At 65.5% G+C, this 57,386-nt stretch carries 51 protein-coding genes (2 of these 51 only partly in view); 28 read left to right on the top strand and 23 right to left on the bottom strand.

Annotated elements, in window-relative coordinates:
- From AC1DEL_RS02230 to AC1DEL_RS02185, 10 genes are all read left to right on the top strand, one after another.
- A protein-coding gene (locus AC1DEL_RS02230) for a peptidase M23 (RefSeq protein ID WP_477113721.1) crosses the window boundary here: on the top strand, window positions 1-2,155 show its 3' portion. It extends 83 nt beyond the left edge of the window; the window shows 2,155 of its 2,238 coding nt (coding positions 84-2,238); its start codon lies off the left edge, out of view; it ends in the stop codon at window positions 2,153-2,155.
- A 1-nt stretch (window position 2,156) separates the two neighbouring features.
- On the top strand, window positions 2,157-2,801 hold the full coding sequence (locus AC1DEL_RS02225) for a hypothetical protein (protein WP_477113720.1): 645 nt from the start codon (window positions 2,157-2,159) through the stop codon (window positions 2,799-2,801).
- Window positions 2,801-3,058, top strand: coding sequence for a PAAR domain-containing protein (locus tag AC1DEL_RS02220; protein ID WP_477108548.1), 258 nt, complete (start codon window positions 2,801-2,803; stop codon window positions 3,056-3,058). Before AC1DEL_RS02225 ends, AC1DEL_RS02220 begins: the two co-directional genes overlap by 1 nt.
- A gap of 3 nt (window positions 3,059-3,061) precedes the next feature.
- The gene (locus tag AC1DEL_RS02215) at window positions 3,062-4,324 is read left to right on the top strand and encodes a hypothetical protein (RefSeq protein WP_477113719.1); all 1,263 of its coding nucleotides are present in this window, start codon (window positions 3,062-3,064) and stop codon (window positions 4,322-4,324) included.
- Window positions 4,325-5,174: 850 nt separating this feature from the next.
- The gene (locus AC1DEL_RS02210) at window positions 5,175-7,751 is read left to right on the top strand and encodes an ImcF-related family protein (protein ID WP_477125023.1); all 2,577 of its coding nucleotides are present in this window, start codon (window positions 5,175-5,177) and stop codon (window positions 7,749-7,751) included.
- Window positions 7,744-9,309: a type VI secretion system protein TssA gene (gene tssA, locus AC1DEL_RS02205; protein ID WP_477125024.1), complete on the top strand. Its 1,566-nt coding sequence runs from the start codon at window positions 7,744-7,746 to the stop codon at window positions 9,307-9,309. The genes AC1DEL_RS02210 and tssA overlap by 8 nt, the downstream gene beginning before the upstream one ends.
- 12 nt (window positions 9,310-9,321) lie before the next feature.
- Window positions 9,322-11,166: a type VI secretion system baseplate subunit TssF gene (gene tssF / locus AC1DEL_RS02200; RefSeq protein ID WP_477125025.1), complete on the top strand. Its 1,845-nt coding sequence runs from the start codon at window positions 9,322-9,324 to the stop codon at window positions 11,164-11,166.
- 74 nt (window positions 11,167-11,240) lie between these two features.
- Window positions 11,241-12,221 carry a type VI secretion system baseplate subunit TssG gene (gene tssG, locus AC1DEL_RS02195; protein ID WP_477125143.1) on the top strand — a complete coding sequence of 327 codons (981 nt, stop codon included), beginning with the start codon at window positions 11,241-11,243 and terminating at the stop codon, window positions 12,219-12,221.
- Between the two features lie 17 nt (window positions 12,222-12,238).
- The gene (tssJ, locus tag AC1DEL_RS02190; protein ID WP_477105119.1) at window positions 12,239-12,769 is read left to right on the top strand and encodes a type VI secretion system lipoprotein TssJ; all 531 of its coding nucleotides are present in this window, start codon (window positions 12,239-12,241) and stop codon (window positions 12,767-12,769) included.
- Window positions 12,770-12,871: 102 nt separating this feature from the next.
- On the top strand, window positions 12,872-13,636 hold the full coding sequence (locus AC1DEL_RS02185; RefSeq protein ID WP_441591349.1) for a sulfite exporter TauE/SafE family protein: 765 nt from the start codon (window positions 12,872-12,874) through the stop codon (window positions 13,634-13,636).
- Here AC1DEL_RS02185 and AC1DEL_RS02180 read toward each other — a convergent pair.
- Complete coding sequence (locus AC1DEL_RS02180; protein WP_441591348.1) at window positions 13,633-14,262, bottom strand: DUF938 domain-containing protein; 630 nt, start codon at window positions 14,260-14,262, stop codon at window positions 13,633-13,635. The two genes, AC1DEL_RS02185 and AC1DEL_RS02180, sit on opposite strands and share 4 nt — an antisense overlap.
- 147 nt (window positions 14,263-14,409) lie before the next feature.
- On the opposite strand from AC1DEL_RS02180, the gene AC1DEL_RS02175 reads away from it, so the two are divergent.
- Complete coding sequence (locus tag AC1DEL_RS02175; protein WP_092293529.1) at window positions 14,410-15,015, top strand: IMPACT family protein; 606 nt, start codon at window positions 14,410-14,412, stop codon at window positions 15,013-15,015.
- Window positions 15,008-15,322 (top strand): 2Fe-2S iron-sulfur cluster-binding protein, encoded by a 315-nt coding sequence (locus AC1DEL_RS02170; protein ID WP_092293531.1) that lies wholly within the window; start codon window positions 15,008-15,010, stop codon window positions 15,320-15,322. Before AC1DEL_RS02175 ends, AC1DEL_RS02170 begins: the two co-directional genes overlap by 8 nt.
- Window positions 15,323-15,343: 21 nt before the next feature.
- Here the strand turns inward: AC1DEL_RS02170 and AC1DEL_RS02165 are convergent, their stop codons facing one another.
- From AC1DEL_RS02165 to AC1DEL_RS02150, 4 genes are all read right to left on the bottom strand, one after another.
- On the bottom strand, window positions 15,344-16,459 hold the full coding sequence (locus AC1DEL_RS02165) for an extracellular catalytic domain type 1 short-chain-length polyhydroxyalkanoate depolymerase (protein ID WP_092293533.1): 1,116 nt from the start codon (window positions 16,457-16,459) through the stop codon (window positions 15,344-15,346).
- A gap of 101 nt (window positions 16,460-16,560) precedes the next feature.
- Window positions 16,561-17,310: a sulfite exporter TauE/SafE family protein gene (locus tag AC1DEL_RS02160; protein WP_369823406.1), complete on the bottom strand. Its 750-nt coding sequence runs from the start codon at window positions 17,308-17,310 to the stop codon at window positions 16,561-16,563.
- 12 nt (window positions 17,311-17,322) lie between these two features.
- Window positions 17,323-17,697, bottom strand: coding sequence for an antibiotic biosynthesis monooxygenase family protein (locus AC1DEL_RS02155; protein ID WP_092293536.1), 375 nt, complete (start codon window positions 17,695-17,697; stop codon window positions 17,323-17,325).
- 17 nt (window positions 17,698-17,714) lie between these two features.
- On the bottom strand, window positions 17,715-18,848 hold the full coding sequence (locus AC1DEL_RS02150) for a cytochrome P450 (RefSeq protein ID WP_477125026.1): 1,134 nt from the start codon (window positions 18,846-18,848) through the stop codon (window positions 17,715-17,717).
- A 267-nt stretch (window positions 18,849-19,115) separates the two neighbouring features.
- Between AC1DEL_RS02150 and paoA the strand changes: the two genes are divergently transcribed.
- The 3 genes from paoA to paoC are packed head-to-tail and all read left to right on the top strand — an operon-like array spanning window position 19,116 to window position 22,949.
- The gene (paoA, locus tag AC1DEL_RS02145; RefSeq protein WP_092293538.1) at window positions 19,116-19,778 is read left to right on the top strand and encodes an aldehyde dehydrogenase iron-sulfur subunit PaoA; all 663 of its coding nucleotides are present in this window, start codon (window positions 19,116-19,118) and stop codon (window positions 19,776-19,778) included.
- Complete coding sequence (locus tag AC1DEL_RS02140) at window positions 19,775-20,725, top strand: FAD binding domain-containing protein (protein ID WP_092293539.1); 951 nt, start codon at window positions 19,775-19,777, stop codon at window positions 20,723-20,725. Before paoA ends, AC1DEL_RS02140 begins: the two co-directional genes overlap by 4 nt.
- 16 nt (window positions 20,726-20,741) lie before the next feature.
- On the top strand, window positions 20,742-22,949 hold the full coding sequence (paoC, locus tag AC1DEL_RS02135) for an aldehyde oxidoreductase molybdenum-binding subunit PaoC (RefSeq protein WP_441644958.1): 2,208 nt from the start codon (window positions 20,742-20,744) through the stop codon (window positions 22,947-22,949).
- 30 nt (window positions 22,950-22,979) lie between these two features.
- On the opposite strand, the gene AC1DEL_RS02130 is transcribed toward paoC, so the two are convergent.
- Window positions 22,980-23,183 (bottom strand): hypothetical protein, encoded by a 204-nt coding sequence (locus AC1DEL_RS02130; protein ID WP_255370771.1) that lies wholly within the window; start codon window positions 23,181-23,183, stop codon window positions 22,980-22,982.
- A gap of 566 nt (window positions 23,184-23,749) precedes the next feature.
- On the opposite strand from AC1DEL_RS02130, the gene AC1DEL_RS02125 reads away from it, so the two are divergent.
- The 3 genes from AC1DEL_RS02125 to AC1DEL_RS02115 all read left to right on the top strand — a co-directional run bounded on the left by AC1DEL_RS02125 (window position 23,750) and on the right by AC1DEL_RS02115 (window position 28,533).
- Window positions 23,750-26,722, top strand: coding sequence for an autotransporter outer membrane beta-barrel domain-containing protein (locus AC1DEL_RS02125; RefSeq protein WP_477125027.1), 2,973 nt, complete (start codon window positions 23,750-23,752; stop codon window positions 26,720-26,722).
- 143 nt (window positions 26,723-26,865) lie between these two features.
- On the top strand, window positions 26,866-27,807 hold the full coding sequence (locus AC1DEL_RS02120) for a hypothetical protein (protein WP_477125028.1): 942 nt from the start codon (window positions 26,866-26,868) through the stop codon (window positions 27,805-27,807).
- A gap of 78 nt (window positions 27,808-27,885) precedes the next feature.
- Window positions 27,886-28,533 carry a response regulator gene (locus AC1DEL_RS02115; RefSeq protein ID WP_477113600.1) on the top strand — a complete coding sequence of 216 codons (648 nt, stop codon included), beginning with the start codon at window positions 27,886-27,888 and terminating at the stop codon, window positions 28,531-28,533.
- Here AC1DEL_RS02115 and AC1DEL_RS02110 read toward each other — a convergent pair.
- Entirely contained in the window at window positions 28,530-29,429 is a 900-nt protein-coding gene (locus AC1DEL_RS02110) for a LysR family transcriptional regulator (RefSeq protein WP_092293549.1), read from the bottom strand. The two genes, AC1DEL_RS02115 and AC1DEL_RS02110, sit on opposite strands and share 4 nt — an antisense overlap.
- A 93-nt stretch (window positions 29,430-29,522) precedes the next feature.
- On the opposite strand from AC1DEL_RS02110, the gene AC1DEL_RS02105 reads away from it, so the two are divergent.
- Window positions 29,523-30,737 (top strand): CaiB/BaiF CoA transferase family protein, encoded by a 1,215-nt coding sequence (locus tag AC1DEL_RS02105; protein WP_477125029.1) that lies wholly within the window; start codon window positions 29,523-29,525, stop codon window positions 30,735-30,737.
- A gap of 36 nt (window positions 30,738-30,773) precedes the next feature.
- The gene (locus AC1DEL_RS02100; RefSeq protein ID WP_092293553.1) at window positions 30,774-31,772 is read left to right on the top strand and encodes a Bug family tripartite tricarboxylate transporter substrate binding protein; all 999 of its coding nucleotides are present in this window, start codon (window positions 30,774-30,776) and stop codon (window positions 31,770-31,772) included.
- A 6-nt stretch (window positions 31,773-31,778) separates the two neighbouring features.
- Here AC1DEL_RS02100 and AC1DEL_RS02095 read toward each other — a convergent pair whose 3' ends face one another.
- The gene (locus AC1DEL_RS02095) at window positions 31,779-32,747 is read right to left on the bottom strand and encodes a 5'-nucleotidase (protein ID WP_477159062.1); all 969 of its coding nucleotides are present in this window, start codon (window positions 32,745-32,747) and stop codon (window positions 31,779-31,781) included.
- Between the two features lie 78 nt (window positions 32,748-32,825).
- On the bottom strand, window positions 32,826-33,797 hold the full coding sequence (locus tag AC1DEL_RS02090) for an AraC family transcriptional regulator (RefSeq protein ID WP_441591342.1): 972 nt from the start codon (window positions 33,795-33,797) through the stop codon (window positions 32,826-32,828).
- A 94-nt stretch (window positions 33,798-33,891) separates the two neighbouring features.
- Here AC1DEL_RS02090 and AC1DEL_RS02085 point away from each other — a divergent pair, with 94 nt between their 5' ends.
- A complete protein-coding gene (locus AC1DEL_RS02085) occupies window positions 33,892-34,725 on the top strand; it encodes an oxidoreductase (RefSeq protein ID WP_477125030.1) in 834 nt (277 codons plus the stop codon).
- 15 nt (window positions 34,726-34,740) lie between these two features.
- On the opposite strand, the gene AC1DEL_RS02080 is transcribed toward AC1DEL_RS02085, so the two are convergent.
- Both AC1DEL_RS02080 and AC1DEL_RS02075 read right to left on the bottom strand, forming a co-directional pair.
- The gene (locus AC1DEL_RS02080) at window positions 34,741-37,416 is read right to left on the bottom strand and encodes an excinuclease ABC subunit UvrA (RefSeq protein WP_477125031.1); all 2,676 of its coding nucleotides are present in this window, start codon (window positions 37,414-37,416) and stop codon (window positions 34,741-34,743) included.
- A 179-nt stretch (window positions 37,417-37,595) separates the two neighbouring features.
- Window positions 37,596-38,504, bottom strand: a complete 909-nt coding sequence (locus AC1DEL_RS02075; RefSeq protein WP_092293563.1) for a LysR family transcriptional regulator — start codon at window positions 38,502-38,504, stop codon at window positions 37,596-37,598.
- A 170-nt stretch (window positions 38,505-38,674) separates the two neighbouring features.
- Here AC1DEL_RS02075 and AC1DEL_RS02070 point away from each other — a divergent pair, with 170 nt between their 5' ends.
- Window positions 38,675-39,352 (top strand): hydrolase, encoded by a 678-nt coding sequence (locus AC1DEL_RS02070; RefSeq protein ID WP_092293565.1) that lies wholly within the window; start codon window positions 38,675-38,677, stop codon window positions 39,350-39,352.
- Window positions 39,353-39,411: 59 nt separating this feature from the next.
- Window positions 39,412-40,824, top strand: coding sequence for an alginate export family protein (locus AC1DEL_RS02065; protein WP_477125032.1), 1,413 nt, complete (start codon window positions 39,412-39,414; stop codon window positions 40,822-40,824).
- 277 nt (window positions 40,825-41,101) lie between these two features.
- On the opposite strand, the gene AC1DEL_RS02060 is transcribed toward AC1DEL_RS02065, so the two are convergent.
- From AC1DEL_RS02060 to AC1DEL_RS02010, 11 genes are all read right to left on the bottom strand, one after another.
- Complete coding sequence (locus tag AC1DEL_RS02060) at window positions 41,102-41,845, bottom strand: sulfite exporter TauE/SafE family protein (RefSeq protein ID WP_477125033.1); 744 nt, start codon at window positions 41,843-41,845, stop codon at window positions 41,102-41,104.
- A gap of 14 nt (window positions 41,846-41,859) precedes the next feature.
- Complete coding sequence (locus AC1DEL_RS02055) at window positions 41,860-42,954, bottom strand: Bug family tripartite tricarboxylate transporter substrate binding protein (protein WP_477159061.1); 1,095 nt, start codon at window positions 42,952-42,954, stop codon at window positions 41,860-41,862.
- Window positions 42,955-43,018: 64 nt separating this feature from the next.
- Complete coding sequence (locus AC1DEL_RS02050) at window positions 43,019-43,933, bottom strand: LysR family transcriptional regulator (RefSeq protein WP_092293573.1); 915 nt, start codon at window positions 43,931-43,933, stop codon at window positions 43,019-43,021.
- A gap of 8 nt (window positions 43,934-43,941) precedes the next feature.
- The gene (locus AC1DEL_RS02045) at window positions 43,942-44,775 is read right to left on the bottom strand and encodes an amidohydrolase family protein (RefSeq protein ID WP_477159060.1); all 834 of its coding nucleotides are present in this window, start codon (window positions 44,773-44,775) and stop codon (window positions 43,942-43,944) included.
- Between the two features lie 35 nt (window positions 44,776-44,810).
- Window positions 44,811-45,494, bottom strand: coding sequence for a fumarate hydratase C-terminal domain-containing protein (locus tag AC1DEL_RS02040; RefSeq protein ID WP_441644952.1), 684 nt, complete (start codon window positions 45,492-45,494; stop codon window positions 44,811-44,813).
- The gene (locus AC1DEL_RS02035; protein WP_441591337.1) at window positions 45,488-46,423 is read right to left on the bottom strand and encodes a fumarate hydratase; all 936 of its coding nucleotides are present in this window, start codon (window positions 46,421-46,423) and stop codon (window positions 45,488-45,490) included. Before AC1DEL_RS02035 ends, AC1DEL_RS02040 begins: the two co-directional genes overlap by 7 nt.
- A gap of 12 nt (window positions 46,424-46,435) precedes the next feature.
- Window positions 46,436-48,184 carry an L-aspartate oxidase gene (locus AC1DEL_RS02030; RefSeq protein ID WP_441644951.1) on the bottom strand — a complete coding sequence of 583 codons (1,749 nt, stop codon included), beginning with the start codon at window positions 48,182-48,184 and terminating at the stop codon, window positions 46,436-46,438.
- 1 nt (window position 48,185) lies between these two features.
- On the bottom strand, window positions 48,186-48,533 hold the full coding sequence (locus AC1DEL_RS02025) for a succinate dehydrogenase/fumarate reductase transmembrane subunit (RefSeq protein WP_092293583.1): 348 nt from the start codon (window positions 48,531-48,533) through the stop codon (window positions 48,186-48,188).
- The gene (locus tag AC1DEL_RS02020; RefSeq protein WP_092293585.1) at window positions 48,530-48,865 is read right to left on the bottom strand and encodes a succinate dehydrogenase; all 336 of its coding nucleotides are present in this window, start codon (window positions 48,863-48,865) and stop codon (window positions 48,530-48,532) included. Before AC1DEL_RS02020 ends, AC1DEL_RS02025 begins: the two co-directional genes overlap by 4 nt.
- Window positions 48,866-48,867: 2 nt before the next feature.
- Window positions 48,868-49,602 (bottom strand): succinate dehydrogenase/fumarate reductase iron-sulfur subunit, encoded by a 735-nt coding sequence (locus AC1DEL_RS02015; protein WP_092293587.1) that lies wholly within the window; start codon window positions 49,600-49,602, stop codon window positions 48,868-48,870.
- A 142-nt stretch (window positions 49,603-49,744) separates the two neighbouring features.
- A complete protein-coding gene (locus AC1DEL_RS02010; RefSeq protein WP_441591334.1) occupies window positions 49,745-50,710 on the bottom strand; it encodes a LysR family transcriptional regulator in 966 nt (321 codons plus the stop codon).
- Between the two features lie 188 nt (window positions 50,711-50,898).
- Between AC1DEL_RS02010 and AC1DEL_RS02005 the strand changes: the two genes are divergently transcribed.
- A complete protein-coding gene (locus tag AC1DEL_RS02005) occupies window positions 50,899-52,413 on the top strand; it encodes a CoA-acylating methylmalonate-semialdehyde dehydrogenase (RefSeq protein WP_477159059.1) in 1,515 nt (504 codons plus the stop codon).
- Window positions 52,414-52,729: 316 nt separating this feature from the next.
- On the opposite strand, the gene AC1DEL_RS02000 is transcribed toward AC1DEL_RS02005, so the two are convergent.
- Entirely contained in the window at window positions 52,730-53,596 is an 867-nt protein-coding gene (locus AC1DEL_RS02000) for a LysR substrate-binding domain-containing protein (protein ID WP_477159058.1), read from the bottom strand.
- A 125-nt stretch (window positions 53,597-53,721) separates the two neighbouring features.
- Here AC1DEL_RS02000 and AC1DEL_RS01995 point away from each other — a divergent pair, with 125 nt between their 5' ends.
- The 4 genes from AC1DEL_RS01995 to metC all read left to right on the top strand — a co-directional run.
- Entirely contained in the window at window positions 53,722-54,309 is a 588-nt protein-coding gene (locus AC1DEL_RS01995) for a cysteine dioxygenase family protein (protein ID WP_477108780.1), read from the top strand.
- A gap of 113 nt (window positions 54,310-54,422) precedes the next feature.
- Window positions 54,423-56,036, top strand: a complete 1,614-nt coding sequence (locus tag AC1DEL_RS01990) for a rhodanese-like domain-containing protein (protein ID WP_477125035.1) — start codon at window positions 54,423-54,425, stop codon at window positions 56,034-56,036.
- A 70-nt stretch (window positions 56,037-56,106) separates the two neighbouring features.
- The gene (locus tag AC1DEL_RS01985) at window positions 56,107-57,108 is read left to right on the top strand and encodes a Bug family tripartite tricarboxylate transporter substrate binding protein (RefSeq protein WP_441591332.1); all 1,002 of its coding nucleotides are present in this window, start codon (window positions 56,107-56,109) and stop codon (window positions 57,106-57,108) included.
- Window positions 57,109-57,188: 80 nt separating this feature from the next.
- Window positions 57,189-57,386: the start of a cystathionine beta-lyase gene (gene metC / locus AC1DEL_RS01980; RefSeq protein WP_092293601.1), read on the top strand. The gene runs 1,026 nt beyond the window's last position; only the first 198 of its 1,224 coding nucleotides appear in the window; its start codon is at window positions 57,189-57,191; the stop codon falls past the right edge of the window.

Genomic DNA, 57,386 nt, shown 5'->3' with positions numbered 1-57,386 from the left:
GGCACCCGAACATCAGAACGATCCTGTGAGAGCGATTGCAGATGGGGAGGTTGTGGCCTATCGCGTCTGCCAGCACCCCGAAGGGCACGAGGGAGAAATCAGGGACACCAACACCGGATTCGTGCTTTTGCGGCATGAGAGCGAGACCGGTGAAGGGCGCGTGCTCCGATACTACTCCCTCTATATGCACCTTCGTCACCTCGGTGGATATGGCGGCAACTGCGATCCAGCTCGCCTGCCCGACTGGTTGCGCATGCCAACGGAGGCGAAAGCAGGCAAGGGCAAGCGAGTCCACCGAAAGGAGATACTAGGCTGGACAGGGCGATGCGATGGAGCCATGTATCTTCATTTCGAGATCTTCATGACAACGGCGGATTTCGAGACCTATTTCAGTGGCACGCAGCTTGGTCAGGCAGCGCCGACGACGCCATCTGGGACGGACTATTGGGGAAACAGCTATTACGTTTTGCCCAGAGGCACTCCGATTCTCCCGCAACCACCCGGCACGATAGGAAACAGGTTAAAGGGCATTGATTTTCCTCCGCTGAAGGGTATTGCGGCGACCGAGCGGGAGCTTTACATCGAAGTCTGTTTCCATCTCGGGAAGAAGGTTACTCGCGTATGGCGCGATAACGGAAATGGTGTGCGTACGCTCCTGACCACAGCTCCTATTAAGGAGACAGACTACGAGTACAACATGCATCAGCGTGCCTCCTCGTTATACCCGGCCTGCCCTAGCGACGGGTACGAGCTGTTGCGCTTTGGAAGAATTTTAAGCCGGCCGGCAACGCTACCATCGGCTGCGAGGACAACTTGGTTTCGCGTTGCGTTCGATGAGAACGCGGAAGGGTATGTTGATGTCAACGATCCACGTATCCAAAAACTCTCTGACGCAGATTTTCCTATATTCGCAGGATGGCAAACGGTACGCGAGACAACCGGTCCGTTCACACAGGATGGCCTGTGCGATATCGAGTCACTTAAGGCACTACTTAAGCAAAAAAACCCTGAACACAACCCGTATATAGGAACGTCCGCGGACAAGGAACTGCGCTACTACGTGCACATGGGCGACGACGTAAAAAGGAAGCTAAAAGGGTTAGTTTGCGAAATGCCATCGGAGTGGGACGGCACGAACAACGACGCACGCTATCGCAAAATCAAGGAAAGGGGAGAGTTCTACGCCGGCAATGAAAGCGGCTACGAAAGGTTCATTAGACTACATGAGAAGTGCCAGTTTTGGGGTAAAACAGGCTTGCCACCTACGGCGTCGGATCGGCTTTGGTTCTTCCACCCCCTAAGCTTTATCAGACATTTTCGCAAATGTGCGTGGCTTGGTTCAAAAGAGTTCGCTCAGATATATCCGAACAAGTCCCATCCGAAAACGGATTTGGAAAGCCTCCGCGCAGAGTATCTCACTCCCCTCAATTTCGCAACGAGGAAGTTTGGCATTACCACGCCTACGCGGCTAGCGCATTTCCTTGGACAAGGCGCAGTGGAAAGTGCACATCTCACGCAGATGCAGGAACTCAGTATGACCGGGGATATGAAGCCCGACGGTTTATATGGCAGCGAATTGAATCGCCTCTCGCGATCACGTGAATCTGACCTCGGCCATTGGTATGGAGAGCACCCAGCAGAGCACGACCCTTGGTATGGGTCAACAAAGTTCAACAGCAAGGGAACACGTATTGCTAGCTCCTACGACTGGAGGAATGGAAACTGCGATTTCGAGGATGCACAGAAGTTCCGAGGCCGTGGATTCAAACAGCTTACCGGGAGGAGTAATTATGCCGACTACTGGGTATTTCGAGGATGGAATTCCGAAGAATTCTCTCGCAGTTGGTGGACCGACCCCTCGTTCAAAGCAAAAAATCGAACAGGGATGAAATTGAAGCCAATCGTTATAAATAACCCACACCGGGTGGCCCTGCCGGAAAATTGTATAGATAGCGGGGCTTTCTATATGAGATTTTGCCGTCCCAACGTCTTTATTAATATCGACAAGGATAGATCTTCTCTCGCATTCTCTGCCGTGGCTATTTCCGCTGAGAAGAAAATTTCCACCGCGGTCACAGTATCCATTAACGGCGGAAGACTCGCTGAAGACGAACGTTTTAAATTTACTCGTGCCGCAAAATTGATACTGGGTTGATATGAGCGACGCATTCCTTACCTCCGTCATTACAACATGCCTTCTGATTCCAGCGCTTTCATGCGCAGCCACTGAATATGAGGCCTCGGGGGATAAAATCACCATACGTACTGACGGCTCGTCCCAAACATGCTTGTTGTCCGATTCAGCAAATTTCGCTACGACAAGTCACGACGGATCAGCAGTGATTATTTCCGCACGAGGGTACCTGAGCCGAGAAAATTTGGAGAACTGCGAGATTGATGTGCCTGTCCGTGTGAACACGATTCCGGAAGGGGTTGGATTTCTGACGGACATTAACTTAGAAAAGGAAATCTATATTTCCTTGGATTTCGTAAGTGTGCGACCGTTCTTATATCTAGCAACGGTCGCTCGCATCGGCACGACCAAAAATCTCGTATCAATTGCGGGATCATATTCACCCAACAAGCGAATGTCTGAGTTGACAAAGCATGCCTTTCAGAATGATGGAATTGCAGGGTCTTCGATCATATCTCCGAGCGGAGATTATGTTGCCCCATCGGGTTCAATCGACTGCGATCCGCAGGCGTTTCCGGGAGTGTGGGACGTCAAACACAACAAACGTGTGTTCGCGACACCTGAGGTTTGTAGCGAGTTGTTTAGGAAATCGAGAGGAAGAAATTAATGCGCGGAGCGGTCAGAGTCAGCGACAAACTCGAGAACGGCGGAACGGTGTTAGCCGGTTCCAGCGCCATGGTGTTCATGGGTCGTGGCATCGCACGGCAAGGAGATCCGGCGCGATGCAACGTTCATGGCGACACCTGTATCGCCGAAGGCGATCGCGCCTTCACCGATAAAGGCAAACCCATCGCGCTGCATCTCCATAAATGCGCGTGTGGCTGTCGCCTGATCTCGTCGCTTATGACGGCAGGGAAGGGGTAAGCCATGCCAATCGACTATGCCAAAGCCGGCTCCGACATGATGTTTCCCGATCGAACCCGTCCACGGCAATGGGTATTGCTCTGGGCACTTTGCACGGCAATGGGAGCGGCAGTCGTCGTGCTCTTGTGGCCAACCGGGAGGCCCGCACAGGGCCCCCAATTCTGGTTCGCCATCCTCGCTGCGCCCCAGATCGTTTTTGCATTAGTGCTGGGATGGTTTCGTCACAGCTATGAAAGCGCGTATCTGGCGGCGCTGTATCACAACCAACATCGGGAGGAATACCTGCACCGGTTGGTTTCACGCTCGCAAGTGCCGTTGCATATTATCGCATCGTCTCACTGTGTACCGAGTCCGGACCTGTCCCTTGTCGACGTTCTGCACCCGGGTAAGGTGCAACTCGCAGCGCGGCCCGTGCGTATGGGTGCCGATTTGGTACGTCATAGCCCGTTGCCAGAATGGGACGAGGAATTGAATGTATCCAAGCAAGAGGGCGCCGATGCGACGGTGCTAGATCGCTTCGATGTGCTCCTGGAGAAGCTCCTGAATCCTGTCTTGGATACCCTCGTAGCATTGCATCGGCATGGTGGTCGCTACGCCCCCGAAATCCGGCTGATCAACGGCACGTCAGCGACAGCAAAGGACCGTTTGCAGCAACTGCGGCGCGTCTTGGACGCGAATGGCTTGACGGATCTCGATGCGCTTGTTGTCGACACCACGAGTATCCAATCGCTCCTGCTCGCGGATGAGTGGCTGGACCGCGAACCATCGACGCCCTTGCTCTTGCTCGCCACACAACTGCATGAATTCCCCCCGAAAGAGAGCGCCGAAGCGGGCGCAGCGCTGCTGATGGTTCCAGACAGCCTGGCACTTCCGAGTGATGTGCATTCAGTCGGCAGGCTCCATCGCCCCGTGACATGCCCATTGAGCGCACTGACGGAAGGGTTCGCCGAGGCACTCCGTGCAGGCTCCACCTCCCCAAGTGCGATCAAGCGCCTGTGGATCGCTGGCGTCGAAAGCGATGCGGATGCGGCCGTCGCGAGGGGCTTGGCGGACGCCGGTCTCACCCAACTATCAGACCCCGGCAGTCAGCATCACCTTGATCGCATTCTCGGTCATGCAGGCGCGGCGGCGGGATGGATCGCCGTTTGTGGTGCGATCGAATCGGAGGACACCGGCCCCCAGCTGGTATTGACCGAAGGGGGCGACATGCAGCTCGCCGTCGTCTATTCAGTGGCAAGGAAATTGGAATCAGATGTCAATGTCTAGCGATGTACCGCACCAAGGCACTGCAGGGGCAGCGCCGATCCTCTCATGGGGCTTCCTGTTGGTCGTGGCGTCGTTGGCCATATTCGGCTTGGCCGCAATCTGGCTTTGGGGCGATGACCTGGGCTGGCCGACCACTGCGTCGAAGAAGACGGCCACGCTGTGGCTCGTTGCGATCGTGACATCGGCGATGGCGATTCATGCGCTCGCTTCTCGCGTGGGTGCCTATCGGGCCGCAGGTTGGCTGTTTCGACAGCGGACTAACATCGGTCGGACGTCAGACACCAAGACGAGTGCAAGCCCGGCTTCGCGGCTGCGTGATCTTCGGAACGAGCTATCCCGCGACCACGGATACCGTTGGCGGCATCGCCAGCCCTGGCTGCTGCTGACTGGAGATGATACGGCGATTGCGCGACTCGTTCCCAATGCCGAGGAACGCCGCTGGACGGTCACCCCCAACGCGGTACTGCTGTGGCATCGGCCGACCGAGGCTGGCCAAGCGGACGCCGACTGGCTGAAGCAAGTGTGCCGGCTGCGACGCCATCGCCCGGTGGACGCAATTGTGCTGATTACTAATGGCGGGGAGGAAGGGAAACCGTCATCACAAGGTGGCACACATCGGCACGTCGCTTCATTAACCCACATCGGGAGGGTGCTGCGCTGGTCCGCGCCGGTCTACGCGCTTGACATTACGCAATCGCATGCCACGGCCAAGCCCGATGCAGCGGTGGTCGCTTGCGAATGGAGCCAATTTGCGGATGCCGAAGCCTGCAAGAGATCGTTGGAGACCCTACGCCACACCCTCGCCCGCCGTGGCACCGCACAGCTGACCGCTGACCACACAGACCGCTACATGGCGACCCTGTCCCAACAACTCGACAAGCGCATCAGCGAGTTGGCCGAATGGGCGGCGGGGCTGACGAATTCGCGCAGCAGCCCTGTTCCGCTTGCCGGGATGGTGTTTTCTCCCTATCCAAACTCCGATACCACCACCCACCTCCCCCTCTGGCAACACATCGCCGATTCCGCCCGCCGTCATCCCGGCCGGCGTGTCGGCTTCCATCCCGTTACCGTGCTCTCGACCATCGCCCTCGGCGCCATCGGGCTGTGGACGGCCGGGATGCTCCTTTCAGGCTTCCAGAACGCCCGCAACATCCACGCCACGCAGTGGGCTATCGATGCCAACGCATCCGAGTTGAGCCCAGCCGGGCGCCTCCGCTCGCTCGTCGCCCTCCAACACCAGATCGCACGCTACGAACCGCGCCCCGGTCATCACGCGCCGCTCACCACCCGCTTCGGCCTGAACCGCGACGCCGCCCTGCTTGCGGCCATGTGGAAGCCCTATGCGGCGGCCAGCCGCGAGCTTCTCGTCAGTCCGATTCAGCAGGATCTGGAGGATGTGCTCGTCGATCTCTCCCAGATGCCGGTGGATGGGCTCGACGCGCAGGCCAGCCAGTGGGCGCTGGACGGCCATCACACGCTCAAGACCTATCTGATGCTGGCCAACCCCGAGCGCGCCGAGCCAGACTTCCTCGGGCCGCAACTGGTCCGGCACTGGCAGACGGAGGCCCGTATCACGCCGGGCGAGCGGGACGATCTGGCGGAGCGGCTGCTCACGTTCCATGCCGCCCGCGTCAAGGCCCATCCCGACTGGCGCATCGAGGCGAGCCCCGAGCTGGTGGCCGGCGCGCGGCGCACGGTGCTGGCGGTCATCGGCCAGCGCAACGCGCAGGACACGATCTACCGCCAGGTGATCGATGGCATCGGCAACAAGTACGCGGATCAGACGCTGGTGTCGCTCACCCCCGGCACCGACGCGCGCGGGCTGGTCCGAGCCAATGCGCTGGTGCCCGGCGCCTACACCCGGCAGGCCTACGAGGGCCACGTGGCCGAAGCCATCGCGCGGGCCGCCAAGCGCACGGAAGTCGCCAGCGATTGGGTGCTGTCAGACGGCAATGCCCAGCAGTCGGACAGCCCAAATGACTTGCAGGCCACGCTCATCGCCCAGTATTTCGCCGATTACGCCGAGCAGTGGCAGCGCTTCATGAACAGCCTCCAGTGGGAGCCCGCGCCCACGTTGCCGGCAGCCATCGACCAGTTGAAGCTGATGGCCGATGCGCGGCAGTCGCCTGTAATCGCGCTAATGAAGTCACTCGATTACCAGGGCGGCGCGGGCGCGCGGAAGGACTCGCTGTCCGACACGCTCGTCGCCAAGGCGCAGGACATGCTCGGCAAGAAGGCAGCCAGCGCCGGGATCGTCAAGCCCGACACCGCCGGCCCGCTGGGCTCGACCTTCGGACCCATCCAGCGGCTGATGGCCGTTGGTGAAGGTGCCGGCGGCGACATGAGCCTGCAGCGCTTCCTCGATCGCGCGACGGCCCTGCGGTTGCGGCTCCAGCAGGTCAGCCACAGCCCGGACGCCGACGCCCAGGCCCGCCAGATGGCGCAGGCGCTGTTCCAGGGCAAGGGCTCGGAGTTGGCCGATACCCAGGCGTACGCGCAACTGATTGCCGCAAGCCTCGGCGCCGAGTGGGCCGGGATGGGGGAGGCGCTGTTCGTGCGTCCCATCGCCCAGGCGACCCAGACCGTGCTCCAGCCGGCGCAGGCCAGCCTGAACGCCGCCTGGCGAGACAGCATCGCCATGGCATGGGGCCGCGCCTTCGCCGGCCGCTACCCGTTTGCGGATACCGCCAACGACGCCTCGCTGCCGGAACTGGCCCGCTTCCTGCGTCCGCAGGGCGGGCTGATCCACGGCTTTCTCACGGCCCAGCTCGCCGGCGTGCTCGAACTGCAGGGCGATGCGTGGCAGCCGGCGGCGTCGGGCGGGCACGCGCTCGCGTTCGATCCGGCCTTCCTTGCGGCGATCAACCGGCTCCAGCGCATCGGCACGCGGCTGCTCACGCAAGGCGAGCCCCGCTACCAGTTCGAGATGAAGCCGATTCCCACGCCGGGCCTGACCGATACGCTACTGACCCTCGACGGCCAGACCCTCCACTACTACAACCAGCGCGAACACTGGCAAGCCATGACGTGGCCGGCGAGCAACCTGGAGAACCCCGGCACCCGGCTCCAGTGGCAGGCCGAGACGGCCGGCACCAACAAGCACTATGAGTTCACCGGACGATGGGGCCTCGTCAGGATGCTCGAGCGGGCCAGCATCGAGCCGATCGACAGCGCCACGTTCCAGCTCACATGGCAGGGCCAGCCGGATTGCCCCGTCGTGGCTGCGGCGCCGGACCCCGACAGCCTCACCGCGCGCCCGGCCATGCAGCCGCCGGCCAAGGACGTCACCTACCCCATCCGCTACCAGTTGCGCACCGAGCTTGGCCATGGGCCGCTCGAACTGCTCTCGCTGCGCGATTTCGTGCTGCCGTCCCGGATCTTCCTCGACAAGCCCCAACCATCCACCACCAAGGGGAACGATGTTTAACCAGTTGCTCAACGCGCTGTTCGGCACGCGCGCGCCGTCGGATCTGGCCCGGGCGGCCATCGCGCGATGGGAACCGTGGCTGCGGCCCATCCGCCCCGATGCGCCCGCCGGGGACGACCCAGGCTACGACGACGACTTCCTCGCCATCAAGGACGAAGTCGCCAAGCTGTCCGATGTCAACGACACGCTGATTGTCGAGACGGCGGAGCGTCTGCTCCAGGGCACCGCCAAGGATGCGCGGCTCGCCGCCTACTATCTCTACGCGCGCATGCGGCGGGACGGTGCGGAGGGCATCGCGTCCGGCTTCGAGCTGCTGGCGGCGCTGGTGGACCGCTTCGGCACGCAACTGCTGCCCGTCCGGGCCGAAAGCCGCAAGGCGTCGCTCGAATGGCTCGCCAGCGCAACGTTCACGGATCGGCTCGACCGCGTGCACGGGCTGACCGGGCTGCCGCTGGAGCGCACGCTGTCGGCGCTGGCGCTGATCCTCGAGCGCACCGCGCAGTGGCCGGAGGCCGCCCGGCCGGCGCTGGACGCCCTCTTCCGGCGCTTCGAGGGCCGCGTGGAATCGCCCGCCGCCCATGACTCTGGCGCCGAGCCCGCGTCACCTGCAACGCCGATGGCGCTGCCCGCAGGCGACGTTTCCTCCTCGCGCGACCTGCTCGACCGCGCGCGCCAGATGGCCACGTTCCTGCGCGAGCAGCCGCAGGGCTATCTGGCCGCGTACCGGCTCATGCGCTGCGTCCGTTGGGACACCCTGACGGAGGCGCCGCCGCACGAGCCCAGCGGCAAGACGCGGCTGGTCGCCCCGCGCGCCGAGCTACGCGCCCAGCTCAAGCGCCTGCTGTTGCAGAAGCAGTGGCCGGAGTTGCTCGATCGACTTGAACGCGCCTTTGCGGAGGGCGCCAACCATTTCTGGCTGGACCTCCAGTACTACGCCTTCACGGCGCAGGATCAGGCCGGCGGCGACTACGCGCGCGTCCGGGACCTGCTGGCCACCGACTGCGCGCTGATGCTGGAGCGGCTGCCCGGCATCGAGCAACTGAGCTTTGCCGATGGCACGCCATTCGCCGACGACACCACGCTCGAGTGGATCGCGCGCCACGCCACCGTGCGCGATGTCGAGCGAGGCGAGGCCGTCGCGCCGGTGTCGGTCTCATCCGCCAGCACCGACTGGGCGGAAACCGAGGCCCAGGCCATCGATCTCTCCGCGCAGCAGAGTCTGGACGTGGCGTTCGCGTGGCTGCAAGGGCTGCCTTTGCCCGATGGCGAGCGCGACCGCTTCATCCGTCAACTGGTGATGGCGCGCGTGGCCGCCCGCGCGGATCGCGCCGATACGGCGCTGCACCTGCTCGCCACGCTGGAAGCCACCGCCGCGCGCTTCCAGCTGGCCACGTGGGAGCCGGGCCTCGCGTTCGAGGCCAAGCAGCAACTGCTGCGGTTGCTCCGGGCGCGGCTGTCGCGCAAGGACGCCGACAAGCCCGCCATCGCCCACCGCATCGACACCCTGCTGGCCGATCTGATCGCCATCGACCCGGCGCGCGCCATCGCCACCGCCTAGCCTTTCCGAGACATGAAGCACCCGACCCAAGACAACGAGATCCTGCGCTACTACGAAGCGGAGATGCGCTACCTGCGCGAAGCGGGCACCGAGTTCGCCCGGGCCTACCCGGACCGCGCGCGCATGCTGAACCTGGACCGCATCGGCGAGCGCGACCCGCACGTCGAGCGGCTGTTCGAGGGCTTCGCCTTCCTGATGGGCCGCCTGCGTCACAAACTGGACGATGAACTGCCGGAATTGACCGAGGGCCTCGTCAGCATGCTGTGGCCCCACTACCTGCGCATGATCCCGTCGCTCTCGATCATCGAAATGGCGCCGGCCATGGGCACGCTGCAACGCCACGAGGTGCTGCCTGCCGGGCTGGAAGTCGTCTCCGACCCGGTTGCGCTGGGCGCGCAGCCGGGGCAAGGCCAGAGCAGTCAGGCCGACAGCGTTGCCTGCATCTACCGCACCACGCAGGCTGTAGACCTGTATCCGCTGCGCCTGACCGAAGCGGCCACCTATACCCGCGAGGACGGCCGCTCGGTGATCCGCCTGCGGCTGGCGTTGCAGGCGCAGGCCAAGATCGCGCTGCTGGAGGTGCCACGCCTGCGGCTGTTTCTCCATGCCGACCGCCCCTTGGCGCTCGCGCTCTATGCCGCGCTGACCGCCAAACCGGTGGCGATGCACGTCCGGGTGCCGGGTCACCCGGACGACCGCCCCGGCACGCCCCTCCCGATGCCGGGCCTGTCGCTGCGGCCCGCCGGCTTCGCGGCCGACGAGCGGCTGTGGCCCAAGCCGGACAACGCCTTCGGCGGCTACCAACTGATGCTCGAGTACTTCACGTTCCCCGAGAAGTTCATGTTCGTGGACCTCTTCGGGCTCGACCTCCCCGCCATCGCCCGGCTGGCGCCGGAGGCGGAACAGTTCGATGTCGAGGTCGTGCTCGCCCGGCCGTTCCCGGACGACCTGCGCTTCTCCGCCGAGAATGTGCGGCTGCATTGCGCGCCGATCATCAACCTGTTCGAACTCGAGGCTGACCCGGTCACGCTTACGCACTGCGAGACCGAGTACCGCGTGCGGGCGATGGCGCAGCATGGCCGGCATGTCGAGGCGTACTCGGTGGACACCGTGCGCGGCTTCGAGCCCGCCAGCGGCGAGCGCTTCGAGTACGCACCATTCGCGGCGTTCCGGCATCGCGGCGGCATGCTGCGGCACGAGATGCCCGAGCGCTACTTCCACACGCGCGTGCGGCGCGGGCCGTCAGGCCGGGTGGACACCTGGCTGGTGCTCGGCGGCCATGCCTGGGAGCAGCAGGACACGCTGCCCGAGGAAACGCTGTCCCTGTCCGTCACCGGCACCCACGGCATGCTGCCGCGCAAGGGCCTGCGCGAGGCTGGCATCACGCAGATGCGCGGTGGCTTCACCAACGTGGCGTCGATCCGCAACCTCACGGCGCCGACGCTGCCCGTCTATCCGCCCACCGGCGACCGCTTCCACTGGCGCGTGCTCTCGCATCTGGCGCCGAACTACCTCTCGCTGCTCGACGCGGAGGTGCTGCGCGGCACGCTGGCGCTCTATGACTGGACGGACGGCGAGACCAACCGGCAACGGATCGACGCCATCGCCGAGGTGCGGCACCGCCCCTTGCAAAAACTGGAGAGCGGCGGCCTGCTGCGCGGCGTGGAGATCGAGGTCTGGCTGGACAGCACGCGCTTTGCCGGCGCGGGCGACCTCGAACTGTTCGGCGAGATGCTGAACCGCTTCCTGTCGCTGTACGCCACGCTCAATCTCTACACGCGGCTCGTGATTGTCTCGCAACCGTCCGGACAGCGGCTGACGTGGCCGGACAGCAAGGGCCAGGGAGCGCCGTTTTGAACGCGCCGGAGACCGCGCCGGACAACCGGGCACCCCGCCGTCTGAGCGAGGCATTGCTGGCCGATGCCCCGCGCATGAACTTCTTCCGCCTGTGCGAGTTGATCGAGCTGGCGGCGCCAGGCCACCCGCCGCTCGGCACCACCGATTCGCCGGCCAATGAGCCGGTACGCTTCCGCTCGAACGGCCGGCTCGGCTTTCCGGGGCGCGAGATCGACGCCGTGGAGCGTGACCCGGACCACCCCGGCGCCCCGCCCGTAGTGCGCACCAACTTCCTGGGGTTGTATGGCGTCGATGCCCGTATGCCATCGTATTTCGTCGACGAAGTGGCCCAGCGGCGCGATGGCGCGGAGCCGCTGGCGGCCTTCCTCGACCTGTTCCACCACCGCATCGTCACGCAGTTCTATCGTGTGGCGCGCAAGTACCGCTACCCGCTGGGCTTCCGGCGCGACGGCGGCGACGAGGTATCCCGCTACCTGCTGAGCCTGCTCGGGCTCGGTCTTGGCGGGTCCGCCGTCAGCAACACCGTGCCCACCCAGAAGCTGCTGTCGATGCTGGGGCTGGCCAGCCAGCGCACCCGCACGGCCGAGGGCCTGGCCGGCGTGCTGCAACACGCGGTGCCAGACGCCGGCGTGCGCGTGGATGAGTTCCATCCGGTCTGGACCCGCCTGCCGGCCGGCGCCGACGAAGGCCGGCCGCTCGGGCAGAACTGCGTGCTCGGGCGCGGGTTTTTCGATCGCGCGAATGCCGTGCGGGTGGTCATCACGCCCCGCACGGCGGACCTCGTGCAGGGCCTGATGCCCGGCCACGCCCAGCACCGGGAGGTGATGGCCCTGTTGCGCTTCTACCTTGGGCACACCGCGCATGCCTGTATCGAAATGCACGTGCGCACGTCGCTGATGCCGGCGCCGGCGCTGAACGACGGGGCGGTGCGGCTGGGCTACTCCACCCAGCTGCCCGCGCCCGAGGAAGCCGTGACCCGGGTGCAACTGGGCATCTGGAACGGCATCGTCCAGCCCGCCGCCCGCCCCGAACGCCACTCCTCCAGCCACCACTAATCATGAAGACAAACACGATGAGACAGCCGTTCCGCACCGGGGCGATGTGCCTGTTCGCCACCCTCGCCACCAGCCTTGCCGGCTGCGGCATCGGCCAGGCCGTGAAAGACAACACCGTGGACGCCGCGAAGTGGGCCTTCACCACGCAGGTCAAGACGATGAATCTCGACCTCGCCAGCCGGTCGTCGCTGAACGCCACCGACGCCGGGAAATCGTTGTCGACGGTGGTCCGGGTCTACCAGTTGAAGACGCCCGACGCCTTCCGCGAACTGAGCTACGCCCAGCTCCAGACCAACGACCTGGCAGCGCTGAAGCCCGACCTGCTGGCGCAGCGCGATGTCGTCCTGCGCCCGGACGAGCGGGTCAGCCTGGCCGAGCCGATGCATGCCGATGCCGAGTTCGTCGGCATCGTCGCCCTGTTCCGCAACCCGGACGAGGCAGCCGGCTGGAAGCTGGTGGTGCCCCGGCGGCAATGGAAGCAGACCGATCCGGTCAGGGTGGAAGTGCGCGCCAATACGCTGGCGCTGACTGCGCCGGCGAAGGGGTAGTTAGCGGATCGCTAAAGGGTAGCCCCCGGGCGGCGGCCATGTATCCCCCAATGTCCGCGTATCATCGACGCTCTTCGCCCCCCTGATGCCCCCGGATTCACCATGCCTGACCATTCGTTGCTGTCTGCCCTGCTCATCTTCGGACTTGGAGGGCTGCTCGGCGGGGTCGGAGGCTTGTTCGGCATCGGCGGAGGGCTGATCGCCATTCCGGCCCTCGGCCTGCTCTACGGGATGGACCAGCAGCTCGCCCAGGGCACCTCGCTGGTGATGATCGCGCCCAACGTGGTCATCGGCTTCTGGCAGTACCGCAAGCGGGCCGATATCGAACTGCGCACCGCCATCGTGCTCGGCCTCTCGGCCGTGCTGGCCACCTACTTCTCCGCCCGGCTGGCCACCGCCATGGACGCCCAGCTCCTCCGCCGGATCTTCGCGATCTTCATGATCGGCCTTGCCCTGTATTTTTTGTGGCGCCTGATGCCCGGCCGGGCCGTGACCCAGCAGCAGGCGCGGCTGTCATCGCGCTGGATTCCGGCTGTGGGCGTGGTGGGTGGGCTCTTCTCGGGCTTCTTCAGCGTGGGCGGCGGCGTGGTAGCCGCGCCGGCGCTGGTCGGCCTGTTCGGCATGCGGCAGGCCGCCGCGCAGGGGCTGGCGCTGGCGCTGGTCACGCCGGGCGCCGTGGTCGCGCTGATGACCTATGCCCAGGCCGGGCATGTCGACTGGACCAGCGGTATCCCGCTCTCGCTCGGCGGCATGCTGACGATCTCCTGGGGCGTGGCGCTGGCGCACCGGATGCCGGAGCGCCGCCTGCGCGCCGCGTTCGCCGTCTGCCTGATCGTCACGGCGGTGATCATGCTCGTGCGCGGCTAGCCTGCCGCCGGCTTGCGGAAGACCAGGCTGAAGTTGTTCGCCGGCATCGGGATGGGCGCGTCGCAGGTCATGCCTTGGGCAGCCCCGAGGGCGATCACCGCTTCCATGTCGCGCACGCCCCATTCGGCATCGGCAGCACGCAGCTGCGCGTCGAAGGCTTCGTTGCTGGGCGCCGTGTGAGCGCCGTCGCGCTTGTAAGGGCCGTAGAGATAGAGCACGCCGCCCGGCCCGAGCCGCTTGCCGGCGCCGGCGAACAGCGCCTCGGCGGCCGCCCACGGCGAGATGTGGACCATATTGATACAGACGATGGCGGCCACGGCGTCGATGCCCCAGGGTTCCGCGCGCACGTCGAGGGCCAGCGGCGGCAGCACGTTCGTCGCCCCGGCGTGGGCCGCCCAGGCCGCGATCGACTCGCGCCAGGTGGCATCGGGGTCGCTCGGCTGCCAGGTGATGCCCGGCAGCGCGGCGGCAAAGTGCGCGGCGTGCTGGCCGGTGCCGCTGGCAATCTCGAGCACCGTGCCGCTGGCCGGCAGCACCTGGCGCAGCACGGCAAGGATCGGCTCCCGGTTGCGCTCGGTGGCAGGCGCCATGCGGCGCGCGGCGAGGTCGGGGGACGGGCGGTTCATGGGCGCTCCTGTTTTCGCGGGTGACAGGCGCAAGGGTAGCAGGCGCGGCGCCCCGGCGCGGTCAGACCCGGACGGCGCAGCGCCCCGGCTGCGCTACACTCCCCTCCTGCCCAGTCACCCCGCCGGTTTCGGCCGATTTTCGCCGCCTTGCCCACCTACACGCTTGCCACCCCCGTCCACTCGGACCTCGAGATCCGCAAGAGCCGCTTTATCGGCCTGGCCACGCCCGTGCCGGACCGCGAGGCCGCCATGGCAGTGCTCCAGGACCTGCGCGCGCAGCACCCGGGGGCCACGCATGTGTGTTGGGCGCTGCTGGCGGGTGGACAGTCGGGCATGTCCGATGACGGCGAGCCGTCTGGCACGGCGGGCCGGCCGATCCTCGAAGTGCTGCGCCACCATGATCTCGATGGCGTGCTGGCGGCGGTGATCCGCTACTACGGCGGGGTCAAGCTCGGCGCGGGTGGACTCGTGCGCGCCTATACCGATGCGATCGCCGCCGCGCTCAAGGACGCCGAGCGCGTCGAGCGCATCGCCTACGCCACGCTGGATGTCGAGGTGGACTATGCCGACGAACCGCGCGTGCGCCGCTGGATCGAATCGATGGCTGGCGAGGGCTGCATGCTGGCCGACACCCAGTACGGCGCGCTGGCCCGGCTGGTGATCCGCCTGCCGGCCACGCTGCGCGATTCCGCCATCGCCACCCTGCGCGACGCCACCCATGGCCGCGCCCAGTTTCCGGAAGCCGATGCCTGATCCGGACGACATCACCACCCACGACAGCGCCGAATTCACCGCCCGCGTGCTGCCCGGCGAGACGCACTACGCCGCGCCGGCCGCGCTGAGCCTGTTGGAGGCGGCCTTGCTCGAAGGCGTCGCCCTGCCCAGCTCCTGCCGCAACGGCACCTGCCGGGCCTGCATCAGCCAGCTTCACGCGGGGAGCGTGCGCTATCGGATCGAATGGCCGGGACTCAGTGCGGATGAAAAGGACGAGGGCCTGATCCTGCCGTGCGTGGCGTGTCCGACCAGCGACGTGGCCTTCGAGCCGGTCGGCACGAACTAAACCCCGGGGTAAGTCACCCCATCAAGCCAGCCCGCGCCCGTTCACGGAGAAAAAGCGCAGGGCGATCTTCAGCGCATCCGGGCCGGTCGGGTCGGCGAAGGCCTGCCCCGGCGCGCCACCGCTCCAGGCGTGGCGCAGCCCCTCCACCTTGACCAGCCGCATAAAGGGCCGCACGCCGGCCTGCCAGTCGAAGACATCCACCGCACGCCGGGTGCCGCGCCGCACGCGCCGGGGCGGCATGGCCTTGGGGGCGGGCGCGCCGGGCGGCAGCAGCTCCAGCCACAGTGCAGCGGCCGACGTGGCGTTGTCGTAGGTGACCACGGTGTCGTCATCGCCGTGCAGCAGCAGCAGCGGGGGCGGTCGCCGGCCCGCCAGCGCCAGCCGGGCCGCCACGGCGTCCGGTACGCGCTCGCCGCGCATGGCTCGCGGGGCCTGGGCCGCGTTGACGGCGCTGTAGGGCACCGCGCCCGAGTGCGAACCCACGGCGGCAAAACGATCCGGATAGCGCAGGCCGAGCATCATCGCCATCGCCCCGCCCGCAGACAGCCCCAGCGTGCAGACCCGTTCGCCGATGATGGCGTAGCGCCGGCAGACATGGTCGATCATCGACATCAGCAGCGCCGCCTCGGATGCGCCCCGGGCGTCCGGCCGGAACCAGTTCCAGCAGCGCTGCGAGTTCGCCTGCACCGACTGCTCGGGCATCAGCACCACCCAGCGCGCATCGCGCGCCACGGTGGTCACGCGCGCGCAGGCGGCAAAGCTGGCGGCGTCCTGCCCGCAGCCGTGCAGCAACACCAGCAGCGGCGCAGGTCGCGCGGCGCTCACGCCTGGCGGCACGAAGATCCGGTAGCGCCGCTGGCCCAGCGCGCCCAGGCCAAGGGTGAAGCCCCAGACCCCCTCCTCCCAGACCCCGCCGCCCTTGCTGACCGGCGACGGCGCCGGCGTGACCACGCCGGTCAGCGCCCGGTGCGCAGCCTTGCCCACGGCGCGGCCCACGGCCTCGCTGACCGCACTGCTTTGTTGCTTGGCCGTCTTCAGCACGGAATTGGTCACCGTGCGTTGCAGGCGCCGGGCGCTACGCGCCGCCTGCTTGCCCAGCGTTGCCCACAGTTGGGTAGTACCCCTGCGCCGTGTCATGCCGCATCGCCCTTTCGTCGTCTGGTGCCGTGGCGGATGCCACGCTGCGATCCTGCACCAGTATCGGGGGCGATTGTGTCAGGTTTTCATGCCATGTCCGGTCAGACGATGCCGCGCAGGGCCAGATCCGCCCCCAGCAACAGCAATCCGCAGAAGAACAGGCGCCGGAAGCGCTCCGCGCTGATCCGGTGCCGCAGCCACTGGCCGAGGAACATCCCGCCCAGCGCGGGCACCAGCGCCAGCAGCGAGGCCCCGAGCACCGGCGTATGGAGCAGCGCGCCGCCCAGCGCCAGGCTCACCGCCAGCGCGATGGTCGAGACCGTGAACGACAGCCCCAGCGCCTGCACCATGCTCTCCTTGTCGAGGCCGAGCCCCTGCAGGTAAGGCACGGCGGGAATGACGAAGACCCCGGTCACGGCGGTGATCGCCCCCGTAACCAGCCCGGCCAGCGGCGCCATCCAGCGTTCCGCCCGGGGCGGCACGACCAGCCGCACGGCGGCGAGGCCCATCACGGCATAGACGATCAGCGCCACGCCGAGCGCGTTGGTGGCGTGGTCCATCATCCTGGCCGGCACCAGCGCGGCGCAAAGCCACGTGCCGGCGCAGATGGTGACCAGCATCGGCCACAGCCGCAGCAGCAGCTGACCGAAGCGCGGGCCGCTGAACAGCTGCACGACGTTGGTCACCATGGACGGCGCCACCAGCAGCGCGGCGGCCTGCACGGGCGGCATGACCAGCCCGAGCAGGCCCACCGCCACGGTCGGCAGGCCAAGGCCCACCACGCCCTTGACGAAGCCGGCCAGCAGGAAGGTCAGGCCGATAAACGCGAATTCAGGACCTACGTGGAACATCGACAAACTCCTTCACCGGGGGGCGGGCATGCCGGTGGGCACCTCGGCGTGGACCGCCCGGCTGTCCGCCGGCGCCTCGTCGCGCTCGTTCAGCCCGTAGTCGCGCAGCACCTGGGCCACGCGCAGCCGGTAGTTGGCGAACACGCCGCCGCGCCCGGCCGCCTGCGCCTGGCGGTGGTCTAGCGTGTTGCGCCATGCCATGACCGCCGCTTCGTCGCGGAAGAACGAGAGGGACAGCAGCTTGCCCGGCGTGGTCAGGCTCTGGAAGCGCTCCACCGAGATAAAGCCATCGATGGCCTCAAGCGTCGGCTTCAGGTGGGCGGCGATGTCGAGATAGGCGTCCTGGCGGCCCGGCGCGGGTTCGACTTCGAAAATCACGGCAATCATGGGGGCTCCTCTATTTATTAGTGGGATGGTGTGAACAGCGGAATGCGGGCGTTCACGGACGGACGATAGCGCAAGCCGGCCAGCAGGCGGCGCGGGTCGACATCGCGCTGGAGCAGGCTGTCGACGGTGGTTGCTGCTAGAAGACGCGCCAGCGCGTCGCCGGGGCAGCCGTGGCGGCCGGTGCCGAAGGTCCAGGGGCGGTCGGGGCGCGCCCCCGCCGGGTCGTGCGATGCGGCGGCCAGCAGCACCAGCACGGCATCGCCAGCCTTCAGGGATTCGCCGCAGAGCGTGGCGTCCGCCGCCAGGAAGCGGCGCGTGTTCTGCACCGGCGGATCGGTACAGGCGACGTCCGCGACAAGTTCGTCCAGATCGCCCGATGCTTCGCCCAACCGCCCCAGCCGCACCAGCGTATTCCCAACCAGCCCGGCCGTGGCCTCGCACGCCTGGATCATCAGGCCGATGGCGTTGGCCAGCAGCGTGGCGGGGTCGATATCGGCGTCGATAGCGGTGTCGATAGCGGCCTGCGACATCGCCGCGAGCAAGCCGCCGGGGGCGGCATGCTCCCCCGCCCAGCGCGTCAGCCATTGCGCGGCCACGGCGCCCGCCTCCACATCGGCGGGCCGGGCGAGCGGTGACATGGCCGCGGCGAACGTCGCCACGAAGCCAGCCACCCGCGTGGACACATGGCCGGCTTCGTCCCGCTCCAGCGGCAGCCCGAGCAGGTCCGCCACGCAGAGCACGGGCAGCGTGAACATCCAGCGATTGGCCTCGTGGGCGTCGTCCGCCTCCGCGCGCGGCAGGTGGGCGGCCAGCGCGCGGGCGCGGGTGCGGGCATCCGGAAGGTCGATGCCGGCCATCGCCCGCATGACCACGGCCTTGAGCGCCGCATGGGGCGCGCCGTCAGTCATGCGCACCAGCCGGCCGAACAGGGCGCCCGCCGGGGTGCCGGCCAGCGCGGGCGGCACCGGCTGGGCCACCGGGCGGACCCGGCAGTCGGGATGGGCGAGGACCTCGGCGGCCGCGTCGGCGCTGGCGGCCACCCACAGGCCCAGCCCGGCATCGTGGTGGAACGGCCGCGTGGCGGCCAGGTGCCGGTAGTACGGATAGGGGTCGGGATCGGTGACGGCGGCAATCGGATCGGCAACGTACATGGGGGCGGCTCCGTGGCGAATGGATGCAGTGTGCGTCACGCCGTGCCGCCGATGCTTCATGGCGACGTGAAACGTCGAATGCCGGCGGGCAGGCCGGGCGAGGGCGCAGGCGGGCGCGGGCGGGCTCGGGCATGTTTTGTGCGCCGCTCTGCCCGCACTGGCAGCCGCCCCGCTCGGCCGGCCCGCGCCGTGTAATAACTGCGCGCAACCGTCGCCACATTGCAATTTCTGGCGTCCCCGCCCACGGACGATAACAAGGACCCCCCCATGGAAGACTTCCGCGACCATCAGCCTCTCAAGCTATCGCGGCGCGAACTGCTCAAGGCGAGCGCGGTCACGGTGACCGCCGCCGCCGTGCCGGGCGCCGCCACCGGCCAGCCCGCCGCCGCGCCCTCCCCCGCCACCACGCGCCCGCCCATCTCCCACAAGGTGTCGCTGATCGTCAACGGCCAGCGGCGCGACCTCGACCTCGACACCCGCACCACGCTGCTGGACGCCCTGCGCGAACACCTGCACCTGACCGGCACCAAGAAAGGCTGCGACCACGGCCAGTGCGGCGCGTGCACGGTCATCGTCGATGGGCGCCGGCTGAACTCCTGCCTGACGCTCGCCGTGATGCACCACGAGGCCAAGATCACGACGATCGAGGGTCTGGGCACGCCCGAGCGCATGCATCCGATGCAGGTGGCCTTCGTGAAGCATGACGGCTACCAGTGCGGCTACTGCACGCCCGGCCAGATCTGTTCCGCCGTGGCCGTGCTCGACGAGATCCAGGCCGGCATCCCGAGCCACGTCAGCGCCGACCTCAACGCGCGCCCGCCCCTGAGCGCCGAGGAGATCCGCGAGCGGATGAGCGGCAACATCTGCCGCTGCGGCGCCTATTCCAACATCCTCGACGCCATCGGCGACGTCGCCGGGAGAAAAGCATGATCCCCTTTACCTACGAACGCGCCCAGTCGCCGGCGCAGGCCGCCGCGTCCGCCACGCGCATCCCGGGCAGCCGCTTCATCGCGGGCGGCACCAATCTGCTCGATCTGATGAAACTCGGCATCGAGACCCCGCTGCACCTGATCGACGTGAACGGCCTGGCGCTGGACAAGATCGAGGCCACCTCCCAGGGCGGGCTGCGCATCGGCGCGCTGGTCCGCAACACCGACCTCGCCGCCGACCCGCGCGTGCGGCGCGACTACGGCGTGCTGGCGCGCGCGCTGCTGGCCGGCGCCTCCGGGCAGCTGCGCAACCGCGCCACCACGGCGGGCAACCTGCTGCAACGCACGCGCTGCCCCTATTTCTACGATACCGACCAGCCCTGCAACAAGCGCGTGCCGGGCAGCGGCTGCGCGGCCATCGGCGGCGTGACGCGGCAGCATGCGGTCATCGGCGCCAGCAATGCGTGCATCGCCACGCATCCGAGCGACATGGCCGTGGCGATGCGCGTGCTCGACGCCTCGGTGGAGACTGTCAACCCGAAGGGCGCCGTGCGCGTCATCCCGATCCTCGATTTCCACAAGCTGCCGGGCAACACGCCGCATATCGAGACCGCGCTGGAGCCGGGCGAGCTGATCACCGCCGTGACGCTGCCCCCGCCCATCGGCGGCGCGCAGTTGTACCGGAAGGTGCGCGACCGGGCCTCGTACGCGTTCGCGCTGGTGTCCGTGGCCGCCATCGTGCAGCGCGACGGCACCGGCCGCGTGGCCGTGGGCGGCGTGGCGCACCGGCCGTGGCGCCTGGAAGCCGCCGAGACCGAGTTGCCGCGCGGCGCCCAGGCCGTGACCCAGCGCCTGTTCGCGGACGCCCGGCCCACCCACGACAACGCCTTCAAGGTGCCGCTGTTCCAGCGCACCCTCGCCGCCGTGCTGGCGCAGGCCCGCACCTGACCGGAGGAGACGGACGATGAAATTCGACACCCCCGCCACCACCAATCCGATCGACCAGCTTCGCGTGGTCGGCAAACCCACGGACCGTATCGACGGTCCCCACAAGGCCACCGGCACGGCGCCCTACGCCTACGAGCGGCACGACGTGGCGCGCAACCAGGCCTATGGCTATGTGCTGGGCGCCGGCATCGGACGCGGCCGCATCGTGTCGATGGACACCGCCACCGCGCGTCGCGCGCCCGGCGTGCTGGCCATCGTCACAGCCGCGAATGCCGGCAAGCTCGGCAAGGGCCAGCGCAATACCGCGAAGCTGCTCGGCGGCCCGGAGATCCAGCACTATCACCAGGCCGTGGCGCTGGTGGTAGCGGAGACCTTCGAGCAGGCCCGCGCGGCGGCGCAGATGATCCGCGTGCGCTATACCGCCGAGAAAGGCGCGTTCGACCTGGCCGCCGCGCGCGATACGGCCGTCGCGCCGAAGGGCGATGACTTTTCGGGCAAGCCGGAGACGGCCGTCGGCGACTTCGCCGGCAGCTTTGCGGCAGCGCCGGTGCAGCTGGACGCCACCTACACCACGCCCGACCAGTCGCACGCGATGATGGAGCCGCACGCCTCCATCGCCGCCTGGAACGGCGACAAGCTCACGTTGTGGACGGCCAACCAGATGATCGCCTGGGGCCGCGAAGACCTGGCGGCCACGCTCGGCATCCCCAAGGAGAACGTGCGCGTGATCTCGCCCTATATCGGCGGTGGCTTCGGCGGCAAGCTGTTCGTGCGGGCCGAGGCGCTGCTCGCGGCGCTGGGCGCGCGCGCGGCCAAGCGGCCCGTGAAGGTGGCGCTGACGCGGCCCCTGATGTTCAACAACACCACGCACCGGCCAGCGACGATCCAGCGCATCCGCATCGGCACCACGCGGGACGGCAAGATCACGGCCATCGCCCATGAAAGCTGGTCGGGCGACCTGCCCGGCGGCGGGCCCGAGACCGCCGTGCAGCAGACGCGCCTGCTCTACGCCGGCGCCAACCGGATGACCGCGCTGCGACTGGCCACGCTGGACCTGCCCGAAGGCAACGCCATGCGCGCGCCGGGCGAGGCGCCGGGCATGATGGCGCTGGAGATCGCCATCGACGAGATCGCCGAGAAGGCCGGCATCGACCCCGTGCAGTTCCGCATCCTCAACGACACGCAGGTCGATCCGGAGAAGCCGGCGCGGCCGTTCTCGCAGCGGCAGTTCGTCCAATGCCTGCGGCTGGGCGCCGAGCGCTTCGGCTGGCAGGCGCGCAATCCCAAACCCGGTGCGACCAAGGCGGGGCAATGGCTGGTCGGCATGGGCGTGGCGTCGGCCTTCCGGAACAACCTCGTCATGAAGTCCGGCGCGCGCGTGGGGGTGGACAAGGGCGGCCGGGTCATCGTGGAGACCGATATGACCGATATCGGCACGGGCAGCTATACGGTCATCGCCCAGACGGCGGCCGAGATGCTGGGCGTGCCGATCGAACAGGTGGTGGTGCGGCTGGGCGATTCGTCGTTCCCGGTGTCGGCGGGGTCCGGCGGGCAGTGGGGCGCCAACAGTTCGACGTCAGGCGTCTATGCCGCCTGCGTGAAGCTGCGCCAACTGCTGGCCGAGCGTGCCGGCCTGAGCGGCACGGACGCGGTGTTCGAGGGTGGCCAGATTCGCGCCGGGGGCCGCAGCGTGCCGCTGGCACAGGCGGCGGGGGACGGCGTGACCGCCGAGGACACCCTGGAATTCGGCGATCTCGACAAGAAGTACCAGCAATCGACCTTCGGCGCGCATTTCGTCGAGGTGGGCGTGGACATGGCAACCGCCGAGATCCGCGTGCGCCGCATGCTGGCCGTCTGCGCGGCGGGGCGGATCCTGAATCCGAAGTCGGCACGCAGCCAGGTGATCGGCGCCATGACGATGGGCGTGGGCGCCGCCTTGATGGAGGAACTTGCCATCGACAAGCGCGTGGGCTTTTTCGTCAATCACGACCTCGCCGGCTACGAGGTGCCCGTGCACGCCGATATTCCCCACCAGGACGTGATTTTCCTGGACGAGGTGGATCCCATTTCCTCGCCGATGAAAGCGAAGGGCGTGGGAGAACTCGGCATTTGCGGGGTGGGCGCGGCGGTGGCCAATGCCATCTACCACGCCACCGGCGTGCGGGTGCGCGACTACCCGATCACGCTGGACAAACTCCTGGCGGGGATGCCGGCGATGGCCTGATTCGTCGCCATATGCCCGTCCACCCGTCCGTCAGGCCTTGCGCGACGGACGGGCATTGCGCAGTGCCGAAGGCCGCACTTCCTGCAGCGATCGCAGCGAGCGCTGTGCGTCCTCCACCGCTTCGAGCCCCTCCCGCAGCCGCGTGCAGGCGTAGCCAAGGCGCGCCTGCACCTCGGTATCCAGTGAAGACAGACGCTCCAGGGCGTCCAGTTCCGTCTGCAAGTGGCCAATCATTCTTCGTAATTGCGCCGTGCTATGAGATGCGAGTGACTGGATGGCCATTCGTAATCCCCTGTGGCTAAGGATGCAAAATGAGAAGGGCAGTGCCCATCCTAATACCCTAGGGCGAGCCACCCAGAATTCCAGCGCTGTTACATATATGTTGGGAGCGCTCCCCGGGTAATCCGGCATTGCGCTGGGAGTGAGCAGCCCCTTTCGCTGTCAAGCCTGCTGGCTCTGTATTTCTTGCATGGTCGACCGGCACATGGATAATAAATGACAATCGCGAGATTGCGTTATGTCGATCGGGAAAATAAATATCAGACTCCGCAGGAAAATAAATCCCCCGCCCTGACATTAATCCACTTTCCCAACCCCTTCGCATCACATACACTGCCCTTCAAATCCACCCGATAATCCTCTGATAATCCAATATCACCCATTATCAAACATATTGGATTCAGTTTCCGATCCATGGGAAATTGCCGATGCCCGTTCCGTCCCGAGTTCGCATCGCTGTACTCCTGTTGTTCGCCACCGCCTTCCGGCCCCTTCATGCGACTGACCTGACGAGTTCGGAGGTGGGCTACAAACTGAGCCGCGCCGACAACCCGTTCGTCGTGGTACCCGGCGCGATCATCGACACGCGTGGGAACGGCGCCGTTGCCATCGACGCATCGGGCAGCTCCGGCTGGGCACTGACCAACAACGGCACCGTCTATGGCGGCTACAACGCGGTGCACCTCCCCCTGGGCACCTTGACCAACTTCGGCGTGCTGGCGAGCCCCGGCACCACCGCGGTGGCGATGTTCGCTGGCGGCACCGTGGTGAACCACGCCGGCGCGGTGATCGCCGGCAAGCTCGACGGCATCTACCTCGGGCAGTCCGGCAGCATCGTGATCAATGCCGGCGACATCGCCGGCGATGTGTTCGACTACTCCAGCACGCAGGCCGCCATCCATTTCGCCGAGAGCGGCACCGTGGTCAATCTGGCGACGGGCCGCATCGTCGGGCATGCGCACGGCATCCTGGCCACGCCTGCCCTCACCCTCGACAACGCCGGCTTGATTGCGTCGGACGAGGGCGCAGCCATCGACCTGCACTCGGGCCCCAGCGCGCCGGCCTCCATCGTCAACAGCGGCACGATCAACGGGCGCAGCGGCGTGGCCATCGCCTTCGGCCCGGCGGACGACCGGCTCGAGATCAGCGGCACCTCGCGGATCACCGGCGTCGTGGACGGTGGCGCGGCGGGCAGCGCCGGCAACATGCTGGTGCTCGGCGGCGCCGACGCTGGCAGCTTCGACCTCTCCGCGCTCGGCCCCGCCGCGCAGTATCGGAACTTCGGCGTCCTCCAGAAACAGGGCACCAGCATCTGGACACTGACGGGCGCGAACCTCGACGAGCAGGCGTGGCAGGTCGGCGGCGGCGGCTTCGTGGTGGCCGGGCAGCTCACCGGCAGCCTGACCGCCCAGCCCGGCGTCACCGGCCTCTATATAGAAGTGGCGAGGGGCGGAGTGCTCCAGTCGCCGACAACCAGCGCCATCACCCTCAACGGCGGGAGCCAGATCGTCAATGCCGGCACGATCACGGCCAGCGGCGCGGGCGTCCCGGCCATCCGGATTGGTGGCGCGGATGGTCCCGCCAGCGTGGTCAACCAGCCGGGGGCGACGATTGCCGGCAGCCAGGGGCCGGCCATCGTGGCGGGCGCCAACGTCGCCATCGTCAACGCGGGCACGCTGAGCGGCAGCGGCGTCGCCGTGCAGTTCACCGGGGCAAATAGCACGTTGACGCTCGATACCGGCAGCGCCTTATCGGGCGAACTCGACGGTGGCAACGGCGCCGGCAACGCCCTGATTCTGCAGGGCAGCGGCAGCCTGCCCGGCCGCGCCTATAGCTTCCCCAATTTTTATATGCGCGGCACGGACTGGTTGCTCGACGGCACCGCGGAGATCGGGACATCGGCCACGGTCGAGACCGGCACCCTGCGCGTGAACGGCACGCTCGCCAGCCCGGCCGTGGCGGTGTCGCCCGGCGCGGCGCTGGCCGGCACGGGCACGGTACAGGGCGCCGTCAGCGTGCAGGGCATCGTCGCGCCCGGGAACACCGTCTTGCCGACTACGCCGAGGGCGCCGCTGTCGGTCGGCACGCTGTCTGTCGTGGGCAGCTACAGCCACGCGGCCGGCGCCGTGTATCAGGTGGATGTCTCGCCCACCAGCAACGACCTGATCGACGTCACCGGCCGCGCCGCGCTGGCCGGCGGCATGGTGCAGGCCCGTCTGCGCGCGCTGTCGCTGCGTCCTGCCGATACGTACCGCATCCTGTCGGCCTCGGGCGGGCTGACCGGCACGTTCGCGGGCGTGACCACGCTCAATCCGTTCGCCACGCCGTCCCTGGCCTACGATGCCGGGAATGCCTACCTCGTGGTCGCACGCGGCTTCGCCCTGGCCGGCGGTACACCGAACGAGATCGCCGTGGAAACTGCCCTGGACCGCGACGCCTTCGCCGCAGGCACCAACAACGCGCCGAGCCGGGACTTCCTGTCGGTGGCGCTCGAACTGTTCAATCAGGAAGGTGCAGGAGCCTACGCGGCGATCGACCAGTTGAGCGCGGAAGCCTACGCCGCGCTGCCGAACGCCCACTACGCGGCGGCGCGGGCGGGCATGAACGCCATCGACACCCGGCTTGCGGACAACACCTGCACCGGCGCGGTACCGGCGGGGCGCTTCTGCGCATGGGCCACAGTGCTGGGCAACACCGGCCGCATCGGCGGGTATGACACGTGGCTGTCGCAGGACATCAACCTGGCGGGCGTCATGGCCGGGGTCGACTATCAATGGACGCCGGCGTTCACCGGCGGGATGGCATTCGGCTACCTCCACGGCAATACCTTCACCCACGGCCTGCCGGTGCACGGCCAGTTCGACAGCTATCAGGCCGTGCTCTATGGCCGCTACACGGCAGGCCGCTACTGGTTCCGGCAGGCACTGGGCTACGCGCGCAATATCGACGATATGCGTCGCGACATCACGTTCACCGAGGTGCCCCGTACGGCCACGGGCGGCGCGCACGGCAATCAGTTCTTCACCGCCCTGCGCACCGGCGTGGACCTGCCGCTGGCCCTGCCCGGCGTGCTGTCACCGTTTGCCGGCGCGGAGTTGCAGTCTGTGAAGTTGTCCGGCACGGTGGAATCCGGGGCGGACAGCGTCAACCTTGTGCTGCCTTCGCGCACGACGCATTCGGTCCGGTCGCTGCTCGGCACCGAGTGGCGCCATCTGTTCGACGGACCGGGCGGCGCGTGGCGTATCGACGCCGCGGCGGCCTGGGTCCACACCTTCGGCACGAACACGCTGGCCATCAACGCGCGCTACGCCGGCGCCCCCGCCACCGACTTCACGGTGCACGGCAGCGGCCAGAACCGCAATGCCGCTCAACTGCGGCTGGGCATGAGCGTCAGTCCCACGCCGCGTAGCCGATTGTCCATTCGCTACGACGGCGAACTCGGCACCCACGGCAGCACGCATGGCGGCGCGGTGGGCTTCTCCTATCACTGGTAGGTCCAGCGACTCGCAGATTATTCAAATCGATGTCGACGAAGGGGGTGGCCTGACAGCAGAGAGATTGCATTTTCAGGAAACAGCGATGGTGACATCACGGCTAAGCGGCTAACGTAGGCCAACGGTGTTCACACAGATCGCATATGCAAACAAATATTCCGCTGGAGGTTGAGACAGACCATCCGAGCCACCTCGGCACCCATCCCGCCGAGATGGAGGCTGCCCTGCTCAGGAATCGGTACTGCAAGACCATGGCCGAGTTCTTCGAAGCACCGGCCACCGTATCGCTATCGCGCGTGGCGCGGGCGATGTACCGACTGGGCCGGGTTCGCCAATGGCAGGCCATCAATGCCACCGCGCGCGGTGCGCCCGCGCCGAATACGGCCAGCCTGCGGTCCGGCGTGCTCGAAAGCCTGGCCGGCTCGCACGCCATGGTCGTGCACCGCAAGCACTGGTACGGCACCCACTATAACAAGACCGATCTGTCCGATCTGGCGCTCCAGGTGGCGATGCTGCTTGCGCTCGACTGGCGCGATCTGGCGGCGTTCGCGCTACGGGAATGGTTTGGCGAGCACTCCGAACTCGACAATCTCTACCAGCCCACGCTGAGCGGCGTCACCGGCATGATCATCCGGGTGGCCGGGCAGGCGCTCGATGTCGAGGTGCCCGGGGCCGCGTTCCGCCCCACGGAATCGCCGCTTGCCGATATGGCCTTGCACTGGCGCGACAACGAAACCGCGTTCGTGGAACTGGCGCTGCAACTGGCCGACCGCCATCTCGCGCAAAGCCACGGCCATTCGCCCACGGCACTCGCGGACTTCGACCAGCCCATCGAACAGGCCGTGCCGGTGGAACTGCTGATGCTGCTGCGCCTGCGCGGCTATGCCGCCACGCCGCGCTGGCTGGCCGTCCATCCGGCGCTGGCGCATCCGGCCGCGGTGCTGTGCACGGCGGCCTCCCCGGTGCCCTCGCAGCGCTGCGAACAGTTCGTCATGCAGATGGTCCGCCTCCTGCCCGAGTACCAGGCATTGTGCACGGCCCTCGCGGCGCAGCAGGCCAGCCTGCGCGCCAATCGTCCCCGATAGCTCTCCCCCTCACCCGCCGGCCGCCACGCGCCGGCGGGGCCTTGACCACGCCAGCATGACCTGTTCGGAGACAACGTTATGACCTTGATGGCCAATCGCATCGCCGTCGCAGACGACCACCCTCTCATCCTCAAGGCATTGCATGACTGCCTCGCCGCCACGCCTGGGTTCGAGGTGATCTGCGCATGCGCAAACGGCGGCGCGTTGATCCACGCGCTGGCCGATGCCGAAGTCGACATCATCGTGACAGACTTCGCCATGGGGCAGGCAGACCGCAGTGTCGACGGCTTCAACCTGCTGCGGCAGCTCATCGCGCGCCATCCCGACGCCCGCATCGTGGTGATCAGCGGCCAGATGAACCCGGGCATCGTGGCCCGTGCCATGCACCTCGGCGTGCGCGCGTTCGTCAGCAAGCAGGATGAACTCGACGAGGTGGTCCAGGCCTGCGTGCACGTGACCACCACGGACGAGTGCTTCTATTCCTCGACCATCCGCACGCTGCTGAACGCCTCCGGCGCCATGAAGAAGGCAGTCCACGACCTGACCCTGCGCGAGACGGAAGTGGTGCGCCTCTACGTCCAGGGCTTGCAGTTACAGGAGATCGCCACCCGGGTCGGGCGGTCGATCAGCACCGTCTCATCGCAGAAATCCACGGCCATGGACAAGCTCGGGGTCAAGAAGAACACCGACCTGATCCGCTACGCCTACGAACACGGTGTGATCTAGGCGCCGCGCCCTGCCGCGCGTTCCTGCAGGAACGCGATCAGCGTGGCCACGGCGCGCGTCTGGTAGCGCGCCGGCATGTAGAGCAGGTACATGGTGGTCCGGAGGAAAGATAAATCCTCCGGCGGCAGCGGCAGGCGCAGCAGCGCCCCCGTGGCGAGGTCCTGATCCACCATGTAGTGCGGCACCAGTCCCACCCCCAGCCCCTGGAGGATGGCATCGCGCAGGAAGAAGAAGTTCGCCGACATTAGCCTGGGCCGAATGTCGAGCTGCCGGCTTGCCGGGCCCGGCCTCCCCGCCGCGTGCAGCTTCTGGCCCGTCAGTTCCGAGGTGATCAGCGGCAGGTCCTTGAATTGCTCGAGGGTCTGCGGCATGCCGTAGGTGCGCACCAGATCCGGCGTCGCGCAGGCCACATATTCGACGTCGCCCAGGCTGCAGGCCACGGCGTTGGTGGGCGCGTCGCCCATCACGCGGACGGAGAAGTCCACCGCGCCCTTGATCAGGTCGTCGATGTCGTTGTCGAACACCACGTTCAGCGTGATGGCCGGATACAGGTTCATGAACGCGATGAACCACGCGGACATGGTGTGCTGGCCGAAGCCGCTCGGCACGCTGAGCCGGACCGTGCCGCTCAACCGCTTCCCCAGACTCTGGACCGACTCCTGCGCCGCCATTACTTCGTGGCGGATGGCCCGGGCATGCTCATACAACTGCCAGCCGAGTTCCGTCGGTTCCAGCTGCCGCGTGCTGCGTCGCAGCAATTCCGCGCCAATCTGCCGCTCGAAGTGGTTGAGGCGCTTGCTGACGTTGGCGCGGCTCATGCCGAGCTGCGCCGCGGCGCGGCTGAGATTGCCGGCCTCGATGATGTCCACGAGCAGGGACAGCCCGTTCAGGTCCATTGTCAACTTTCCGTAGTCATATGCGTTGCGGATTGGTAGCAATTGTCAAGCATACGGAACATATAGACAATGCGCTGACAGGAGACACAGACAATGGAATTACAGAATCAGGCCGCGCCGTTGCCGTTGGCAGGCGTGCGCATCCTTGACCTCTCGCGCGTACTGGCCGGGCCGATGTGTGCGATGGCGCTGGCAGACCTCGGCGCCGATGTCATCAAGGTCGAGCACCCCGCGCGCGGCGACGACACCCGCGACTGGGGCGTGCGGATCGGCACGCGCAATACCTCCTATTTCAATAGCGCCAACCGCAACAAGCGCTCGGTCACCCTGGACTTGCAGAGCGAAGAGGGCGTGCAGCTGGCGCGCCAGCTGGCCGCGCGCAGCGACGTGGTGATCCAGAACTTCAAGGTCGGTGGCGCCGAAAAGCTGGGCCTTGGCTACGAACAGCTCAGCGCGGACAATCCGGGCCTCGTCTATTGCTCGATCTCCGGCTACGCGCGCTTCACGCCGGAGGCCGAGCGGCCCGGCTACGATCTTGTGGTGCAGGGCGAAGCCGGCGTAATGGCCACCAACGGCGAGGCCGGGCAAGGTCCGCTGAAGTTTGGCGTCGCGGCCGTGGACATGTTCACCGGCATGTACGCCGGGCAGGCGATCCTGGCGGCGCTGTTCGCGCGCCACACCACCGGACGCGGACGCCATGTGCAGATGGCCCTCTATGACTGCGGGCTGATGATCACGTCGTACTACGGCATGGAAGCGCTGCTCAAGGCCGGCGATCCGCCGAAGTTCGGCAACGCCCATCCGTCCATCGTTCCTTACGGCGTCTTCGAGGCCGCCGACGGCCCGCTCGTGATCACCGTGGGTAACAACGGCCAGTTCCAGCGATTCTGCCGCGAAGTCATCGGTCGTCCCGAATGGGCGGAAGATCCGCGATTTGCGACGAACACGACGCGCTCGGCCCATCGCGACACCCTACTGGCCGCACTGCGCGAGACCCTGCGGCGCTTCACCCGGGCCGAATTGCTGCAACGGCTGACCGCCGCGCAGATTCCGTGCGGCGAGGTGCTGGGCATGCTCGACGCGCTACAGTCCCAACGCACCGCCGACGCGGGGCTGCTGCACCATTTCCACGACACCGAGGCCGGCGCGCAGGCCGTGCTGGCCCCGCCCTATGCGATGGATGGCCAACGCCTGCCCGTGCGGCGCCCGCCGCCCCATATGGGCGAGCACACCACGGAAATCTTCAAGGAAGTGCTACAACTCGACGACAACGCTATCGCGGGCCTGCGATCCCGAGGCGTGATCTGATCCCGATATTTCGATTCAAAACTGGAGACAAAACCCATGACCAAGCTGCGACTCAGCCGCCGCCAGATCCTCAAGGCCGGCGCCGCGGCCTCCCTGGCATCGATGATGCCCGCCGTGCTCGCCAAGACCGGCTGGCCGGAGAAGTTCATCAAGATGACCGTCGCGTTCCCGGCGGGCGGCCCCACGGACACCGCCGCCCGGATCGTGGCCCAGAAGCTGTCGGAGCGACTCGGGCAGCAGGTCATCATCGAGAACAAGCCGGGTGCGTCGGGTTCCATCGGCACGGCCAGCTTTATCAAGAGCCCGGCCGATGGCTACAGCCTGTCGATGTTCGGCATGCCGGCGCTGCTGGCACCGCTGATGTACAAGAACAACGCCTATGACGTGAAGAAGGACTTCCTGTCCGTGGCCACGGTCTATGTGCTGCCGATGGCCATCGTCATCAATCCCGCCGTGGTGCCCGGCGTGGAGACCCTGCCGGACCTGATCCGCTTCGCCAAGGCCAGCAAGACGCCGCTGAACTACACCAGCTCGGGCACCGGCAGCTTCGGGCACCTGGCCATGGAGCAGCTCAAGGACCTGGGCGGCTTCGACATGCAGCACGTGCCGTACCGCGGCAGTGCGCCGGCCGTTGCGGACCTGCTGGGCGGACAGGTGGGCATCATGTTCGCCGACGTAGTGGCCGCCCTGCCCCACATCCGCGCCGGCAAGCTCAAGGCGATCGCCCTGAGTTCGCCCAATGCCAAGGTGCTGCTGACCGGCGTGAAGACGGTGTCCGAACAGGGCTTCCCGGGCTTCGACTTCGACTCCTGGGGCGGCCTGATCGCGCCGCTGGAGACGCCGCAGGCCATTGTGGACCGCATTGCCCGCGAGACCCGCGACATCGTCACCAGCGACAAGGAACTGCAGCAGAAGCTGGTAAGTGCCGGCGCCATCGCCTCGTTCCAGGACGGCAAGCAGATGCAGGCACGCCTGAACAAGGACTACGACCGCTGGAGCGCCATCGTCAAGGCGAAGAACATCACCGCCATGTAAGGCGAATTAAGCTGGCATCGCCCCGCCATCCACGGCCTCCGGGGAAAGCTGCTCGGCGTTTCGGATCCCGAACGGGATATGGACGCATGGCAGGGTCCCGGCGGCCGGTTCCAGATGCAGGCGCTGGTCGTCGAAAAAAATGTGCGGCTGGAGCACTTCCAGGACGAGCCGCTTCTCCACCCCGCCCAGAAAGAACGCCTCGTTGACCGAGATGCCCCAGTGGCGCATGGTGTTGACCACGCGTTCATGCGCCGGCGCGTTGCGCGCGGTGACGATCGCCACGCTCAACTTCTGCTTGTACTGCGGGTCCCGCTGCACGCGCTCGCTCTCGAGCGCCTGGATCACCGCCAGTTTCTTCAGGAACGGCGCCAGGRGTCCCGGATTGTGGGGGATGTCGATGTGTTTCTGCTCGTGCTGAAGGAATGCGTCGAGCTGGCCGTTGTGGAAAACGGCCTCGGCCGCATCGTCGGCAATCACCCCGTCAAAGTCGAAGGCCAGCCGTAGCTCGTCAGACTCCGTATCGGCGGGCAAGGTGCCAGCCAGAACCTGGCCGGCCGCATGCCCAGCCAGGATCGCCTGGCGGACATCGGTCTGATTTGCGGAAAGGAACAGGCTGATGTTCAGGGCTTCGATATAGCGCTGCGGCGCGCCGCCCTGCAGAAACAGGGCACGACTGATATCCAGCCCATGAGCCTTGATCGACTCCATCACCCGCATGCCGGTGTCGGGATCATTCCTGGAGAGCAGGATCACCTCCACCAGCGGATCACCCGGACGCAGTTCGTTGAGCGATAGCAGTCGTCGAATGAAGGGAAATGCCACGCCCGGGCGCAACGGCACGTGCTGGTGCTTGCGTTGGTAGTCGCGGTAGGCTTCCTCGCCGTCGCCGCGGAAAATCTTGTCGGACTCGTCGAGATCGAACAGCGCACTCGACGCGAGCCCCAGTACCAGCCGGTTGGTCAGATCGTAAGGCATAGGTGATTGTTGCTCGCAAGGGGTCAGGCCCCGCCGTGAAATCGAAAGATGCTAAGTCTATCCGGACAGCAAGCGCCATCAGTGCGAGGAGACGTACTCAGCGTCATGGAACACCGGGGGGACCGCAAACCCTTCTCGCATTCGCTTCGCCTCCGCCGCCGGGGTCAAGCCAAAAAGTCTTCTAAATTCTCTGCTGAATTGTGATGGACTTGTGTAGCCCACGGCACGGCCAGCCGCTTCTGCGGTCAGATCTTGACGCACCATTAGCAGGCGAGCCTGATGCAGGCGCGTCGACTTTAGATACTGCATGGGTGACGTCTGCGTGATCTCCTTGAAATGGCTGTGGAAGGTAGGAATACTCATGCCGGCTTCCAGTGCGAGTTGCGACAGGTCGAGCGGTTCCGCGTAATCGGCATGAATGCGGCGCAGCGCCCGGCCGATCTTTCCATACTGACCTTTCATCGCAAGCGCCTCTCGCATGGCGCTTCCCTGCTCCCCGGTGAGTACCCGGAAATACAGTTCTCGCAGCAGTCCGGGACCCAACACGGCTGCCTCGAGCGGTCGGTTCATCGCCTCCAGGAAGCGCAATACCGATGCGCGCATGTCCGCATCCATTGGACTTGACATCATGGCCTGCGGTGGCTGCGCGCGCTCGGCCACCGACTGCCGGTCGATCTGCAGCATCAACTCGGCGGCGACCGCAAAATCCAGGTGCAAATACATCGCGAGAAGGGGATGCGCCGGCGTCGCGTCCGTCTCCATATCGAATGGAACGGGAACTGAGACGGCGAGGTAGTGCTGCGCGTCGTAGACATAGCGCTTGTCACCGAAGTAACCACGCTTGCGGCCCTGGCAAACGATGACAATTCCCGGATCGTAAAGAACCGGAGTACGCGACAAGGCGCGATCGGAGCGCAGTATTCGGACCCCGGGGAGCGCCGTGAGGTTGTATCCCTCGTTGTGCGCCAATGCGCCGAGCAGATCGACCAATCGTCGTTGCCCGCCGTCTGACGAAGACGGATGATTACCCGTATCACTCTTCGAATACATAGTTTTAGGCAAGAAAAACAGGAGATTGGCGCTTATATCACTGATTTCTGCAGAATAACATGCGCTCTCCAGTCTACCGAACGGAGAAGCTCAAATGGCATCCAGCAAACGCTTGCTCATTACCGGCGTCAGCAGCGGCTTTGGTCGTGCGCTCGCTCAAGAGGCGCTGGCGGCCGGCCACCGCGTGGTCGGCACGGTGAGAAGCGCGCAAGCGAAGCAAGACTTCGAAGCGCTATCCATCGACAGGGCTTTCGCCCGCATACTCGACGTGACCGAATTCGACGCCATCGACGGCGTCGTTGCGGAGATCGAATCGAACGTCGGCCCCATCGATGTCCTCGTCAACAACGCGGGCTACGGGCATGAAGGCATTCTGGAAGAGTCGCCTTTGTCCGAGATGCGCCGACAGTTCGACGTGAACGTGTTCGGCGCAGTCGCCATGATGAAGGCCGTGCTGCCTTTCATGCGTGAACGCCGGCGCGGTCATGTTCTTAACATTACGTCTATGGGCGGCTACATCACGATGCCCGGTATTGCTTACTATTGTGGGAGCAAGTTCGCTCTGGAAGGCATCTCGGACGCGCTTGCCAAGGAAGTGCAGCCCTTCGGTATTGCGGTTACCGCTGTCGCGCCGGGCTCGTTTCGCACCGACTGGGCGGGTCGATCGATGACCCGCACGCCACGCTCAATCCCCGACTACGACGCTATCTTCGAACCGGTTCGCGAGGCACGTATCGAGAAGAGCGGAAAGCAGTTGGGAGATCCCGCAAAGGCAGCGCGTGCGATGCTCGCCGTGATCGATGCAGATCAGCCGCCCGCGCATCTTCTGCTTGGTAGCGACGCGCTCCAACTCGTGCGAAGCAAGCTGTCTGCTGCAGCAAGCGAACTCTGCGCCTGGGAACACGTCACAGTGTCGACCGACGGTTGAGCGGCCTTGAACGGGTCAACTCAATTCCTTTGCCAGATATTCGCCAGTGCGGCTCGTCGCCACGCTGGTGATATCGGTGGGGCGGCCGCTAGCCACGACGCGGCCGCCCTGCTCTCCGGCGCCCGGACCCATGTCGATCACCCAGTCCGCCTGGGCCACGACACGCATGTCGTGCTCGACAACGACCACGGTATTGCCCGCATCCACCAGCTCCTGTAGTTGCAGGAGCAGGCGGTCCACATCGGCCGGATGCAGTCCGTTGGTGGGTTCGTCCAGCACGTAGAGCGTGTCGCCGCGCTGGGCGCGCTGCAGTTCGGTGGCCAGTTTGATCCGCTGTGCCTCGCCACCCGACAGCTCGGTGGCCGGCTGCCCCAATCGAAGGTATCCCAATCCGATGTCCTGCAACGCCTTCAGCGATCGCATCACCGAAGGCTCATCCGCAAAGACTTCGCATGCCGCATCGACGGTCAGGTCGAGGATCTCGGCAATATTCCGGCCTTGCCAGGTGATTTCCAGCGTCTGCGCCTGATAGCGCGTGCCGTGGCAGGCGGTACACGGCGCATACACACTCGGCAGGAACAGCAGCTCCACGCTGACGAAGCCCTCGCCTTCACATGTGGGGCAACGGCCTTGGGCGACGTTGAAGGAAAATCGTCCCGGCGTATAGCGCCGCTTGCGCGCGGCGGGGGTGTCGGCAAACAGCTTGCGGACATGATCGAACAGCCCGGTATAGGTAGCGAGGTTCGATCGCGGGGTGCGGCCAATGGGCTTCTGGTCGACGCGCACCAGACGGCGCACCGCCTCCAGGTCGCCCGCCACGCGCCCACTTGTCGGCATATCCGTCACCGCGAACAGTGGATCGCGCTCCTCGTCGGCATCGCTATCGTTGGCGCGGCCAAGATGCCGGTTCACCAGCTCCGGCAGGGCCTGACTGATCAGGCTCGACTTCCCCGATCCCGAGACACCCGTCACCGCCACGAAGCACCCCAGTGGTATCGCCGCATCGATCTTGTGGAGATTGTTGCGGGCGACATGCACGAGCTTGAGCCACCCAGCGGGTTCACGGGGTTCTCGCAGGGACACCTGTTGCTCGCCAAACAGATACGCTGCGGTACGCGATGCCTGCACCGCGGCAAGCCCGTCGAGCGGCCCGCTGTAGAGCACGTGGCCGCCGCCCTCGCCAGCGGCCGGCCCCACGTCTACGATCCAGTCCGCGTGACGCATGGTCTGTGTGTCATGTTCGACCACGAACAGCGAGTTGCCGACGGCCTTCAATCGTCGCAACGCCACCAGCAGCGCTTCGCCATCGGCGGGATGCAGCCCGGCCGAGGGCTCGTCGAGCACATAGACCACGCCGAACAGTTGGGAAGATAGCTGCGTGGCCAGCCGCAGCCGTTGCAATTCGCCCGATGACAGCGTCGGCGTGCTGCGGTCCAGCGACAGATACCCGAGCCCGAGATCGATGAGCGTGGAAACCCGCTCCATCAGCTCTTCCGCGATGCGCTGCGCGGCCAGCCGCTTTTCGTCGGAGAGGTTGGGCGTGCGTCGCACGTCGGGCGCCGCCTTGTGTGCGGATCCCCCTGCCGCCACGCGCCGCGCCGTGGCGGCGCGCATCGCCTTCGTGCTCAGCACCGCGCCGGAGATTGCCTCGGGGCTCGCCCACTCGCCGTGCGCAATCGGCCGCATGATCTCCGCCACGCGGGCAAGCGGAAGGTTCGCGAACGTGCCGATGTCCATGCCCGCAAACGTCACCGATAGCGCTTCCTTCTTGAGCCGCTTGCCGTGACAGGCCGGGCATTCGCGTCCAATCATGTATTGCGAAACGCGCTTCTTCATCAGCGCGCTCTGCGTCGTGGCGAAGGTCTGCAGAACATAGCGACGGGCGCCCGTGAACGTGCCCTGATAGCTCGGCTCCATCTTGCGCTTGAGCGCGGCGCGCACCTCCTTGGGCGTGAATCCTGCGTACACCGGCACCGTGGGCTGTTCTTCGGTGAACAGGATCCAGTCACGGTCCTTCTTCGGCAGCTCGCGCCACGGCTTGTCCACGTCGTAACCGAGCGTCACCAGGATGTCGCGCAGGTTCTGCCCGTGCCATGCGGGCGGCCACGCCGCGATGGCGCGCTCGCGTATCGACAAGGTATCGTCGGGCACCATCGACTGCTCGGTCACATCATAGATGCGCCCCAGACCATGGCACGTGGGGCAGGCGCCCTCCACCGTGTTGGGCGAGAAGTCCTCGGCGTACAGCATCGGCTGCCGGGACGGATAAGTGCCCGCGCGCGAATAGAGCATGCGGACAAGACTCCCCAGCGTGGCGACGCTTCCAACCGTGGAACGTGCATTCGGCGTACCGCGTTGCTGCTGGAGCGCGACGGCGGGCGGCAGCCCTTCGATCGCATCCACCTCCGGCACGCCAACCTGCTCGATCAGCCGTCTGGCATAGGGGGCCACCGACTCGAAGTAGCGCCGCTGCGCTTCCGCGTAAAGCGTACCGAATGCCAGGGAGGACTTGCCGGACCCCGAGACCCCGGTAAATACGACCAGCGCGTTGCGTGGGATATCGACATCGACGTTCTTGAGGTTGTGCTCACGGGCCCCGCGCACGCGGACGAAGTTGTCCGCCGCGTGACCGGACGCGGCCGGAAACGTGTCGTCGGGTGTCAGTGGGTGCCGGCGGTATTCATCCTTCATGCGATTTGTCTGTCTGAAAGCGGCGCCCTTGCAGAAATTTCCGACTGAATCTTCATCTTTCCTGCGGATCCGAGGGGGCGCTTGGCGATGGTCTCAACAAGGCAGGAAACATGCCAAATCGGATTGGAGTGAAGAGACCGCCGCAAAGACGCCTACTCGACATCTACTGCGGCCTGCCCCTACTCCTCGTCCATTTCGGCAAATCTCTCGACCAAAAACTCGATCAATGCGCGTACGGCTGGCAAAACGCCGCGCCGGGACGGGAATACGACGTGAAGCAGTTCGGCGCGAGGTGCCCAGTCCGGCAGGAGCCGTACCAGCTGCCCCGCGTTCAACTGCTCACGTACCATCATCACCGGCAGCTGGCCGATACCGACACCTGCCAGTGCTGCGGCTCGCAGTGCAATCATGTCGCCTGTCACCAGGCGCGGGCGATGTCGCACCACCGCCTGCGCCCCATCCGGACCAAACAGCGTCCAGGCGTATTCCGCCTGCGTTGCGCCCAGTGCAAGGCTTGGCAGGTCGGCGAGATCAGCCGGCGCGCGTGGCAGCTCGCGCTGCCCTTCTACCAGGGCGCTACTGGCCACCAGACATTGCCTGCGTTCCGCCAGCACGCGGATGACAAGGTCGCTGTCTTGCAATGGCGCCGGCCTGACGCGGATGGAAACATCCACAGCATCGCCGACCGGATCCACGCGCCGATTGGTCGCTTCCAGATGCACGATCACCTGCGGGTGCGCGGCCATGAACCTGGCCAGCATGTCGCCGACGTGCGCGTGCAGCAATGCCACCGGACAGGTCACCCTGACGGTACCGCGCGGCTCGGCGCGCGTCAGCTCCACGGCTTCCTGTGCAGCCTCGGCCTCCATCAGCATCGCCTTGCAATGCTCGTAGTAGGTGCGGCCAATCTCGGTCATGGTGAAGCGGCGCGTCGAGCGCTGGATCAGCCGAACGCCGAGTCGTTCCTCCAGGACGGCGATGCGCCGGCTAAGCCGGGACTTGGGCATTCCCAGTGCGCGGCCAGCCGGCGCGAATCCGCCGTGCTCAACCGCCTGCACATAGAAGTAGAGGTCATTTAGGTCCTGCACGCCACTTCCTTCTCCCTTCATCGTTCACCAGATAGGACTATGACGTCCAATCTAGCACTCTAGTGCGTCCCGCGTCCCAATCCTATGCTTTCTCCATCCGACGAATGGTCGCTAGCGGCCAGACCTTCCACACGGTGCGATGCCACCGCCCCTTACCCAGGAGACCCATCATGTCCCAACCCGCCAACTTCAACGGCAAGCGACCTGTCATCGACCCGGACGACTCGGCGATGCTGCTGATCGATCATCAGAGCGGTCTCTTCCAGACCGTAGGCGATATGCCCATGCCGGAACTGCGCCAGCGCGCCGCCGCCCTGGCAAAGATGGCGACGCTGTGCAAGCTGCCGGTCATTACTACGGCTTCCGTGCCACAAGGGCCCAATGGCCCGCTGATTCCGGAGATTCACGAGAACGCACCGCACGCGAAGTACGTCGCGCGCAAAGGCGAAATCAATGCATGGGACAACCCCGAATTCGTCGCCGCCGTGGAAGCGACGGGCAAGAAAACCCTGATCATCGCCGGCACCATCACGAGTGTGTGCATGGCGTTCCCGTCCATCAGCGCCGTGGCTGACGGGTACCGGGTTTTCGCCGTAGTGGATGCTTCCGGCACCTACTCGAAGATGGCGCAGGAAATCACGCTGGCCCGCGTGGTGCAGGCCGGTGTGGTACCGATGGATACCGCCGGCGTGGCCTCCGAGCTGCAACGCACGTGGCATCGCGATGACGCGCAGCAATGGGCGGAGATCTACACGAAGATCTTCCCGGCCTACCAGTTGCTGATCGAAAGCTACGCGAAGGCGCAAGACGTGCAGAAGAAGGGCGAGGCGCTGGACTCCGCGCGCTAAGCGTCGGAACCGGCATGGGCCTGGCGGCCCTGCCGGTTCCTTGATCGCAGGGGTGGTCAATGTCACGCATGTCGATAAGAGCGTCCGCGCCGCCGGTGGTACTGGCCTGCGTTCTCGCGGGCATGTCGTCCAATGGATGCGCCCAGCCGTCACCGCCCCCATACAATTTTCTTCGCTACGACGAGGATTACAGCTATCTGCGAGATCCGGCGCGCCGTAGCGACCCCTGGGACGCGATCAAGTATCGGCCGCTCGGTTCACCGGACATCTATCTGAGCCTGGGCGGAGAGATTCGAGAGCGCTTCGAATCCTACTCGGCGCCGAACTTCGGCGTGCCGGGCCCGTCGGCGGACGGCTACCTGTTGCATCGCCTCCTCCTCCATGCCAACGTGCATGCTGGCGACTATCTGCGCGCATTCGTGCAACTCGGCAATCATCTGGCGCCGGGCAAGGAGGTCGCCATACCGCCTTACGAAGACCGGGTGGACGTGCAACAGGCGTTTGTCGATGTGCATGTGCCAAAGGCAGGCAGCACGATGGACACCGCCTTGCTGCGGGTCGGGCGTCAGGAAATGGCATTCGGCGCGCAACGGCTGGTGTCGGTGCGGGATGCGCCAAACGTCCGGCGCGCCTTCGATGGTGTCCGCGTGGGTGGTGCTACAAACAGCGGCGTGAAGATCGATGCGTTTGCCACGCGGCCGGTGCTGCTGAAGGCGGGCGATTTCGACGATCGGCCCAATCAGTCGCAGGCCTTTTGGGGCGTCTACTCGACCTTCCCCAAGACCTTTGTGCCGTCATCGGGCATCGACGTCTACTACCTTGGCTTCGAGAACAACCACGCGCTGTACAGCATCGGAACCGGCGTGGAGCGACGGCATTCCGTTGGTGGGCGGGTCTTTGGCACGCACGGTCAGTGGGACTGGGATTGGGAAGCCCTGGGACAGTTTGGCAGTTTTGGCGCGCAGGACTTGCTTGCCTGGGGCTTCTCCACCGACACCGGCTATGGATTTTCCGTCGCCGACTGGAAGGCGCGTGCGGGCATCAAGGCCACCATCGGCAGTGGTGATACCAATCCGCGCGACGGAAAGCTGGGCACGTATGGCGGCCTGTTTCCAAAACTGGCGTACTTCAATCAGGCAGGACTACTGGGTGCATCGAATGTCATGGACCTACAGCCGTCCCTGACGCTAAAGCCGATTCCGCGACTCAAGCTGACCCTGTCCTGGGACTTTATCTGGCGACAGACGACCAACGATGCCGTCTACACGAGCGTGGCCACGCCCATTCCCGGCACGGCGGGTCGCGCCGGGCGCTACACGGGCAGCCAACTTGCCTTTGACGTGTACTGGCAGGTGGACCGGCACATTGTCATGAATGCCGGCCTGGTGCATGTCGACGTGGCAAAAGTCCTCAGCGCCGTGGGCGGCCACAATACAAACTTCGTCTACCTGTCGGCGGCGTACACGTTCTGAACCGTCTGATGGCCCCGCTGCGGGGTCAATGCGACTTTGCCTTGTGTTCCAGATGATCGAAAGCGACGTCCTCCACGCGGGAGACCTTGTTTGCCAGTCGGAACTGGAACCAGAAGAGGGCAACTACCGCCAACATCGCAAGGCCGCCAAGTGCAAATCTGAGCCACATCTTTATCCTCGATTGATATCGTACGGTGACAAATCAAGCGTATGCGGACTCAGATACAAGCTGCATCAAGATGGCGTCGAGCGCGATAAAAATCCTGTTAAGTTTGTCTCAATGCATCAACAAGCCGCGACAGAGCACCGAAACGCCGCTGATGCAGAGAAGGACCAAGAGCGCGCGACGCACCGCGTCGGGCGAGATCCGACGACGCAGGCGAGAACCTATCGCCAGGCCGACGAGGCCGAATGGCAGGGCGAACACGGCACTGCGCAGCAAATCACTCTGAAACAGCAATCCGCTGTATGCAAATGCTGTCAGGCGCACCAGCGCACTCACCATGATGACAGCCGCGATGGTCGAGCGAAACTCGTCGATCCGCGGAAGTCGCCGGGACAGGTACATGGTGTAGACCGGACCTCCGGTGCCGAACAATGCGCTGAACACACCGCCCACGACGCCGGCCGGCACTGACCACCCCCTCGCCGCCGCTTCCTCCCGATGCGCGCCGCCAAGGAGCGTCCGCCCCGTCATGATGAGCACAAAGAGTCCCAACCCGACAAGCAGCCAGCGGGACTCGACCTTGGCCAGTACGGTCGTACCGAGCGCCACGCCCACCATCATGAACGGGATCAGGCGGGACAGCTCTTGACGAGACACAGCGCTCCAGTTGCGCAGGCCAACCATTGTGGTCGTCACAAGATCGAGCAGAAGCAGCAGCGGCACCACGAACTGCAGCGGGATGAACTGCACCAGGATCGGCACGGCGACCATCGCTGCACCGAAGCCGGTGAGTCCGAACACCGTGTAGGCGCCAACCACTGTTGCCCCGAGGGCTGCGTAATGTTCAGTGCCCATGCCCTGTGCCCGTCCTAGTTGGCGGAGATCTTTCGCTTTGTCACCAGCGGCTTCCAGCGCCCCGATTCCTGGGCAATCTCCTCGGGAAGACGACCTTTCGGCGTGATCGTCCTGGCCATGCCTTGCGCGGCCAGATAGCGCTGCATGCCCGGTTCTGCAGCGGCGCGCTCCAGGTCGGCATACATTTTCGCCGTCAACGCCTTTGGCGTGCCGGCCGGCGCCATCAGCGCGAACCAGCCATAGAACGTAAAGCCCTCCAGSCCMGCCTCSGCGACRGTCGGCACRTCRGGMAGCAGCGYSGACCGYTCSTTGCCCGTCACKGCMAGCGCGCGAAKRCGRCCGCCCTTGAGGAGCGGGGAGATGGCATTGATGTTCCCCACTGTCATGTCTACCGTGCCCGCCATCAGGTCCGCATAGGCCGGTCCTTCGCCCTTGTACGGCACATGCACGACGTCGATGCCGGCAGCGTCGGCAAACGCTTCACTGGCGATATGCACCTGGCTACCGTTGCCTGCCGACGCGAAGGTCAATTTTCCCGGGTTGGCCTTTGCATAAGCGATGAGCTCGGTCATCGTTTTCGCCGGAATCTTCGTGTTGACCGTTACCACCATCGGCCCACTGGCGATCTTGCTGATCATCTCGAAGCTTTCAGCCGAGTAGGGAAGCTTCTGATAGATGAACGGGTTGACCGTGAACATGCTGCCGGAGGCGAGCAGCAGCGTGTAGCCATCCGGCACGGATTTGGCTACGGCTTCCGCGCCCACGGCACCGCCTGCACCCGGGCGGTTGTCCACGACAACGGGCTGCTTCCATTGCTTGCCCAGTTCCACGGCCACCGCACGTGCAAGCAGATCGGTCGCGCCGCCCGCGGCAAACGGCACTACCAGACGAATCGGCTTGCCCGGCCATTCCTCCGCGTGAGCCGGCACCATGGCTAGCGGAGCAATCGCAAACGCAAACATGGCTGCCGCGGTCGATGTGTTGTATCGCCTGGCGTCCGCATCGCCGCACAGCTCTTTCACAACGGGATGCTGACGTATCCGGCTCAACCCGTGCCGCCCTCGTCCAAACCAATGCCAGATGGCCTTGCCAGTGCTTGCTGCGTTCATCGTTGTCTCCTTTGTGTGGCGTCGCTTTCGTATGCGACTTTCGTATACGTCCTTACCGCATGCGTCAGCCCTTCTGCACCAGTTTCGGGCGGCCGTCGTCCGGTGTGCTGGCGGGTGTCGTGACAGCGGTCAATGCGTCAAGCAGCAACCTCGACAGATGCGCACGGGGGTTGTCGCGCGGCACCAGAATCCCGATGCGACGCATCAGCGGCGGCGAGCCGAACGGAATGGTGCGAATCGACGCCGGAAATTCGTTCTCGACGCCACGGGCCGGCACCACTGACGATCCCAGGCCATTGGCGACCATCGCGATGACGCCTTCGAGCGTGTCGATCTCCATGGTCGAGCGGACGGCGATCTGTCGTCGCACCATTTCTTCCTGAACGAGCAGGCCCACGCGCGCCGTGCGATTGAATCGCACATAAGGCGTGGTTTCCAGCACACCCTTGTCCGAATCGCCGCGCGTAGTGGCGTGGGTGATCACGACAAACTCTTCGTTGAAGAAAGGCATGAACTGCAGGTCCAGGCGTGGAACCTCCGGCTCGGTGACAACGGCGACATCGAGTTGCCGCCGGTGCACCGCCCGTTCCAGATCGTGTGTCAGGCCCGTGGTCAGGTGAATGTCGATGCGATGACCCTGCTGGTGCAGGCGCTTCAAGGCCAGCGGCAACACCCCGGAGACGCAGGTGTGAACCGAGCCGAGCTTGAGCACACCGCCAGCCGCATCGCGCTTGAGGGCCGCGCTCATGCTCTCCCAGTGGGTCAGCAGGTCTCGGGCGCGGTTTGTGAAGGCGAGGCCGGCATCCGTCAACACCGGCGGCCTGCGGCTACGATCGAAGATCGTGATGCCCAACTCTTCTTCGAGCGAGCGCATTTGCATGCTGACGGCCGATACCGTCAGGCCGATAGCATTGCCGGCCTCCGCGAAGCTGCCCCGGTCGGCGATGGCTACCAGCGTGTAGAGCGTCTTGACGTCCATGTCGAACTCTAGATGCCCAGCAGGCGGCGGGCGTTGCCACCCATCACCTTTTCGAGGTTCTCGGGACGGATCGGCAATGTTTCGAACCACTGCTTGTAGTCCCGTACCGGGCAGAATGGGAACGAGCTTGCGTACAGCATGCGGTCTGCGAGGAAGGAATCCGCGGCCTTGACGTATTCCTCCCAGCCTGGCATCCGCGAGAAGTACATGTCCGGCGAAAGGTACATATTCGGGCGGCGGAACGCGATATGCAGGATCTCGGTCACCCAGGGCCAGCCGCCGTGCGCAACGACGACCTTCAGCTTAGGGAAGTCCGCCAGCACGCGATCAGTGCGCACGGGGTCGGAGTAGCTCAAGTCCGGGCCGGCTGTTCCGCCTACCATCATGATCACCGGCACCTCCAGATCCTCGCAGTGCGCGTAGATCGGATAGAGGCGTCGATCGTCCGCGTACATGGGAACCGGGTAGGAGCCGGGCTCGATATTGATGGCCWTGAACCCGTGGGCGACCGCGTCCGAAATGGTCTTGCACGCCGCCACGCGGTTCGTCGGATCGATCGAGGCGGCACCGATGAAGCGCTCCGGATAGTCGCCCACGATGCGTGCGACGTCTTCATTGGAGACGCTTCCCAGCGTGCCGGCAAGGCGACCGACCACCACGCCCCTGTCGACCCCGCCTTCGTCCATCTCCTTGAGCAGCAGTTCCATGGACTGTCGTTGCGCTGCGGGGGAAGGCTCGAAGCCAACGGTCCGGGTAAAGCCGTCGCGCCGCTCGCCGGCCGAGTACATCAACGTGTCGAGAAAGCCGCCGACCGGCGGGCGGAGTCTGAAATCAATGATCATGTCGTCTTCCTGGCTGGTTGGATGCGGGAATGGCCTTACATCACCTCGTTCTTGCGATCGTCGGTCTCGCCGTACCTGTGCAGCGCCGGCGGCTTGAGGCCGGCGTAGAGCTTGTCGATCCCGGCGTTGATGACCTCCGCGTGCTGCGCAAACAGCGAATTGCCTTCCAGGTCGCTCTCGACGATAAACGGACCGAAGTTCTCGACGTCGAACATCCACATCGCCTGTGCAATGCCGAGTTCATCCAGCCAGAACACGTCCTGCACACGCTTGATGCCGCGCCCAAGCAGCGCGCCCGTGCCATAGCCGACGGTTGTGAGGTAGATCGCCCCGCCGGGCGCCAGCACGCGCTTGTAGTCGTCGGCGGGCATGCCACCCTTGCCGATAAAGATGCGGCACCCCGTCTTCTCCATCCACTTGGGAATCCATTTGGAGAAGCGGAAGCTTGCCGTCGCGGTCACCGCGCCTACGTTGTAGCCGCCGTCCTCGTTGGGCGCCGCAGCCGGTGAACAGTGGAAGTTCACGTTGCTGAGCCCGCGCAGTTCCACCGGTGCCTCCAGGCCCTCATCGAGCACCTTCTTGTAGATGCCTTCCCGGGCGGTATAGACCAGGCCGGTCAAGTAGACGGCCGAGCCCAGCTCAAGTCTTGCGAGGTCTTCCGTCGTGGCTGGCAGATTGATGTGGAAGACCTTCAGTTCATCGTCTTGGGGGCTTACCATTCGACCGTCTCCCTGCGCAGGTATGGGGTGAACCACTGGGGGTCCGTGCGATATTCGATGTTGCCGTCCGGGTGAATCCGGGCCGTTGCCCGCCGCGACGACAGGCAGAACGTGTGGAGGCTGATCGGCATCCCGCCCGTGTGGGTGTGGCCTACCTCGATATGGCAGTCCACCACCATCGACGAGCCCACGAAGCCCATGGCACCCATGCCGATCGAGTTGCCCAGCGTCATCAGTTCACGCTCGAGTTCGGCGATCTTGGGATCGGGATTGCGGTCGCCCACCACGCGCAGGCAGGCCGCCTGCTTGCCAAGCTGCATGCAGGTATCCTTCGAGCCGCCCAGGCCGATGCCGACGATGGCGGGCTGGCATGCCAGCCCGCGCTTGCCGAAGGCAATCAGCGTATCGAGCACGAATCGCTTGATACCGTCGATGCCGTCGCCGGGGAACAGCATCCGGTAGTCGGTGCCGAACAGCCCGCCCTTGTGCACGGTCGTGATGTCGACCCAGTCGGCGTCGGGCTCGAACGACCACTCGATCTCCGGCGCATTGATGCCGACGTTATTGTTGTTGTCCGTGCGCCAGAGCGGGTGCACGCGATTGGGCCGCAGCGGCACCGCCAGCGTGGCATCGGCCGTGGCCTTGCGCAGCGCGCGCTCGACCGCGACGAAGCCGCGCTGCACCGAAGCGTTGTTGCCAACCTTGACGTAGTAGCGTGGGAGCCCGGTATCGGCACACATGGGGCGCCGGTCCTGGTCCGCCGCTTCCCAGTTGTCCTGCATGGCGTGGATCACGAAGCGCGGCAGCTTGCCGGTCTCGGTCTTCTGCAACGCCTGGATGCCTTGCTTGTAGTCCTTGGGGATCTCGATCGCCGCGCGTTTCATGATCTCGAACGCGGCTTCCTCGACCCGATCGATGGAGATGGTCATCGTAGCGGTCCTCTATGCAGCAACTTTTGGGGGTTGACCGGCCTCACCGGTAATCAGGGACGTGCCTGGCGTCACGATGTCGAACTTCACCGGCACCATATCCAGACGAATATCGTCGCCGTCCGCGGTCACTCGGGTGTAGCGGCTGCCGTGCAAATCGCCGGGCTCCGGGAAGTCCTCGCGGAAGTGGGCGCCCCGGCTGTTCTCGCGCGCCAATGCGGAAACGGTGATCACGCGGGACATGTCCACGAGGCTCTGCAGATTGAGCCAGTCATGCCAGGTGACGTTGTAGCGGCGGTCGCCATCCGGAACGCCCATGGCCAGCAGCGCCGCGTTGTGCGAAGCGATGGAATCCAGTCCCCGGCGCATCGCCGCCTCGTGACGCAGTACGCCGACGTCGTCCCACATCGTCTGGGCGAGCGCATCGCGCAAATCGTGAATGGCGCCGGGAGCCTTCGAGAACGGATACTCGGCACGCTCGATACCGCGCAGGATGACGCGCTTGTCCGGCTCCTTCCAATGCTGCACACCGGTGGCATACGCAGCCATCGAATCGCCGGCGATGCCGCCGAATACCGTCGAGTTCGCCACGCCATTGCCGCCCAGGCGATTGGCGCCGTGCACGCCGCCGCAATCCTCCCCGGCCGCAAACAGTCCCGGCGAAGCCGTGCTGCAATCCACATCGAACTCCACGCCGCCCATCAGATAATGAGCGGTGGGCACCACCTCCACGCGACCGCCGGCCAGGTCAAAGCCACAATCCTTGCAGCGGTTGACCATGCCGGGGAACGTCTTGGCCACCTTCTCGGGTCCAAGGTGGCTCATCTGGATGTAGATCCCACCCATCGGGCCGGTCCGGCCTGCGCGCATTTCGGCGTAGATGCCCCGGCTGACCACGTCGCGCGTCGCGCGCTCGCCGCGTGCGTCATAGTTGGTCATGAAACGGTCACCGTTGCCATTGACCAGCCAACCGCCGGCACCGCGCAGGCCCTCTTCGAGCACCGTGCCGGTCATGCGGGTATCCGGGCCTCCCAGCAGTCCCGTCGGGTGGAACTGCACCATCTCCATGTCGCGCAGGCTCAGCCCGTAGCGCATGGCCATCGCCAGGCCGTCGCAGGTCTTGTCGCCGGATGGCGTGTGGTAGCGGTACATCGTCGGGCCCGCCCCCGTGGCCAGCAGCACCGCCTTGGCCTGTACGAAGCGGTAGGTGCCGCGCCGCATGTCGATGAACAGCACGCCGGCGATGCCGGAGCCATCGGCGGCCGGGATCAGCTCGATGGCGCGGTGCTCCTCCAGCTCTTCCACATCCAGGGCCCGCACCTGTTCCATCAGGCGATTGATGATCTCGATGCCGGTCAGGTCCGCCTTGTGGACGGTGCGGTCAAAGCTCTGGCCCGCGAAAGCCTTCTGGTGCAGCGTGCCGTCGGGGTTGCGGTCAAAGAAGCAGCCGATCTCGTTCTCGAGTTCCCGCACGCGCTCGACCGCGCCTTCGACCAGCCGCCAGGCCAGATCCTGGCGCGGCAGCCATTTGCCGCCCTCGATGGTGTCCATGAAATGACGTTCGACCGAATCGCCTGTGGACAGTGCCACGTTGTATCCGCCCTGCACCATCCGCGTGCAACCGCACTTGCCGAGCAGGCCCTTCACCGCCACGGAAACCTTGAGCGCAGGATTGGCCTTCTTGGCATGCAGGGCGGCAAACAGCCCTGCCCCGCCCGTGCCAAGAATCAGGATGTCCGTCTTGTGGTTCTCGATCTGCATTTCAAATAACCCCCAGGGCAAAGATCACGCCGACGCACAGCGACAGCACACCACCCCAACTGATCCACGACAGGCGCGCGTCTCGGGTGGTACTCCATGGCAGGAGTTCAAGCGCCAGCAGTCGCAGGCCAAAGCACATGTGGATGGACAACAGCAGCACCAGGCCCCATTCGCCGAACTTGACGGCGCCCATGTCGGCGAATTTCAGGAACGCGTCCATACGCGCCTGTTGCTCCAGCGCGAGTCCAAGGACATAGAAGTGCGCGGGCAGGAAGACGCCAAGCGCCAGCCCCGACAGGCGGTGACCAAGGAAGGCCCAGTAGGCGCGGTGGTTTCTCGGAGACTTCATGACAGCAGGCCTCCCACTGCGGCAACCGCGCGCAGGCCCATCGACAGCAGCAACAGGCCGAAGAGGAAGCAGCACACCGATGCGGCGCCGCGGCTCAGGCGCGCCCATTCGATCAGGATGTTGCGCAGCCCGATCGGCACGTGCACCGCCACGCTGATCACGAACAGGGAATAGAACGGAATCCAGAAAAGACTGCCCTGCGTGCGCGCGAGAATCTCGGCGGCGGTCAGGCCGCCTCGCACTGCATAGAGGATGATCCCCAGATGTACCAGCACGAACGGCGCCATGACCATCGCGCTGAGGCGCTGAAGGGCGAACAGACGCTGCTCCATGATCAGTCCCCTCCCTTCAGGAATTGCAGCAGGGCATTCTTCTTCAGGCCGGCAATGCTTCCCGTCGGGCTCAGGCTGACCGGGCAGTGCGTCATGCAATTGCCCTGCGTATGGCAGGAATTGCAGCCGCTGCCGGAAGTCGCCTTCTTCAGCACGTCCTTGGGGTCCGCATGACGTTCGTCGTTGAAGAGGGTCCATGCGCGATTCAACGCGGCGGGACCGAGGTACTCCTTGTCCCATGCCACCACGTCGCAGGACGCATAGCAAACGCCGCAGTTGATGCATTCGATGGCAGCGTCGGCCATCTTTCGCTTCTTGCTGGTCGGGGATACCGCGGCCGGGGGCTCATGGCGCGTCGCGGTGCCCACGAAGGTGCTGCCGGCCTTCTTCCATTTGTCGAAGAACTCCGACATGTCGACCACGAGGTCCTTGATGCGCGGCATGTTGCGCAACGGCTCGATGACGATCACGCCATCCTCTTCTACGCGGCTGACGTGGGTGCGGCATGTCCAGCGCGGCTTGCCGTTCACCGTCATCGCGCAGGATCCGCATACCCCAACCCGGCACGCGAAGCGGTAGGACAGGGTTGGTTCGATACGCCGCTGCACTTCGGTCACCACGTCGAGAACGGTCTGGTTCTCGCGCCATGGCACCTCATAGGTCGTGAAATTGCCGTCCTCGGTGCCGCGGGCAATACGTACCTTCAGCGTGCGTTGCGCGGGCTTTGTCGCCTCCATCACTTTTCCCCTGAGTCTTTTGTGGGTGGGTGTTGAAGCGAGTTTAAGTAATCGATATTTCTGAATCAATATTAAATAACTTGATATTTTTTGAATTAAAAGGCCAAAAGCGCCTTGTAGTCGACGTATTGCGCGACGCGCGTCAGATCAGGGTTGGGGGCGTTGAGGTAAACCCTTGCGCGAAGGACTCTCGCAAGTACTCCACGAAGACTTGCGAGACCCGCGAGGCATGCGCGGAGTAGGGGCGGATGGCGTAGAGCCAATCCCCGAAGGCACCCGCTGAACGCCATTCCGGCAGGACCTCGACGAGCCGTCCGGTTTCCAGCGCCGATTGGGCGCTGAAGTCCGGAAGCAGCGCGATGCCCAGGCCTTCGATTGCGGCATCGCGCAAGGCTTCGCTGTTATTCACGGACAAGGGACCCGTCACCGGCACCGTCACGGGATCGGCATGTCGGACATTGCGCTCCGCCACCGCAGGAACAAAGGTCCATGTGGCCGCGCCCTGCAGCCGTGGATAGTGAAGGCATGCATGGCCCATCAAGGCTTGCGGCGTCTCCGGCGTCCCCCTGCTCCGCAGGTACGCACGGCTTGCCACCAGCACCGAGCGCGTGGCCGCGAGGGTCCATGCGACGTGGGTCTCCGGCGGGGTCGATGTATGCCTGACGGCGATGTCAAAGCCCTCCTGCGCCAGCGGCCGCAATCGATCCGACATATCCAACTCAAGCTGGATCTGCGGATAACGGCGCAGGAAATCGGGCAGACGAGGTATCAGTTGTTGCCTGGCAAAAGCCACTGGCGCCGTCACGCGAAGAAACCCCCTGGGTGCGCCCGCCAGGTCGCGCACCTGGGCGTAGCCCGTTGCGATCTGCTCGAACGCGCCACGCATGGACTCGACCATTTGCCGCCCCGCATCCGTCAACGAAGCGCTGCGGGTAGTCCGCTGCACCAGGGTAATGCCGGCGGCCTTCTCGAGATCCGTAATGTGCTGGCTCATCGAGGCCTTGCTGACGCCAAGGCGTGCGGCAGCTTTGCTGAAACTGCCTTGCTGATGCAGCACCACAAGCCAATGCAGGTGCTCCCAAAGGTCCTCCACGTGGTCCTTGCGCATCCAGACACTCCTTAATCGGCACTTTTTTGATGGGACTTTTCGTATCTATAACATGGCAGTGGCTAAATTTCCTGAACAATATGTTCGGCGGTGGGTGACTACCCCGCGGGAGCGGCCATCCATACACTCCAGTCATCGATCACGCGGCGGGTATGTCGATCCCCGCCCGACACTGACAGGAGATGACCATGACTGCGCCCTATACCCACCCCGCCGAGGTGATTCACTTTGTTTCCGGCGAACCGTATCAAGGCAACGGCGAGCGGTCGCAGGCCGTGTTCAATCCTGCTACTGGCGCGGTCGCGCGCCAGGTTCGACTGGGCACGGCGCAGGACGTCGATGTAGCCGTCGCATCCGCCGCCGCAGCGTTTCCGAAGTGGGCCGATACCCCGCCGATTCGCCGGGCGCGCGTCATGTTCAAGTTCCTCGAACTGATGAACCGGCACAAGGACGAACTTGCCGCGATCATTACCGCCGAGCACGGCAAGGTGCTCAGCGATGCGGCCGGTGAAGTCAGCCGCGGCATCGACATCATCGAATTTGCATGCGGTGTTCCCCAACTGCTCAAGGGCGACTTCACCGACCAGGTCTCCACCGGCATGGACAACTGGACGCYGCGCCAGCCGCTGGGCGTTGTGGCAGGCATCACGCCGTTCAATTTCCCTTGCATGGTGCCGTGCTGGATGTTCCCGGTCGCCATCGCCACCGGCAACTGCTTCATCCTGAAGCCAAGCGAGCGCGATCCTTCGGCATCGCTCTTCATGGCCCGCCTGCTCAAGGAAGCCGGACTGCCCGATGGCGTTTTCAACGTCGTGCAAGGTGACAAGACGGTGGTCGACGCCCTGCTCCATCACCGGGAGGTCAAGGCCGTGAGCTTCGTCGGCTCGACGCCGATTGCGAACTACATCTACGAGACGGGCGCGCGGCTCGGCAAGCGGGTGCAGGCCCTGGGCGGTGCAAAGAACCACATGGTGGTCATGCCCGACGCCGATATCGACCAGGCCGTCGATGGACTGATCGGTGCCGCATACGGCTCGGCGGGCGAGCGCTGCATGGCCATCTCCGTGGCCGTGCTCGTCGGCGACGTGGCGGACAAGATCATGCCGAAGCTGGAAGCGCGCGCACGGGAACTCATCATCAAGAACGGCATGGAAGCTGACGCCGAGATGGGCCCCGTCGTGACCGGCCAGGCGCTCGAACGCATCGAGAACTACGTGGCGCTCGGCGTTCAGGAAGGCGCGAAGCTTGTTGTCGATGGCCGCAACTACAAGGTGCCCGGCCATGAGCAAGGGTTCTTTACCGGCGGAACGCTGTTCGACAACGTCACTCCCGAAATGCGTATCTACAAGGAAGAGATCTTCGGCCCCGTGCTGTCGTGTGTGCGCGTAGACGATTTCGCGCAAGCGGTAAAGCTGGTCAACGAGCACGAGTTCGGCAACGGCGTGGCCTGCTACACGCGGGATGGGCAAGTGGCGCGCGAATTCGCCCGTCGTATCGAAGTTGGCATGGTCGGCATCAACGTGCCGATCCCCGTGCCGATGGCGTGGCACGGCTTCGGCGGCTGGAAGCGCTCGCTGTTTGGCGACATGCACGCGTATGGCGAAGAAGGCGTCCGGTTCTACACCCGGCAGAAGAGCATCATGCAACGCTGGCCCAACGACACCGCGCGCGGCGCCGAGTTCGCCATGCCCACTGCAAACTGATGTCGTCTGCCTAAACGATCGCATCGTCCATGTCTATCCAGGCGGGACGATGCGCTCCCCATCGAAAAACCGGCACATTGGCCTGCGTCTACTTCCACTCCCCCTTCTCCTTTTCCTCCCCCTTCTCCGACCCCGCTCACGCGTGGCTGCTCGCGCAGGTGCGCGCCATGGTGCCTGGCGACTGATTGTTCGGCTGAAAGCAAAACGAAAGCCATCGACAGATAACGATAGGCAATCTTATTCGTTGGCATCCCGCGCACCCGCGCCTACGATGGCGCCTTCTTAAGTGTTGCACGGCTGAAATCGCGCGCTCCGGTCACGCGCTGACCAATCCGCGCTGCAGCGCTGTTTTAAGCATCGAGAAGACATGACGCGCGACGGGATTGACCGCATTGGGACGTGCCCAAAGGTAATAGGTGACATCGGGCAACCGCGGCAGGCCGTCGGCTTCGCCGAGGATGCGCATGTCCGCCGCCAGCAGGTCGATGCTGCGTGCGGTGATGCCCAGCCCGCCGCGCAGCGCCGCCTTGATGCCGATCAGGCTGGGCGCCAGATACGCAATGCGCCAGGGCACGCCGGCCTGCGTCAGCGCTTCGAGCGACAGCTTGCGAAACAGGCTCGGCTCGTCGGCCAGAATCAACGGCACCGCCGTACCACGCTCGTAGACGAAATCCGCCGAGCAGACCCAGATCGTCGGGGTGGTCCGCAGCACGATGCCGTCGAGCGTGTTGTCTTCGCGCGTGGAAACCGTCAGGTCGATCTCGCCGCGTCGCAGGGAATCCATCAGGAATGGGCTTCGCCCCACGTGGATCTCCAGCCGCAGGGCGGGAGAGGATCGCGCGATGTGCGACAGCAGCCCCGGCAGGATGGTGTCGGCCACGTCATGCGGCGCGCCGATGCGGAGGGAGCCAGTCAGGTCGCCCTCGCGCAACATGCGCAGGGCTTCGTCGTTGATCGTCAGCAACTGCCGCGCGTACTCCAGCAGCTTCTTGCCATGACGCGTCAGGTGCTTGCCACGCCCCTGGCGCTCGAACAGSGKCAGYCCGAKCTGCTCTTCCAGCCGCTGCATCTGCTGSGTSACSGCCGAYTGGGTGCGCTGCACGGTTTCGGCGGCAGCGCCAAAGGTCTCGTGATCGGCGATGGCCACCAGGGTGCGAAGCAAGTCCAGGTCAAGATTACGCATTCATTAGACCTGCTAATGGATTTTCGTTGCGCATTAAGTGGTTTTCAGGACAGGTGTTCATTACAGTGAAACTCGACACACCGTTCTACCCGTCAAAAACAACGATTGCAAGGATTGATCGCAACATGTCCATCGCACAACAGCGCCAGGCAGCCGTCGGAGACACCATTGAATCCATTAGGAAAATCGTAGACAGGGGCGGCGTGACTCGCGCCAGTCTGGCCGATGTCCTGACCCATGTGGAAGACCTGGCCGCGCACACCGAATTCTGGGCCGAGGCCGATTACCCGCCCCCGGAGCCCGGCGAGCGCCAGGCGCGCTACCTCATCGCCGAGGATCCGGACAAGACCTACGCGCTTTACCTGAACGTCATGCGCCCCGGCAAGCGCATTCCGCCGCACAACCACACCACGTGGGCCTGCGTGGCCGGCGTCAGCGGCGTGGAATTCAACGACGTCTACGCGCGCACGGACGATGGCAGCCAGCCAGGCGTGGGCACGCTCGAGCACTCGCGCACGGTAGAGGTGGGGCCGCGCCACGGCATCGCCCTGCTGCCGGATGACATTCACTCGGTCGAGATCCGCGGTGACGACGTCATCCGCCACCTGCATATGTACGGCCGCGCGCTGGAAACGCTGACCGACCGACTGACGTTCGACCTCGAGACCGGACGCTGCCAGATCATGAACATGGGCGTACAGACCCGCCGGTAACCACAGCCGCCTGAGGGGGGCCTGCGCCAGACAAGGCCGCCCCCCGACTCCTGACACAGCACGCCGAATTTTCCTCTCTGCGGAGAGGACGGCCCCCTATCGCCCGGAATTTCATGAGCCATCCACACCACACCGCTATCGACGCCGCCACCCTGAAAGGCTGGCTGCACGATGCCGACGAAATCGCGCTGTTCGACGTGCGAGAGCACGGCCAATACGGCGAAGGCCATCCGTTCTACGCCGTGCCGCTGCCATTCAGCCGCCTGGAACTCGATGTCGGGCGACTGGCGCCGCGCACTGACGCGCGCATCGTGCTGGCCGACAATGGCGACGGCGTGGCGCAAGCCGCCGCCAGTGCGCTGGCGCGGCTCGGCTACACGGCGCTGTTCGTGCTCGACGGCGGCATGCCGGCATGGCAGGCCGCCGGCTACACCCTCTTCGCCGGGGTCAACCTGCCTTCGAAGACGTTCGGCGAACTGGCCGAGCATCACTACGGCACGCCGCGCGTCTCGGCGGCCGAGCTTGCCGCGATGCAGGCCGGCCCGAACGCCCCGGTTGTGCTCGATGGCCGCCCGATCAGCGAATTCCGCAAGATGAACATCCCGGGCGCCATCTGCTGCCCCAATGGCGAGCTGGCCTATCGCCTGCGCGATCTGGTGCCCGATCCCGCCACGCCGATCGTCATCAATTGCGCGGGACGCACGCGCAGCATCATCGGCGCACAGTCGCTGATCAACGTCGGTGTCAGCAACCCGGTCTACGCGCTCGAAAACGGCACGCAGGGCTGGTATCTGAACGACTTCACGCTCGAACACGGCGGCACGGCCCGGTATCCGGACAACGCCACCCCGCGCGACCTCGACGCCGCGCGCCATGCCGCACAGTCGCTGGCCGCGCGCTTCAACGTGCCGCACATCGCTGCGGCGCAGGCCATCGGCTGGCTGGCGGACCGGTCGCGCACCACCTACCTGTGCGACGTGCGCACAGCCGAGGAATTCGCTGCGCAGACCCTGCCCGGCGCGCAGCACACGCCGGGCGGCCAGCTGATGCAGGCCACCGACCAGTACGTCGGCGTACGCCGGGCGCGGTTGGTGCTGTTCGATGCGGAAGGCGTCCGTGCGACGGTGGTGGCGAGCTGGCTGCGCCAGATGGGCCACGACGCCGTGGTCCTCGATGGCGGCCTGCAGGCCGGGCTGGCGGCCGGCGTCAAGGCCGCGCAAGGGCCCACGCATGGAGCGATCTCGCCGGAGGCCGTCAGCGTTGCAGCACTGGCCGCCGGTCTCGTGGACCGGTCGATGCTGGCCATCGATCTGCGCGGCAGCATGAGCTTCCGCGCCGGCCATATCGCCGGGAGCCAGTGGACCACGCGCGCGCGGCTCGCGCATGACCTGCATGGCGTGCCGCACGACACCACACTGGTGCTCGTCGGTGATGCCGATGGCGACGATCCGGCTGACATCGCCGTGCGCGACCTCCATGCGCTCGGCTATCCCGATGTGCGGCGCCTGCAAGGCGGCCTGCACGCATGGCGCGCCGCTGGCCTGCCGACCCATCAGGGCGCCGACACGCTGCCCGATGCGTGCTGCATCGACTACCTGTTCTTCGTCCACGACCGCCACGACGGCAACAAGGCCGCCGCGCGCCAGTACCTGGCGTGGGAAACCGGCCTGATCGCGCAGCTGGACGCGCAGGAACTGGCCACATTCCACTTCCCGCCCATCGCCTGATTTCATCTCACCCCTGCACCGCCGCCCTAAACCTGCCATATAAGAACGAGGTCGCCCCATGTCACGCCCGATGTCATCCCGTCTTTCGCAGTACCTGGTTGCAGCACTCGCCGTCACCGCCGCTGTCACGACGAGCCTTGCGTCGGCACAGCAGCCGCTGGCCCCGGTGAATGGCTTCCCGACGCAGCCGCTGCGCATCGTGTCGCCCTTCCCTGCCGGCGGTGGCAACGACGCCGTTTCGCGCGTGGTGGCCACGCGCCTGTCGCAGGTGCTGGGCCAGAGCGCCGTCATCGACAACCGTGGCGGCGCGGGGGGCAACATCGGCACGCGCTATGCGGCGGAATCGAAGGCGGACGGCTATACGGTGCTGACCTCGCAAGTGTCGATCATGGCGGTGAACCCGACGCTCTATCGCTCGCCCGGCTTCGACCCCGTCAAGCAGTTCATCCCGGTCACGCAGATCAACGCGGCACCGCTGGCTATCGTGGTATCGGCCAACGCCCCGTGGAAGACCTTCGAGGAGCTGGCCACCCAGGCCAAGGCGCAGCCACAGAAGATCACTTACGCCACGCCCGGCAACGGCACGCTGTCGCATCTGGTGGGCGTGGTGCTGGACAAGGACAGCAACGTGTCGCTGCAGCATGTGCCGTACAAGGGCGCGGGGCCGGCCATCAACGACCTGCTTGGCGGACAGGTGGATGTGCTGATCACGTCGACCTCCTCGGTGGCGGGCTTCATCCAGACCGGCCGCATGCGGGCATTGGCCGTCACCAGCCCGCGCCGTCTCGGGGTATTCACCAAGGTGCCGACGCTTGAAGACCTGGGCTATCGCAATGCACGATTCGAGGACTGGTACGGCTTCTTCGTGCCGGCCGGCACGTCGCCGGAACGCGTGGCGCTGCTGAATCGCGCCATCGTGCAGGTGCTGCAGATGCCGGACGTGGTGAAGACAATCAACGAAGGCGGCAGCGACGTGGTGGGCAACACGCCGGAGGCCTTCGCGGCGCAGTTGAAGCTGGACATCTCGCGCTGGTCGCAGATCGTCAAGCTCTCCGGCGCGCACGTCGACTGACCCCCGATCCGGCATTAGCACAACAGGGCACGGTCCTTGCGGCGTCCCGTACAACCATGAGCCATCCCCCCAGGCCAACCATGACACCATCGCTTCCTACCCGCCTTGCCCATGCCGGACGCACATATGCCGTGCAAGGCGGCCAGCCCGTGAACCCGCCGGTGGTGCGCGCCAGCACCGTCCTGTTCGATTCCGTGGCGCAGCAACGCGAAATGCGTGCGCGCCGCGATACCGAGCGGCTGTTCACCTACGGCGCGCGCGGCAATCCGACCAACTTC

It is taken from the genome of Cupriavidus sp. 10L43_2 (genome assembly GCF_056395265.1).
This window is presented reverse-complemented; position numbering and strand designations above follow the sequence as displayed.

Coding starts and splice junctions, on each gene's coding strand:
- AC1DEL_RS02220 (WP_477108548.1), top strand. CDS start 2,801: ATGCGCGGAGCGGTCAGAGTCAGCGACAAACTCGAGAACGGCGGAACG.
- AC1DEL_RS02130 (WP_255370771.1), bottom strand. CDS start 23,183: ATGATTGGCCACTTGCAGACGGAACTGGACGCCCTGGAGCGTCTGTCT.
- AC1DEL_RS02100 (WP_092293553.1), top strand. CDS start 30,774: ATGACCAAGCTGCGACTCAGCCGCCGCCAGATCCTCAAGGCCGGCGCC.
- AC1DEL_RS02160 (WP_369823406.1), bottom strand. CDS start 17,310: ATGTTCCACGTAGGTCCTGAATTCGCGTTTATCGGCCTGACCTTCCTG.
- AC1DEL_RS01995 (WP_477108780.1), top strand. CDS start 53,722: ATGTCCATCGCACAACAGCGCCAGGCAGCCGTCGGAGACACCATTGAA.
- AC1DEL_RS02025 (WP_092293583.1), bottom strand. CDS start 48,533: ATGAAGTCTCCGAGAAACCACCGCGCCTACTGGGCCTTCCTTGGTCAC.
- tssF (WP_477125025.1), top strand. CDS start 9,322: ATGAAGCACCCGACCCAAGACAACGAGATCCTGCGCTACTACGAAGCG.
- AC1DEL_RS02020 (WP_092293585.1), bottom strand. CDS start 48,865: ATGGAGCAGCGTCTGTTCGCCCTTCAGCGCCTCAGCGCGATGGTCATG.
- paoC (WP_441644958.1), top strand. CDS start 20,742: ATGAAATTCGACACCCCCGCCACCACCAATCCGATCGACCAGCTTCGC.
- AC1DEL_RS02170 (WP_092293531.1), top strand. CDS start 15,008: ATGCCTGATCCGGACGACATCACCACCCACGACAGCGCCGAATTCACC.
- AC1DEL_RS02215 (WP_477113719.1), top strand. CDS start 3,062: ATGCCAATCGACTATGCCAAAGCCGGCTCCGACATGATGTTTCCCGAT.
- AC1DEL_RS01985 (WP_441591332.1), top strand. CDS start 56,107: ATGTCATCCCGTCTTTCGCAGTACCTGGTTGCAGCACTCGCCGTCACC.
- AC1DEL_RS01990 (WP_477125035.1), top strand. CDS start 54,423: ATGAGCCATCCACACCACACCGCTATCGACGCCGCCACCCTGAAAGGC.
- AC1DEL_RS02110 (WP_092293549.1), bottom strand. CDS start 29,429: ATGGACCTGAACGGGCTGTCCCTGCTCGTGGACATCATCGAGGCCGGC.
- tssG (WP_477125143.1), top strand. CDS start 11,241: ATGAACTTCTTCCGCCTGTGCGAGTTGATCGAGCTGGCGGCGCCAGGC.
- AC1DEL_RS02010 (WP_441591334.1), bottom strand. CDS start 50,710: ATGCGCAAGGACCACGTGGAGGACCTTTGGGAGCACCTGCATTGGCTT.
- AC1DEL_RS02115 (WP_477113600.1), top strand. CDS start 27,886: ATGACCTTGATGGCCAATCGCATCGCCGTCGCAGACGACCACCCTCTC.
- AC1DEL_RS02070 (WP_092293565.1), top strand. CDS start 38,675: ATGTCCCAACCCGCCAACTTCAACGGCAAGCGACCTGTCATCGACCCG.
- AC1DEL_RS02015 (WP_092293587.1), bottom strand. CDS start 49,602: ATGGAGGCGACAAAGCCCGCGCAACGCACGCTGAAGGTACGTATTGCC.
- AC1DEL_RS02050 (WP_092293573.1), bottom strand. CDS start 43,933: ATGGACGTCAAGACGCTCTACACGCTGGTAGCCATCGCCGACCGGGGC.
- AC1DEL_RS02210 (WP_477125023.1), top strand. CDS start 5,175: ATGGCGACCCTGTCCCAACAACTCGACAAGCGCATCAGCGAGTTGGCC.
- AC1DEL_RS02150 (WP_477125026.1), bottom strand. CDS start 18,848: ATGTACGTTGCCGATCCGATTGCCGCCGTCACCGATCCCGACCCCTAT.
- AC1DEL_RS02155 (WP_092293536.1), bottom strand. CDS start 17,697: ATGATTGCCGTGATTTTCGAAGTCGAACCCGCGCCGGGCCGCCAGGAC.
- AC1DEL_RS02085 (WP_477125030.1), top strand. CDS start 33,892: ATGGCATCCAGCAAACGCTTGCTCATTACCGGCGTCAGCAGCGGCTTT.
- AC1DEL_RS02225 (WP_477113720.1), top strand. CDS start 2,157: ATGAGCGACGCATTCCTTACCTCCGTCATTACAACATGCCTTCTGATT.
- AC1DEL_RS02065 (WP_477125032.1), top strand. CDS start 39,412: ATGTCACGCATGTCGATAAGAGCGTCCGCGCCGCCGGTGGTACTGGCC.
- AC1DEL_RS02030 (WP_441644951.1), bottom strand. CDS start 48,184: ATGCAGATCGAGAACCACAAGACGGACATCCTGATTCTTGGCACGGGC.
- AC1DEL_RS02140 (WP_092293539.1), top strand. CDS start 19,775: ATGATCCCCTTTACCTACGAACGCGCCCAGTCGCCGGCGCAGGCCGCC.
- paoA (WP_092293538.1), top strand. CDS start 19,116: ATGGAAGACTTCCGCGACCATCAGCCTCTCAAGCTATCGCGGCGCGAA.
- AC1DEL_RS02035 (WP_441591337.1), bottom strand. CDS start 46,423: ATGACCATCTCCATCGATCGGGTCGAGGAAGCCGCGTTCGAGATCATG.
- tssJ (WP_477105119.1), top strand. CDS start 12,239: ATGAGACAGCCGTTCCGCACCGGGGCGATGTGCCTGTTCGCCACCCTC.
- AC1DEL_RS02185 (WP_441591349.1), top strand. CDS start 12,872: ATGCCTGACCATTCGTTGCTGTCTGCCCTGCTCATCTTCGGACTTGGA.
- AC1DEL_RS02040 (WP_441644952.1), bottom strand. CDS start 45,494: ATGGTAAGCCCCCAAGACGATGAACTGAAGGTCTTCCACATCAATCTG.
- AC1DEL_RS02060 (WP_477125033.1), bottom strand. CDS start 41,845: ATGGGCACTGAACATTACGCAGCCCTCGGGGCAACAGTGGTTGGCGCC.
- AC1DEL_RS02090 (WP_441591342.1), bottom strand. CDS start 33,797: ATGTATTCGAAGAGTGATACGGGTAATCATCCGTCTTCGTCAGACGGC.
- AC1DEL_RS02120 (WP_477125028.1), top strand. CDS start 26,866: ATGCAAACAAATATTCCGCTGGAGGTTGAGACAGACCATCCGAGCCAC.
- AC1DEL_RS02180 (WP_441591348.1), bottom strand. CDS start 14,262: ATGAACCGCCCGTCCCCCGACCTCGCCGCGCGCCGCATGGCGCCTGCC.
- AC1DEL_RS02080 (WP_477125031.1), bottom strand. CDS start 37,416: ATGAAGGATGAATACCGCCGGCACCCACTGACACCCGACGACACGTTT.
- tssA (WP_477125024.1), top strand. CDS start 7,744: ATGTTTAACCAGTTGCTCAACGCGCTGTTCGGCACGCGCGCGCCGTCG.
- AC1DEL_RS02165 (WP_092293533.1), bottom strand. CDS start 16,459: ATGACACGGCGCAGGGGTACTACCCAACTGTGGGCAACGCTGGGCAAG.
- AC1DEL_RS02105 (WP_477125029.1), top strand. CDS start 29,523: ATGGAATTACAGAATCAGGCCGCGCCGTTGCCGTTGGCAGGCGTGCGC.